At 57.1% G+C, this 55,089-nt stretch carries 58 protein-coding genes, 1 other RNA gene and 2 pseudogenes (2 of these 61 cut by a window edge); 37 read left to right on the forward strand and 24 right to left on the reverse strand.

Annotated features, from left to right (window positions below):
• From ruvB to cysS, 7 genes are all read left to right on the forward strand, one after another.
• On the forward strand, positions 1-271 hold the 3' portion of the coding sequence (gene ruvB, locus EDC27_RS12800; RefSeq protein ID WP_123291029.1) for a Holliday junction branch migration DNA helicase RuvB. It extends 749 nt beyond the left edge of the window; 271 of the gene's 1,020 nt are visible here — the last part of the coding sequence; its start codon lies beyond the left edge, outside the window; it ends in the stop codon at positions 269-271.
• Positions 272-399: 128 nt separating this feature from the next.
• On the forward strand, positions 400-543 hold the full coding sequence (locus tag EDC27_RS12805; RefSeq protein WP_245994589.1) for a dodecin family protein: 144 nt from the start codon (positions 400-402) through the stop codon (positions 541-543).
• A 163-nt stretch (positions 544-706) separates the two neighbouring features.
• Positions 707-1,105 carry a cobalamin B12-binding domain-containing protein gene (locus EDC27_RS12810; protein WP_123291030.1) on the forward strand — a complete coding sequence of 133 codons (399 nt, stop codon included), beginning with the start codon at positions 707-709 and terminating at the stop codon, positions 1,103-1,105.
• A 323-nt stretch (positions 1,106-1,428) separates the two neighbouring features.
• An RNA gene (gene rnpB / locus EDC27_RS12820) (RNase P RNA component class A) lies at positions 1,429-1,838 on the forward strand.
• A 66-nt stretch (positions 1,839-1,904) separates the two neighbouring features.
• Positions 1,905-2,648: a 2-C-methyl-D-erythritol 4-phosphate cytidylyltransferase gene (ispD, locus tag EDC27_RS12825; protein WP_148045762.1), complete on the forward strand. Its 744-nt coding sequence runs from the start codon at positions 1,905-1,907 to the stop codon at positions 2,646-2,648.
• The gene (gene ispF / locus EDC27_RS12830) at positions 2,645-3,145 is read left to right on the forward strand and encodes a 2-C-methyl-D-erythritol 2,4-cyclodiphosphate synthase (protein WP_123291032.1); all 501 of its coding nucleotides are present in this window, start codon (positions 2,645-2,647) and stop codon (positions 3,143-3,145) included. Before ispD ends, ispF begins: the two co-directional genes overlap by 4 nt.
• A complete protein-coding gene (cysS, locus tag EDC27_RS12835; protein WP_123291033.1) occupies positions 3,142-4,626 on the forward strand; it encodes a cysteine--tRNA ligase in 1,485 nt (494 codons plus the stop codon). The genes ispF and cysS overlap by 4 nt, the downstream gene beginning before the upstream one ends.
• Before the next feature lie 220 nt (positions 4,627-4,846).
• On the opposite strand, the gene EDC27_RS12840 is transcribed toward cysS, so the two are convergent.
• Together EDC27_RS12840 and EDC27_RS12845 are read right to left on the reverse strand one after the other, a co-directional pair.
• Entirely contained in the window at positions 4,847-5,098 is a 252-nt protein-coding gene (locus EDC27_RS12840) for an FmdB family zinc ribbon protein (RefSeq protein ID WP_123291034.1), read from the reverse strand.
• A 20-nt stretch (positions 5,099-5,118) separates the two neighbouring features.
• Positions 5,119-5,499 carry a NifB/NifX family molybdenum-iron cluster-binding protein gene (locus EDC27_RS12845; protein WP_123291035.1) on the reverse strand — a complete coding sequence of 127 codons (381 nt, stop codon included), beginning with the start codon at positions 5,497-5,499 and terminating at the stop codon, positions 5,119-5,121.
• Between the two features lie 266 nt (positions 5,500-5,765).
• Between EDC27_RS12845 and EDC27_RS12850 the strand changes: the two genes are divergently transcribed.
• Positions 5,766-6,221: a bifunctional nuclease family protein gene (locus EDC27_RS12850; protein WP_123291036.1), complete on the forward strand. Its 456-nt coding sequence runs from the start codon at positions 5,766-5,768 to the stop codon at positions 6,219-6,221.
• A 117-nt stretch (positions 6,222-6,338) separates the two neighbouring features.
• Here EDC27_RS12850 and EDC27_RS12855 read toward each other — a convergent pair whose 3' ends face one another.
• The 4 genes and pseudogenes from EDC27_RS12855 to EDC27_RS16940 form a co-directional block, all read right to left on the reverse strand.
• Positions 6,339-7,631, reverse strand: a complete 1,293-nt coding sequence (locus EDC27_RS12855; RefSeq protein WP_123291037.1) for a CBS domain-containing protein — start codon at positions 7,629-7,631, stop codon at positions 6,339-6,341.
• Between the two features lie 134 nt (positions 7,632-7,765).
• Positions 7,766-8,917, reverse strand: a pseudogene (locus EDC27_RS12860) (acetate--CoA ligase family protein); the annotation flags it as partial.
• A gap of 201 nt (positions 8,918-9,118) precedes the next feature.
• A complete protein-coding gene (locus EDC27_RS12865) occupies positions 9,119-9,577 on the reverse strand; it encodes a universal stress protein (protein ID WP_170161804.1) in 459 nt (152 codons plus the stop codon).
• A gap of 52 nt (positions 9,578-9,629) precedes the next feature.
• Positions 9,630-9,761, reverse strand: coding sequence for an ATP-binding protein (locus EDC27_RS16940; RefSeq protein ID WP_123291040.1), 132 nt, complete (start codon positions 9,759-9,761; stop codon positions 9,630-9,632).
• Positions 9,762-10,073: 312 nt separating this feature from the next.
• Here EDC27_RS16940 and EDC27_RS16075 point away from each other — a divergent pair, with 312 nt between their 5' ends.
• Both EDC27_RS16075 and EDC27_RS16080 read left to right on the forward strand, forming a co-directional pair.
• Positions 10,074-10,457 carry a methyl-accepting chemotaxis protein gene (locus EDC27_RS16075; RefSeq protein WP_170161805.1) on the forward strand — a complete coding sequence of 128 codons (384 nt, stop codon included), beginning with the start codon at positions 10,074-10,076 and terminating at the stop codon, positions 10,455-10,457.
• Between the two features lie 18 nt (positions 10,458-10,475).
• Complete coding sequence (locus EDC27_RS16080) at positions 10,476-10,688, forward strand: hypothetical protein (RefSeq protein WP_170161806.1); 213 nt, start codon at positions 10,476-10,478, stop codon at positions 10,686-10,688.
• Positions 10,689-11,146: 458 nt separating this feature from the next.
• Here the strand turns inward: EDC27_RS16080 and EDC27_RS17085 are convergent, their stop codons facing one another.
• From EDC27_RS17085 to EDC27_RS16085, 3 genes are all read right to left on the reverse strand, one after another.
• Positions 11,147-11,539, reverse strand: a complete 393-nt coding sequence (locus tag EDC27_RS17085) for a DDE-type integrase/transposase/recombinase (protein WP_148045763.1) — start codon at positions 11,537-11,539, stop codon at positions 11,147-11,149.
• 77 nt (positions 11,540-11,616) lie between these two features.
• The gene (locus EDC27_RS12890) at positions 11,617-12,147 is read right to left on the reverse strand and encodes a hypothetical protein (protein ID WP_123291043.1); all 531 of its coding nucleotides are present in this window, start codon (positions 12,145-12,147) and stop codon (positions 11,617-11,619) included.
• 299 nt (positions 12,148-12,446) lie between these two features.
• On the reverse strand, positions 12,447-12,611 hold the full coding sequence (locus EDC27_RS16085) for a hypothetical protein (protein ID WP_170161807.1): 165 nt from the start codon (positions 12,609-12,611) through the stop codon (positions 12,447-12,449).
• A 1,601-nt stretch (positions 12,612-14,212) separates the two neighbouring features.
• Between EDC27_RS16085 and EDC27_RS12905 the strand changes: the two genes are divergently transcribed.
• From EDC27_RS12905 to EDC27_RS12945, 9 genes are all read left to right on the forward strand, one after another.
• On the forward strand, positions 14,213-15,181 hold the full coding sequence (locus EDC27_RS12905; protein ID WP_170161808.1) for a metal ABC transporter solute-binding protein, Zn/Mn family: 969 nt from the start codon (positions 14,213-14,215) through the stop codon (positions 15,179-15,181).
• Positions 15,178-15,963: a metal ABC transporter ATP-binding protein gene (locus EDC27_RS12910; RefSeq protein WP_211334900.1), complete on the forward strand. Its 786-nt coding sequence runs from the start codon at positions 15,178-15,180 to the stop codon at positions 15,961-15,963. The genes EDC27_RS12905 and EDC27_RS12910 overlap by 4 nt, the downstream gene beginning before the upstream one ends.
• A complete protein-coding gene (locus EDC27_RS12915) occupies positions 15,956-16,786 on the forward strand; it encodes a metal ABC transporter permease (RefSeq protein ID WP_123291047.1) in 831 nt (276 codons plus the stop codon). The genes EDC27_RS12910 and EDC27_RS12915 overlap by 8 nt, the downstream gene beginning before the upstream one ends.
• Entirely contained in the window at positions 16,779-17,219 is a 441-nt protein-coding gene (locus EDC27_RS12920; protein ID WP_123291048.1) for a Fur family transcriptional regulator, read from the forward strand. The genes EDC27_RS12915 and EDC27_RS12920 overlap by 8 nt, the downstream gene beginning before the upstream one ends.
• Before the next feature lie 354 nt (positions 17,220-17,573).
• Complete coding sequence (gene yedF, locus EDC27_RS12925) at positions 17,574-18,176, forward strand: sulfurtransferase-like selenium metabolism protein YedF (RefSeq protein ID WP_123291049.1); 603 nt, start codon at positions 17,574-17,576, stop codon at positions 18,174-18,176.
• 90 nt (positions 18,177-18,266) lie between these two features.
• Positions 18,267-19,703, forward strand: a complete 1,437-nt coding sequence (locus EDC27_RS12930; RefSeq protein WP_123291050.1) for a DNA integrity scanning protein DisA nucleotide-binding domain protein — start codon at positions 18,267-18,269, stop codon at positions 19,701-19,703.
• 12 nt (positions 19,704-19,715) lie between these two features.
• On the forward strand, positions 19,716-20,531 hold the full coding sequence (locus EDC27_RS12935) for a sugar phosphate isomerase/epimerase family protein (protein WP_123291051.1): 816 nt from the start codon (positions 19,716-19,718) through the stop codon (positions 20,529-20,531).
• A gap of 28 nt (positions 20,532-20,559) precedes the next feature.
• The gene (locus EDC27_RS12940) at positions 20,560-21,228 is read left to right on the forward strand and encodes a CDP-alcohol phosphatidyltransferase family protein (protein WP_123291052.1); all 669 of its coding nucleotides are present in this window, start codon (positions 20,560-20,562) and stop codon (positions 21,226-21,228) included.
• A gap of 7 nt (positions 21,229-21,235) precedes the next feature.
• The gene (locus tag EDC27_RS12945) at positions 21,236-21,832 is read left to right on the forward strand and encodes a nucleotidyl transferase family protein (protein ID WP_245994566.1); all 597 of its coding nucleotides are present in this window, start codon (positions 21,236-21,238) and stop codon (positions 21,830-21,832) included.
• A 276-nt stretch (positions 21,833-22,108) separates the two neighbouring features.
• On the opposite strand, the pseudogene EDC27_RS12950 reads toward EDC27_RS12945, so the two are convergent.
• Both EDC27_RS12950 and EDC27_RS12955 read right to left on the reverse strand, forming a co-directional pair.
• Positions 22,109-23,090, reverse strand: a pseudogene (locus tag EDC27_RS12950) (IS481 family transposase).
• A gap of 321 nt (positions 23,091-23,411) precedes the next feature.
• The gene (locus tag EDC27_RS12955; protein ID WP_123291053.1) at positions 23,412-23,783 is read right to left on the reverse strand and encodes a hypothetical protein; all 372 of its coding nucleotides are present in this window, start codon (positions 23,781-23,783) and stop codon (positions 23,412-23,414) included.
• 185 nt (positions 23,784-23,968) lie between these two features.
• Between EDC27_RS12955 and EDC27_RS12960 the strand changes: the two genes are divergently transcribed.
• From EDC27_RS12960 to EDC27_RS12985, 6 genes are all read left to right on the forward strand, one after another.
• A complete protein-coding gene (locus tag EDC27_RS12960) occupies positions 23,969-24,442 on the forward strand; it encodes a PilZ domain-containing protein (RefSeq protein WP_170161809.1) in 474 nt (157 codons plus the stop codon).
• Between the two features lie 315 nt (positions 24,443-24,757).
• On the forward strand, positions 24,758-26,641 hold the full coding sequence (gene cooS, locus EDC27_RS12965; protein WP_123291055.1) for an anaerobic carbon-monoxide dehydrogenase catalytic subunit: 1,884 nt from the start codon (positions 24,758-24,760) through the stop codon (positions 26,639-26,641).
• A 21-nt stretch (positions 26,642-26,662) separates the two neighbouring features.
• Complete coding sequence (locus EDC27_RS12970; protein WP_123291056.1) at positions 26,663-27,217, forward strand: 4Fe-4S dicluster domain-containing protein; 555 nt, start codon at positions 26,663-26,665, stop codon at positions 27,215-27,217.
• Positions 27,214-29,277: a formate dehydrogenase subunit alpha gene (gene fdhF / locus EDC27_RS12975; protein ID WP_123291057.1), complete on the forward strand. Its 2,064-nt coding sequence runs from the start codon at positions 27,214-27,216 to the stop codon at positions 29,275-29,277. The genes EDC27_RS12970 and fdhF overlap by 4 nt, the downstream gene beginning before the upstream one ends.
• A gap of 3 nt (positions 29,278-29,280) precedes the next feature.
• Positions 29,281-29,820 carry a 4Fe-4S dicluster domain-containing protein gene (locus tag EDC27_RS12980; RefSeq protein WP_123291058.1) on the forward strand — a complete coding sequence of 180 codons (540 nt, stop codon included), beginning with the start codon at positions 29,281-29,283 and terminating at the stop codon, positions 29,818-29,820.
• A complete protein-coding gene (locus EDC27_RS12985; RefSeq protein WP_123291059.1) occupies positions 29,817-30,272 on the forward strand; it encodes a 4Fe-4S dicluster domain-containing protein in 456 nt (151 codons plus the stop codon). Before EDC27_RS12980 ends, EDC27_RS12985 begins: the two co-directional genes overlap by 4 nt.
• A gap of 37 nt (positions 30,273-30,309) precedes the next feature.
• Here the strand turns inward: EDC27_RS12985 and EDC27_RS12990 are convergent, their stop codons facing one another.
• A complete protein-coding gene (locus EDC27_RS12990) occupies positions 30,310-30,576 on the reverse strand; it encodes a hypothetical protein (RefSeq protein WP_148045764.1) in 267 nt (88 codons plus the stop codon).
• A gap of 112 nt (positions 30,577-30,688) precedes the next feature.
• On the opposite strand from EDC27_RS12990, the gene EDC27_RS17090 reads away from it, so the two are divergent.
• Together EDC27_RS17090 and EDC27_RS13000 are read left to right on the forward strand one after the other, a co-directional pair.
• Positions 30,689-30,772, forward strand: coding sequence for an ABC transporter ATP-binding protein C-terminal domain-containing protein (locus EDC27_RS17090; protein WP_407923352.1), 84 nt, complete (start codon positions 30,689-30,691; stop codon positions 30,770-30,772).
• A complete protein-coding gene (locus tag EDC27_RS13000) occupies positions 30,765-31,466 on the forward strand; it encodes an ABC transporter ATP-binding protein (protein ID WP_123291062.1) in 702 nt (233 codons plus the stop codon). The genes EDC27_RS17090 and EDC27_RS13000 overlap by 8 nt, the downstream gene beginning before the upstream one ends.
• Here EDC27_RS13000 and EDC27_RS13005 read toward each other — a convergent pair whose 3' ends face one another.
• On the reverse strand, positions 31,467-31,700 hold the full coding sequence (locus EDC27_RS13005; RefSeq protein ID WP_123291063.1) for a MoaD/ThiS family protein: 234 nt from the start codon (positions 31,698-31,700) through the stop codon (positions 31,467-31,469).
• A gap of 280 nt (positions 31,701-31,980) precedes the next feature.
• On the opposite strand from EDC27_RS13005, the gene EDC27_RS13010 reads away from it, so the two are divergent.
• Complete coding sequence (locus tag EDC27_RS13010) at positions 31,981-33,813, forward strand: aldehyde ferredoxin oxidoreductase family protein (RefSeq protein ID WP_123291064.1); 1,833 nt, start codon at positions 31,981-31,983, stop codon at positions 33,811-33,813.
• Positions 33,814-33,933: 120 nt separating this feature from the next.
• Here the strand turns inward: EDC27_RS13010 and EDC27_RS13015 are convergent, their stop codons facing one another.
• The 9 genes from EDC27_RS13015 to EDC27_RS13055 all read right to left on the reverse strand — a co-directional run bounded on the left by EDC27_RS13015 (position 33,934) and on the right by EDC27_RS13055 (position 44,978).
• Positions 33,934-35,136 carry a thiolase family protein gene (locus EDC27_RS13015; RefSeq protein ID WP_123291065.1) on the reverse strand — a complete coding sequence of 401 codons (1,203 nt, stop codon included), beginning with the start codon at positions 35,134-35,136 and terminating at the stop codon, positions 33,934-33,936.
• A gap of 16 nt (positions 35,137-35,152) precedes the next feature.
• Positions 35,153-36,004, reverse strand: coding sequence for a 3-hydroxybutyryl-CoA dehydrogenase (locus tag EDC27_RS13020; protein WP_123291168.1), 852 nt, complete (start codon positions 36,002-36,004; stop codon positions 35,153-35,155).
• Positions 36,005-36,064: 60 nt separating this feature from the next.
• Positions 36,065-36,793 (reverse strand): ribulose-phosphate 3-epimerase, encoded by a 729-nt coding sequence (gene rpe / locus EDC27_RS13025; RefSeq protein WP_245994569.1) that lies wholly within the window; start codon positions 36,791-36,793, stop codon positions 36,065-36,067.
• A gap of 60 nt (positions 36,794-36,853) precedes the next feature.
• Entirely contained in the window at positions 36,854-38,197 is a 1,344-nt protein-coding gene (gene rsmB, locus EDC27_RS13030) for a 16S rRNA (cytosine(967)-C(5))-methyltransferase RsmB (protein ID WP_148045765.1), read from the reverse strand.
• An 11-nt stretch (positions 38,198-38,208) separates the two neighbouring features.
• Positions 38,209-38,973 carry a DUF116 domain-containing protein gene (locus EDC27_RS13035; protein ID WP_123291067.1) on the reverse strand — a complete coding sequence of 255 codons (765 nt, stop codon included), beginning with the start codon at positions 38,971-38,973 and terminating at the stop codon, positions 38,209-38,211.
• A gap of 21 nt (positions 38,974-38,994) precedes the next feature.
• Positions 38,995-39,972 carry a methionyl-tRNA formyltransferase gene (gene fmt, locus EDC27_RS13040; protein ID WP_123291068.1) on the reverse strand — a complete coding sequence of 326 codons (978 nt, stop codon included), beginning with the start codon at positions 39,970-39,972 and terminating at the stop codon, positions 38,995-38,997.
• A complete protein-coding gene (gene def, locus EDC27_RS13045) occupies positions 39,939-40,451 on the reverse strand; it encodes a peptide deformylase (RefSeq protein WP_123291069.1) in 513 nt (170 codons plus the stop codon). The genes fmt and def overlap by 34 nt, the downstream gene beginning before the upstream one ends.
• Positions 40,452-41,163: 712 nt before the next feature.
• Positions 41,164-43,635 carry a replication restart helicase PriA gene (priA, locus tag EDC27_RS13050; protein ID WP_123291070.1) on the reverse strand — a complete coding sequence of 824 codons (2,472 nt, stop codon included), beginning with the start codon at positions 43,633-43,635 and terminating at the stop codon, positions 41,164-41,166.
• On the reverse strand, positions 43,632-44,978 hold the full coding sequence (locus EDC27_RS13055; RefSeq protein WP_123291071.1) for a M23 family metallopeptidase: 1,347 nt from the start codon (positions 44,976-44,978) through the stop codon (positions 43,632-43,634). Before EDC27_RS13055 ends, priA begins: the two co-directional genes overlap by 4 nt.
• Positions 44,979-45,395: 417 nt before the next feature.
• Here EDC27_RS13055 and EDC27_RS13060 point away from each other — a divergent pair, with 417 nt between their 5' ends.
• From EDC27_RS13060 to EDC27_RS13085, 6 genes are all read left to right on the forward strand, one after another.
• The gene (locus EDC27_RS13060) at positions 45,396-45,668 is read left to right on the forward strand and encodes an HU family DNA-binding protein (RefSeq protein ID WP_123291072.1); all 273 of its coding nucleotides are present in this window, start codon (positions 45,396-45,398) and stop codon (positions 45,666-45,668) included.
• Positions 45,669-45,812: 144 nt separating this feature from the next.
• Positions 45,813-46,538, forward strand: a complete 726-nt coding sequence (locus EDC27_RS13065; RefSeq protein ID WP_170161811.1) for a nucleoside phosphorylase — start codon at positions 45,813-45,815, stop codon at positions 46,536-46,538.
• Between the two features lie 105 nt (positions 46,539-46,643).
• Complete coding sequence (locus EDC27_RS13070; protein WP_123291074.1) at positions 46,644-47,696, forward strand: DUF1786 domain-containing protein; 1,053 nt, start codon at positions 46,644-46,646, stop codon at positions 47,694-47,696.
• Complete coding sequence (gene ligA, locus EDC27_RS13075) at positions 47,693-49,735, forward strand: NAD-dependent DNA ligase LigA (protein WP_123291075.1); 2,043 nt, start codon at positions 47,693-47,695, stop codon at positions 49,733-49,735. Before EDC27_RS13070 ends, ligA begins: the two co-directional genes overlap by 4 nt.
• 24 nt (positions 49,736-49,759) lie before the next feature.
• Complete coding sequence (locus EDC27_RS13080; protein WP_123291076.1) at positions 49,760-50,044, forward strand: acylphosphatase; 285 nt, start codon at positions 49,760-49,762, stop codon at positions 50,042-50,044.
• A 4-nt stretch (positions 50,045-50,048) separates the two neighbouring features.
• Positions 50,049-50,381 (forward strand): hypothetical protein, encoded by a 333-nt coding sequence (locus tag EDC27_RS13085; RefSeq protein WP_123291077.1) that lies wholly within the window; start codon positions 50,049-50,051, stop codon positions 50,379-50,381.
• Here EDC27_RS13085 and tilS read toward each other — a convergent pair.
• Positions 50,378-51,823 carry a tRNA lysidine(34) synthetase TilS gene (gene tilS, locus EDC27_RS13090; protein ID WP_170161812.1) on the reverse strand — a complete coding sequence of 482 codons (1,446 nt, stop codon included), beginning with the start codon at positions 51,821-51,823 and terminating at the stop codon, positions 50,378-50,380. The genes EDC27_RS13085 and tilS overlap by 4 nt on opposite strands.
• The gene (locus tag EDC27_RS13095; protein WP_123291079.1) at positions 51,820-52,638 is read right to left on the reverse strand and encodes a hypothetical protein; all 819 of its coding nucleotides are present in this window, start codon (positions 52,636-52,638) and stop codon (positions 51,820-51,822) included. The genes tilS and EDC27_RS13095 overlap by 4 nt, the downstream gene beginning before the upstream one ends.
• Positions 52,639-53,042: 404 nt before the next feature.
• On the opposite strand from EDC27_RS13095, the gene EDC27_RS13100 reads away from it, so the two are divergent.
• The 3 genes in view from EDC27_RS13100 to EDC27_RS13110 are tightly spaced (at most 10 nt apart) and all read left to right on the forward strand, a layout consistent with a single transcriptional unit that may run on beyond the window.
• The gene (locus tag EDC27_RS13100) at positions 53,043-53,942 is read left to right on the forward strand and encodes a phosphoribosylaminoimidazolesuccinocarboxamide synthase (RefSeq protein WP_123291080.1); all 900 of its coding nucleotides are present in this window, start codon (positions 53,043-53,045) and stop codon (positions 53,940-53,942) included.
• A gap of 6 nt (positions 53,943-53,948) precedes the next feature.
• On the forward strand, positions 53,949-54,968 hold the full coding sequence (locus tag EDC27_RS13105; protein WP_123291081.1) for a hypothetical protein: 1,020 nt from the start codon (positions 53,949-53,951) through the stop codon (positions 54,966-54,968).
• A gap of 10 nt (positions 54,969-54,978) precedes the next feature.
• Positions 54,979-55,089 carry the start of an SPL family radical SAM protein gene (locus EDC27_RS13110; RefSeq protein WP_123291082.1) on the forward strand. The gene runs 1,014 nt beyond the window's last position, so only the first 111 of its 1,125 coding nucleotides appear in the window; its start codon is at positions 54,979-54,981; the stop codon falls past the right edge of the window.

Genomic DNA, 55,089 nt, shown 5'->3' on the forward strand with positions numbered 1-55,089 from the left:
GATGCTGGATGTGGACGAACGAGGCTTTGACCGCATGGATCGGCGCATTCTTTCCACCATCATCGAAAAGTACGACGGAGGTCCCGTGGGAATCGAGACCTTGGCCGCGGCGCTTTCCGAAGAAAAGGACACTTTGGAAGAAGTCTACGAGCCGTTTCTCATTCAACAAGGCTTTCTCAAGAAAACCCCGCGAGGCCGCGTGGCCACACGGTTGGCTTTTGAACACCTCGGGCTGCCCTATCGCCCGTCGCGCCAGTTGTCGTTTCTCTGAGAAATCCCTGGTCCGAGGTTCGAAAAGCGTGTATCAAGAGGCAAGCATCGCGCATCACAGGCGCACCGATTGGCAAAGCGGGGGCGCGCCTCGACCTTCAAGGCCTGATGGCAAAGGAGGTTCCTTTGGTGGAAAGCGTGGACAAGATCATTGAATTGGTGGGACCGAGCACGGTTTCGTGGGAAGACGCCGCCAAGAACGCGGTGGAAACGGCGTCCAAGACGTTGCGCGATCTGCATCCCCAAAAGCACGAAGGTGAACATTTAGCTTGAGGAAGGCAAGGTGGTGGCTTACCGAGTCCGTGTTGCCATCTCCTTTAAATACCAAGGCAGTTGATCCGCAGAAGCTGTGTCGAAAGTAGGTGATTCGGGCCGCACCGCCGCCGCCCTTTCATCGCCTGGTATCGACCGAACACGCCCCTTTGGAGGAAACGCCATGGGTCAACGGATGGTGAGAATCCTGATGGCCAAATTCGGCCGTGGCTACGAGGCGGCCCTCATGCGCCTTGCCGCCGCCTTCAGTGAAGCGGGCTTTGAAGTCATATACACCGAATCTGAAGATCCAAAAGCCATTGTCAATGCGGCCATACAGGAGGCCGTGGATCACATCGGCATCACCACCCTTCCGGAAGCACGCCTGGAACAATTTGCGTCCGTGCTGGAGCTGCTCAAGGCTCACGACGCCCAAGACATCGGCGTGACGGCGGGAGGTTTTTTGGATGAGGCCTTGGTGCCCGAACTGAAGAAAATGGGCGTGGTCGAATTCTTTCCCAAAGGCACCTCGCACCAGGAGCTCATTCAATGGGCACGAAACCATATCCACCCCATTGAATAAGTCGCCACCTCGAGGCGCCCTGAAATTCAAGAATTCCCCGAATAGCCCTTGTACGGCAAGCCTTGCCAAAGGTGCAGCTTCCATTTACGGTCAGATCACGAAAAGGCGGCCTAGCCGGCACGCAAAGCGCGTGCTCAAATGTCGTCCGTAAATAGCCCTCAAGGACGAGGCCTTTTCAGGCCAGAGCCGTGCCCATGAGAATTCATGGGCACGGCCTCGCCCTTCGCGCGGCATTCTCTTGTCTTCATCTGCTAGGTCGTCACAGCGGGTTTCGGCCCAGGCTTGCACACGACTTCCTTTTTGGATAAATTTTTAAAGGATGTGGAGGCGTCCACCCGATCGCCGGTTCCCTTTGGGAACGGGAGGAAAGTCCGGGCTCCGCAGGGCAGGGTGCTGGGTAACGCCCAGTCTCGGTGACGAGCAGGACAGTGCCACAGAAAACAAACCGCCGAGCACTCACTTTTCCGTCGAGCCATTCCGCGCCGGCTCGACGGCGAAGTGAGTGCTCGGTAAGGGTGAAACGGTGAGGTAAGAGCTCACCAGTCCCGGTGGTGACACCGGGAGCTCGGTAAACCCCACCCGGAGCAAGGCCAAGTAGGGGAGCGTTGAAGGGTTGCCCGCCCGAGGCTCCCGGGTCGGCCGCTTGAGCCTCATGGTAACATGAGGCCTAGAGGAATGATCGGGACCTTTCGTCAGGAAAGGCACAGAACCCGGCTTATGGGCTCCTCCACATCCTTCTTGCACCGACCGCGGCGCACGACACAAACTTTTTCATCGTCGACTGAATGACACAACAAACGTGACGCCTTCAAACCACCTCGAACAAACCTTTGCCGTCGTGCCGGCCGCAGGTTCCGGCGTCCGCATGGGGCTTAACCATCCCAAGCAGTTTCATCTTCTGCACGGCAAGCCCATTCTGGCGTGGACCCTTGAAAGACTGCTGGCCCTGCCCTTTGTGCACGGCATCGTCGCCGTCGTTCCCGAAAATGCCGTGGGCTTCGTTGCGGCGTTAGCTTCCTCACTTGGCGCCGGAGCTTCCGTGACGGTCGTGGCCGGCGGAGCGCGTCGCCAAGACAGCGTGCGGGCCGGTCTTCGAGCTTTGCCGGATACGTGCCAATGGGTGGTGATTCATGACGGGGTGCGTCCCATGGCATCGCCCGAGCTTTTTTACCGCACTTATGAGGCCGCACGGCAAAGCGGTGCTGCCATCTGCGCTTGTCTGGCCCAAGACACCGTAAAGATGGCCGACAGTGGATGGGTTCAGGCCACCGTGCCTCGAGACCGAGTCTGGCTGGTGCAAACGCCGCAAGTGTTTCGCCGGGATCTTTTGGAGAGAGCCTTTCATCTAGCCCAGGCTTTTGAGTGGAACGCCACCGACGACGCATCCCTAGTGGAACGGTTAGGGGTTCGCGTGGCCGTGGTGGAAGGCGAAAAATTCAATATCAAGATCACAACCCCAGAGGATCTCCTCTGGGCTTCCTGGTATCTAGAACACTCACCCAAAGACACGGCGCCTCTTGGACGCCAGAAGGAAAGGCCATGACCAGGAATCTTCGCATCGGCATGGGCTGGGATGTGCACCCCTTTGCCTTAGGCCGCCCCCTTATTGTCGGTGGTGTGACCATTCCCCACGAACGCGGCCTTCTCGGCCATTCCGATGCCGACGTGCTGTGCCATGCTCTGTGTGACGCCTTGCTGGGTGCGGCCGCTTTGGGGGATATTGGCACCCACTTTCCAGACTCCCAGCCCCAATACAAGGATGTGTCCAGCTTGGTGTTGCTGAAGTTCGTGTGCCGCCTCATTGATCAGGCCGGGTTCGGCATCGTCAATGTGGATATGACCGTCTTGGCCCAAAAGCCAAAAATCGCCCCGTATGTCACGCAAATGCGAAGGAATCTGGCCGATGTGCTGGGTGTGGAAGAAAATGCGGTGAGCATCAAAGCCACCACGACGGAAGGACTGGGATTCGTCGGTCGTGTGGAAGGCATTGCCGCCTGTGCCATCGCCCTCCTTTATCAGACACAAGGAGCCGCCTCATGAGCCTGGTTGTCTACAACACCTTGACAAAGAAAAAAGAACCCTTCGTCCCACTGGAAGCCGGTGTCGTTAAGCTCTACGTGTGCGGCGTCACGGTCTATGACCTGTGCCACGTGGGACACGCTCGATCGGCCATCGTCTTTGACGTGATTTACCGATACTTGAAGTCCCGGGGGTATCGAGTGACCTACGTTCGCAATTTCACCGATATCGACGACAAGATCATCAAGAGGGCCCAGGAGGAAGGCACGGACTATCGCACGATTGCAGATCGCTATATCGCCGCGTTTTACGAGGATATGGATGCGCTGGACGTGCTGCGCCCAGACCTGGAACCCTTGGCAACGGAAAACATTCCGCAGATGATCGACATCATTCGCCGCCTGGAAGAAAAGGGCATCGCCTACAAGGCCGGCACCGATGTGTATTTTGCTGTGGAAAAATTTCCCGAGTACGGAAAACTTTCCGGACGGAGCCTGGACGACATGATGGCCGGGGCCCGCGTGGAGGTGGATGTCAACAAGCGTAACCCCTTGGACTTCGTCCTTTGGAAAGGAAGTAAACCCGGGGAACCGGCTTGGGACAGCCCCTGGGGACCAGGACGCCCAGGCTGGCACATTGAATGCTCGGCCATGGGCAGCCGCTTTTTGGGCCGCACCTTTGACATTCACGGCGGCGGTAAGGATCTAATCTTTCCTCATCACGAGAACGAAATCGCGCAGAGCGAAGCCGCTTTTGGCGTGCCCTTCGTGCGCTATTGGCTTCACAACGGCTTCGTTAACATTAACAATGAAAAGATGTCCAAGTCCTTGGGCAATTTCTTTACCATTCGAGACATTCTCAAGGTGGTGCACCCGGAAGCTCTCAGACTCTTCGTTCTATCCAAGCATTATCGAAATCCGGTGGATTTTTCCGACGAGGCCCTGGCGGAAGCCGAACGGGCCCTGGAACGGCTCTATGCCACCTTGGAAGTAACGCTGGCCCGCACGCCTCAAGAAATCGAAGGGGAAAAGGTCGCCGAAAAAGCTCTGATGGGTCAAGACAAGGAGCTTTTTCAAAAGATCGTGGATTTTCCCGACGCCTTTGGCGAAGCCATGGACAACGATTTCAACACAGCTCAAGCCTTGGCGCTGCTCTTTGAATTGCAACGGTCCACGCAGCGCTTTTTGGACACTTTTGGCCGAAAAAGCTTGAAAGGGCCGGCCGCCGCTCTGGCTCGCAAGGCCACCACGTGCCTTCAAGACCACGGGCGCATTTTGGGGCTTCTGACTCGAGCCCCTGAAAGATTTTTCGATGAGATCAAGAAGCGCAAGATAGCTCAGAAAGGCATCGCCGTAGCCGAGGTGGAAGCCCTTATCGCCCAGCGCAACAAGGCACGCCAAGAGAAAAACTTCCAGGAAGCGGACCGTCTACGCGACCGCCTTGCCGACATGGGCGTGCAACTGGAAGACACACCCCAGGGAACTCGGTGGCGCGTGCGATGACGCAAATCCTTGGGCGCCACTCCCGCGGGTAACCTTTTCCAACAGACGGCCAAAGCTTTGTCCAGTGGCGATGCTTTCGGCCGGCCGCAGCCAATGGGCGGAGGGGAGCCACTCCGCCGAAGGGCGCAAAAGAGCGTCGAACGGCACCTGATGGCCGGTGCCGTGCGACGCTCCTGCAGGCCTAACCTGAAACGAATGTGAAATGACTGCTGGCAAGCGGCTAAGGAGCCTTGCCGCAGCAGGAACCCGGAACACAGCCTTGAGCCGCCGGGCTTGTTCCACAACAGCCCGTATCCCTCGGGCCGGGAACCCTATGGCCGTCTTTGGCGCCGGAAGCCCTTGAAGAGACGGAAAGGAGTTTTTTGACGCCGGCGCTGCCACAGGCAGGGCACGACACCGCCTCGTCTTTGCCCAAGACCAGGTGCTCCGAAACCTCACCGCAATGCGTGCACACGTATTCGTAAATGGGCATAAGCCGCCTTTCCGTCGCTTTCAGTGAGCGCACCCGCCGCCGTGATGATGCCCGGCGCAGGTCCAGTTCGCGGAAAACTCAGGGAGCTTTCCCTGACGCCACATGGCCAGATTGTCCCTGACCGATCCTTCCATGGCCCTATAGACCTGAATGCCTTGCGCCTGCAGTTTCATCAAAGCCCCCATGCCGATGCCGCCAACCACAATCCCATCCACAGGGCGACCGCCCAGGGCTTTCAAGGGCTGGCACATGCCATGGGCATGATGCAAATCCCCATTGGATATTTCCTCTACCGAACCGGATTCGGTGTCCACAATGACAAAACCCGGAGCCGACCCGAAATGGCCAAACACCTCACTGTCCAGACCGCTCAACTTCGCCGCCGGAAAACAAATCTTCATCCTTTTGTTCCTCCTTGAATACCGATGGAAAAGTCACCAGCTTTCTTCAAGCCCAAGGACCGTATCGCGATGATTTTATAGGACCGATCAAAATCATTGTCAACTCCAGCACCCAAAGCCCTTCAGCCACTCATGTGTTCAGAATGCCTCGCCTCGAAGCTTGTTTTTCTGCGTTTCCTCTTTCCATTTGGGCAAGCCTCTTCCTATAATGCGATCAAGAAGCAGCGCCGCCGCAAACGGCTTCGAACACGTCTGGAGGTGGATCCATGGAAAATCAGGACTTCATCGTGGCCAACGAGGTGTTCATCAAGACGGACCGACAGCAAGGCAACATGGTCATATTGAAGGAATCGGAGGACGCTTCGCAGTATTTTCTCATGTTCGTTGGAGACAGCGAGATCACGGCCATCGCCAAAGAAAAGGGGTTTGTGGAACCCAAGCGTCCCTTGACCCACGACACCTACCTCACCATTTTGGAACGGGCCGGGGTCCGTTTCGAGAGGGTGGAAATTTACACCATGAAGGAAAACACCTATTACGCCCGCATCATCGCTCGTGTCGGGGACGAGGAGGTGGTCTTTGACAGCCGCCCCAGCGACGCGGTAGCTCTTGCGTTGCACGAAAAATGCCCCATTTTGGTGAACCGAAGGCTGCTTCGCCGGGAACTGACGCCCGAGGAAGTCAAGGAATACGAATCCATCATCAAGACGGTCAAGTTTTGAGCGGGGGCATTGTGCGCGCCCCGTCCCGCCTTTTTGGCCCACGAGCCGGCCGCCGCAGGTCCCGTGGTGGGTGCCGAGCGGCAGCCGGCATCGTTCAAGGGCGCCTTGGATAGGCTTTCAAATCAGGTTGTAGTAATAGAGCATCAAGTCGGAACGGGTCACAATGCCCACGAGGCGACCGTTGTCCACCACGGGCAACCGGCCGATGTCGTGCTTGACCATGAGCCGCAGGGCTGTGGGAATGGTGGCCTGCGGGTCGATGGTGATCACATCCCTTTTCATGAAAGCCTTGACGGGGGCGGAGCGCTGGGTGGGTCGTTCCAACTTCACGAGGTCGCGCACGGAAATCACCCCCACCAGTTTTTCCCCTTCCACGACCGGCGCTCCCGTGTGCCCTCGCCCCTTCAGTTGCGCGTGCACGGCATCCACTGTCTCGTCCGGTCCGACGGTAAATACGGGAAAGGACATGAGATCAAAGATAGGCACGGAGGCGTGTCCGTTTTGGGCCATGAGTTCCCGAATCCAGTTTTCGATGCCTTCCGGGCGAGTGCCCTTGACGAGGGCGGAGGCCGCTTCCGGGCGGCCGCCACCGCCCAGCGGTTTCATGAGGGCCGCCACGTCCACACTGTCGGGGCCGCTTCGCGCGATGACGATGCTTTGTCGTCGCCGACTATCCCAGAAAAGGCCAAAGGCGGCATCGGCACTTAATACATCCCGAAGCATGGTCACTACGGAAGCCAGCCCTGAGACGTGTCCGTTCAGGTCGGCTTTGGCAAAACACACCACATGACCGTTCATGGTGATGCGTTGCGCGGTCTCCAGAAGGTGCGTGAGGATTTCCTTGTGCTGCAGTCCATAGCCGGGTCTCAGAGCCGTCTGAATGACGTTCAGGTCCGCCTGGACTTCTAAAAGAAAGGCAGCCGCCCGCGCGTCCGTGGCTCGCGTGCACGGAAAGGTCAGATGCCCCGTATCCTCGTAAATTCCTGCCAGAAACAGGGTGGCCTGAATGGGATCAATGGCCGCGCGTCGGCGTTCCAATTCCTGCACCAGCAGCGTGGCGGCAGATCCCACGAGGGCCTGCCGGCCGGAGGCGGCGTGAATGTCTCCGATGTCGGGATGGTGGTCCCACAGGTGAACGTCCAGGTCCGAACGGTTCATGAGCGGGGCCATGCCATCGAGACGTTCCCAGCGGTTGGCGTCCACGACGACAAGTCGCGACACCTCGTCATGGCGCACCGCCAGGGGGCTCAAAAAAGGGAACAGATCCTTGTGAATGGAAAGAAAAGCCCGCACGTTGGCATTGATGCTTCGAGGCAAGACGATTTGGGCTTCAGGGTAGAGATGTTTGGCGGCCACCACGGAGGCCAGCGCATCAAAGTCCACGTTCTTGTGTGTCGTGATAATCTCCATGGAGAGCGTCCGTTGCAGTTGTTTATCGACAGCCACAGGGTTTCATGACATGTATCGGTCTATACGCCACATGACTTGAAAGTTTTCACAAGCCCTTTCTCAAGCGCGCTGCATGCGGCCTTTTTCGTCATAGGTCACAGCGCGCAGCAGACCAATGGTGCGTTGGCAGTCTGCGCTCTGGGGCACGCGACATAGAGCAAAGCCCAGTTTTCGTCCCAGGGCCAACAGCTAGGTGTTTTCTCTGAGCACCGTGCCCCGGTTTCCATGCCCCATTCCTTCGCAATAGACAAGCAGTTTTCCAAAAACAGAACCGCGATGCTTTGCCTTGCCAGGGATCCACTACCAGCACGGCGAATTCGGCCCTTTTTCCAGTAGGTGTCGCTGATAACCCGGGCCACGCCCAAAAGTTTTTCCTGGGCGGTTCCCGTAGCCTCCACCGCCACCAAGGCGATTTCGCAGCCATCGTCAATCTGCGCGAACTTAACCAGCAAGTCTTCGGACAGCTCCTTAATGGGGCTGAAAAACCGAAAGGAGATGCTCGTGGGCGAAAGCATGTGAAAGAGGCCCACCCGCAGCGGGGCATCTTCCGGCTTGATGGGTCGAACAAAAACCGGCCGCTCTGCCGTGGTCACAGCGTGCTTTTCATGGCGTGCCGAATATGGGCCGATGATGAGGTGCATAGGAGACGGAACGGTGCTGGGCCGAACGAGAACCCGGGCATCCACAACCCACGGCCTTCCGTGTTGCAGAATGAGCGGGTTTATGTCCAGTTCCGTGATTTCCCGAAAGTCTGTCACCAGCTGACTCAGCCGAATGAGCAACTCCTCCAGGGACGCCATGTTGGCTGGCGGCCGATTGCGGTCGCCTCGAAGAACCTTGTAGACCTTGGTGTCTTCCATGAGGCGGTGCACCAGGGAACGGTTTAGGGAAGGAAGCACCAGAGAGCGATCTTTGAGCCGTTCGGCCAGAATACCGCCCATGCCAAAAAGGATGACGGGGCCAAAGTGGTCGTCTTTCTTGGCCCCTACGATGAGTTCCACGCCTGTGGCGCCCTGGGCGCTTCGCAGCATGGGCTGCACCGAGACGCCGTGAATCTCCGCGTCCGGCTTGTAGGCTCGAGACCTCTCGACGATGGTGCGATACGCGGTGCGCACCTGGCCTTCGTTTTGCCAATCCAGGACGATACCCCTAGCTTCCGTCTTGTGGGCGATGTCGGGCGAACAAATCTTGAGCACCACGGGAAAGCCCGTGCCCTGGGCCATGGCCGCCGCATGGTCTTCATTTTGGGCAACGCGCGTGACTCAAGATTTTTCATGACGGCGGCCCCGACGCTTTCCGCCCGTTCACTGGCTCCGATGGCGGCGATGGCCTTTGGATTGAGCATTCGGTCGTGATGCAACAATCCCATGAGTCCACTCACGTTGGCGATAGATGGGGCCCAGATCAGTCGCCCGTGCACTGCGTGAAGCCGGTTTCGGTTGGACGCGTCACGCCGCCGACGGGGCTTCCTCTCCGTAGGGATTCACCGTCAGGACCGGCACGCTGGCCCCCTTGACCACACGTTCGGCCACGCTGCCAAAAACAATGCGCTCCAAACCTTTTCGCCCGTGTGTGCCCATGACAATCAGGTCCATGCCCTGCGTCGCGGCGAACTTCAGAATCTCTTCGGCGGGATCGCCCGATACCACTTGGCCCTCCATGGGCAGGTCTTGAAAATGTTGCTGGAGAAACTCGTTGAGCTTTTTACGGGCCCCTTCGGCCAGTTCGGTCTGAATGGTCTTGATACTGGGACGAGGCACATACATGCTTCCCAAATCATCAAATATTCTGGCCACAAAGAGCACGTGCACCTTGGCTTGAAACCGCTCAGCCATTTCCCGCACCACCGGAACGATTTTTTCCGAAACGGGGGAAAAATCCACGGGGAAAAGAATTTTCTTAAACATGATCATCCTCCTTAGAATTCGCATGGGCTTTCAGGCTTCACTGGCTTGGCCATCATAAAGAGAAAGACCGTCCCTTTTGCCCCGGTTCCGAACGCACCCAGGCTTCTCCGCCGTGCCGGTGCGCTACTTTGCGCACGATGGCCAAACCCAGTCCCGAGCCTTCGGCTGTCGTGCAAAGCTTCAAGTTGCAAAGGGTTCAAAAACCTTTCTCTGGTGTTTCGAAGGAATGCCCTCGCCGTTGTTGACCACCCAAAATACATAAGATTCTTCTCTTTCCTTAAAACCCACTTGCGGCTCAGGGCGTTCTGGACAAGGTTGCGCAAAGCGCGAAGCACCGCAACTTCGTCTGCCGTGACCTCGGCGAGCCGCAAATGTTCTGACCATTGCACAGATCTCCTGAAAAGCTCCACCGCAAATTGCTGCCGCAAACTCTACCACCTCCGAAAGTGGGTGTCCACTTTTCGGACCCGCGGATAAAAAGTAAAGGTCTGACCCCATGTCGTTTATGAATGCCGCCGTGGAGGCTGTGCGGGCAGGCGAAGCCGGCGCTGGGTTCTCGGTGGTGGCAGAAGAGGTGCGAAGCCTGGCGATGCGAAGTGCTGAAGCGGCCAAAAGTACGGCGAATTTAATCGAACAGTCCCAGAAAAATGCCGATAACGGGGTGCAATCGGCTAACGAAGTCAAAGAAATCCTGATCAAAATCATAGACGGCATCAACAAAGTAAGCCAACTGGCAAAGGATATCGCGGTGGCAAGTAACGAACAGGCCGAAGGGGTCAACCAAATTAATCTGGCGGTTCTCGAGATGGATAAGGTTACACAGTCCAACGCTGCCACCTCTGAAGAGTGCGCCTCGGCCAGCGAACAATTATTCGGTTAGACCAAGGAACTCAACGAAATGATACGGCATTTGGCCCGAGTTGCAGGGGCAAGTCTGCCGTCCGAGACCCAGACCCTCAGCGCCTTGAGACGACCTGTGATGACCAATCCGGCGATCGAAGGCAAAGGCGGCTATAGACCAGCAGCGAGCGCGACCAATGCCGATTCTTCGGCTAAGACCAAAGCCAAGGCCTTGATCCCCTTTGACGATGATGAGTTCGAGGATTTCTGAGAGAGATAGCAAAATGGTCACCGGTTGAGTAAATGGCGACAAACGGGGCGGTAATCTATACCTCGCCCCCCGATTCGACCCTATGGATGCAAGCTGCGGTGCTCGGTGACCGTTACATGTCATATACTCCCGGGAACTATTGTAATGACTCTGTAATGACCCCTAGGAATCAAGACCAAAATTTGCATTATTGCCAACGCGGTGCTCTCGGCTTGTTTGGTTCGCATCAAGAGCAATGAGAGGTGACCCTTTGGCCTTTGCTCCAGGCCTTGACAACCGGCTTTGGGCCTGAAGCGTGGAAGGCGGTTTTGGCGGTTGCACTGAGGAAAAGGCGTATGGAAAAAGCGATAGACGCACCGCGTTTGTCTCGCCGGCTAAGCGGCGAGTTTATGACGATACTCAACCGGGCTCATGTATCCCAACTCTTGGTGCGGACTCTCGGTGTTGTATTCTCGGATTCAACCCTCGATGATCGTTTTGGCCTCATCAAAGGACGAAAACAGGTTGAGCCAAATACACTCCTCTTTCAGCGTTCTCATGAACCGCTCGATCATTCCGTTTTGCTGGGGACTGTAGGGGGTGATGTCTACAGGGCGCAGACCACACGCACGCAGCACTTTGAGATAACGTTTCGACGTGAAGACGCGCCCGTTGTCACTTCTGAGGGCAAGCCCTTGGGAGGCGGCTTTATTGTGCCCAATCGGCGAATGAGCGCATCTTTCAAAAGCGCCTTCCGCCACCTTGGCGTTTTGTCGCCGGCTGATGCGATAAGCCACAATCTCCCGATTCCAACAGTCGATCACCGCAATCCCATCAAACCACCCGGAATCCGAGCAGAAAAAGTGGGTCATATCCGTTGTCCAAAAAAAATGCCAATCACCCCAAGAATAGTTCCCAAAATGCTTGTTTTGATCTGACCACCCATATGTCAAAATTTGCTTTTTTCGTAAGCCTTTTTTTGCTGCGTTTCTTGGGCTGTCTGCATATTGAACTGCTTATATAAGTCGTCACGAATATAGCGTATCTCCATATTGAAGCTAAGGTGGGGTGCGTCCAGTTCGATGATTACCCCCTTTGCCTTAAACCGCGCGAACATATCGCCAACAAAAGGGCGACGTTTCGCTGTTAATGTATATTTCTCAGATAGGAAGGACAATATTTCATCAAAGCGAGTCTTGCACATCGTCATTAATACGCCCGCAAGCTTGTGGTCTTGATCGAAGATATAAAAAACCTCATAGAGACGTTCTATACCATACCCTTCACCATCAGTTTTAATTTGTGGTCCACGAGTAAACTTGTTTATGCCCGCGTCGTGGATTCTGGTTTGCTTCGCTAGCTGGGTCTTAACCTGTTCTAAGGTGCTGGACCCAATTTCAAATCCAAGTACCTGGACTTGAGCAATCGAAATCGAGGGTATAAATAGCAAACTTAGAAGATAAAAACTCAGAAAACGCATTGCCTAGCCTCCGATTCTTTTGAAAAAGTTTAGACGCTGTAGAACCGCTGCCCCATGGCACAGCAACAAGGCCTAGCGTCCGATTGCCCTAATGTGTGGGTTATGCGTCCGCAACGAAGCTCCCCGCCTTTGTGGCCAGAGTCGGCACTCTGCATGCGCCAGTGGCTAACGTCTACTTAATTCGTAGGGCTCTCGCTCACCACCTCAGCGTACCTTTTGTGGGCTTTATAAATGCCGACCAGATTGGACAAGCTCACCGCCACCTCGAGGTGATCTGCGCCCAGCGCTTTCTCACGGATCTATAGTGCGCGCTTGTAATACTTCTCCGCCTTGGCATAATCACCGTAGGCTTGGAAATGACGTGCCAGTCCGTCTTCAGTTGATGGGTAGTCTGGGATGAACGTGCACCCAAAAAAGAACGGAACGATCTCGGAAACAAGTAACATCAGCTTCCTGACTTTCATGATGACGCCCTCCTATACTTTTTTGGATTCGTTACTGTCCCACCACATTGGTCGCCTCTCCTGGCGAGGGATCGCCCCGATTTGCTGTGAGCGCGCCCTAAGCTTTCTGGCCTCCTCATGCCGATTCGTTGCTCGATACAGATCTAAAAGATCCGCAAAGTACGTCGCCACATCAAGGTAGTTCGGGCCCACGTTCTCATGTCCGACCTATAAGGCTCTCTTGCCGACCGTGACTGCACGATCGTAGTGCCGAGCCCGATAAAGCTCCATTGCTTCCTTATAGAGCGTTTATCAAACTACCGCAGCACCTCTAGCGTACGCCCAGCCGGCGGTCAAGCACAGCAGGCCGGTTACGACGATTAACTGAAAGATTTTTGTCATGCTTCTAGCTTTCGTGACGACTAACAATCAAATAAGCCGCCGAGGCGCGATCGTTCCAAGGTCACGCTTTATTTGTTAGCGAGGTATGATCTTAGCATATCAATGTGATATAAGACCACTGAGAATTCCCATTACTATGCCAGCCAAGATGGTCAAAATTATAAATGCTGGGATCGAAGCGATAGCCCACTTAACCATAAATCCTACCATTGACCAAAATGGCATTTTTATATTCGTAACGACGACTTCATTCTTGGTGAATATAACCTTGCTCTCCGATTCGTTCATAAGTTTCTCCCCTTCTATTGCTGAGCTCCCACGTTTTAAAGTGCTTGTCGGTTATTCAGTGCACCAAAGCCGGAGCGCCAGCCGGCGGGAATGCCGGTTAATTCTGCTGCAGATCAGCATCACACAACGCATCACCCCCTTTTCATCCGGCGACGAGTCGCCTCCTTCAAGCCCAGGGCACGGGCAAAGACCATGTCCCTCCCCACCACCGTGAGCATGTTATCAACCCGCATCCCCTTTGCTGTCTGCATCGGCAAAAACGAGCCCCTCTACGGCCATCCACACCCAGCGTGTTTTCCCGTGGAGCATAGACTCGGGATTCATCCGGGTTTTCTTTCAGAGCGTCACCGAACACATGAGCAGACTTTCATTGAGAGGTCCCGCTATAGCCAGGCGAAGAAAACACGGCCGAAGAATGCCCGCGGAGGAACATCGCCTCGACCGCAGGGAGTCGCACGAGTCGTTCAGAAACGTATTCACATGGTCCAAAAGGGTCTTTCACATGGCGCAGGAAACCCCACAGAGTCTGAAGAATCTCTTCCTTGGAGATCTGAGACTGCTTCGCAGCCGTGATTTCCCGGCACACATGGTCCAGACCGGATCCTCGAGGCATGTCGGCGATGGGGGCCACCCCCCCCATAGCCGGTGGTCGCTTGGAAGTCTCCCTGGACCCTTTGAACGATCATGCGCGCCAACCTCCTTTCAGCCACCGGGTGAAGAAAGGATCGACACGACATTAAAGGCCACTAAGCGGGAATCACAGCTCATTGTCAATATTTTTGATGCTTTGCAGGGCCGTTGGTCAGCAGTTCGTTTACGGATTTAACGTTGACTTTTGGTGAAATAAATGCAAATGAGTTGCATCACAAAGGACGATGCTCTTTGATGGGTTTTCTGTTCAGGTTTTTCGCTGTTCGAGTTGGGGAAAGGCCATGAGAGTTCGTTGCTTTTTTGGGGGCTTCGCCGTTGTTCTAACCCTGTTGTTTCTGGGGGCGGGGGTGGCCTGTGCGGGGCCGCTCAAGGTTTTTGTAACCCTGGCACCGCAAAAGGAACTGGTGGAACGGTTGGGAGGAGACCGAGTCCAGGTCATGGTTCTTGTGCCTTCCGGAGCCGATCCGCACACCTTTGAACCTTCCCCCGCACAGATGAAGGCTCTGGCCGACTCTTCGCTCTATTTTCCCATAGGTATTCCATTTGAAAAGAAGCTCATTGCCCGCATTGGATCCCTCAATCCCCAGCTGAACATCACACCCATGGATCAAGGATTGCCCAAGAGGTTTTTCGAAGAAGAGGATCATCACCACAAAGAGACGTCGTCGGGCAAAGACCATGGGCATGAACATGAAAAAACGGAGGCAAACACGCCGAAACGGGCACCTGAAGGCCACGCCTTTCATTCCCATGCCAAAGGGGAACCGGATCCCCATGTGTGGTTGTCTCCACCCCTGGTCATGGCCATGGCTCGAACGACGGTTCTGGCCCTCATGGCTGCAGACCCCGGGGATAGGGCGGGCTACGAGGCGCGCTATAAGAATTTTCTTTCCGACGTGGCGTCTTTGGATCTGGAAATTCACAGGACCTTTCAGGATGCCAAGCCGCCTCGCGTTTTTTATGTCTTTCACCCCTCGTGGGGTTATTTTGCCGACGCCTACGGACTGCAACAGGAGGCCGTGGAATGGGAAGGCAAGGAAGCCAAGCCCGTACACCTCAAGCACATCATCACTTCCGCTCGGGCTGCCGGTGTGAAAACCCTTTTTGTTCAGCCTCAGTTTTCGACGCGTTCCGCAGAAATGGTGGCCAAAGAAATCGGCGCGCGGCTGGAAGTCATCGACCCTTTGGCCGAAAATTGGATAGAAAACCTCCGGCAGGTGAGCCGTCGGCTTCGAGAAGCTATGCCATGAAACAAAAAATGTCGGCGGAAGTGGCGCTGGTGCGGCAAGTCACCTTCGCCTACAACAACCACCCCGTGCTGGAAGGTGTGGACCTAACAATTCATGCGGGCGATTTTGCGGCCGTCATCGGACCCAACGGCGGCGGCAAAACCACCTTGATCAAGCTCCTTTTGGGCCTTCTGAAACCGCAAAAGGGTTCGGTGACCCTTTTTGGAGAAACCCCCGCCAAGACCGTTCATCGTGTGGGCTATGTACCGCAAGATGCTCACCTGCATCGTTTCTTTCCCCTGACCGTCCTAGAACTCACCCTCATGGGACGTCTGGGCCCCGGGCATTTCTATCGCCGGTACACCGCCGAGGACCTGAAGGCGGCCGAAGCCGCCCTGGATCGCATGGAAATGCTTCCCTATCGAAAAGCTCGCCTGGACGAACTGAGCGGCGGTCAGAGGCAGAGAGTTTTCATTGCTCGGGCTCTGGCTTCGCAGCCCGATGCGCTTTTTTTGGATGAGCCGGCAGCAGGTGTGGATTCCGCGGGTCAAACAGACCTCTACACCCATCTCAAGGAACTGAATGAGCGCCTCACCATTCTTGTGGTCACGCACGATCTTTTGGTCCTTTCCAGCTACGTGAAATCGGTGGTGTGTGTGAATCGATCCCTCGTGCACCATCCTTCTCCGGAAGTGACGGAAGACATTTTGCGCTTCGGCTACCCATGCCCCGTGGAACTCTTGGCACACGGACACGTCCCGCATCGGGTTTTGCCCCTGCATGGAGGCCGAAACCGTGAGTGAGTGGCTAGAACTGTCTTTTGTGCAAAACGCCTTTGCCGCATCGCTTCTTGCCGGAGTCCTATGCGGCATCGTGGGAACCTACGTGGTGGCCAACCGCATCGCCTACCTTGCCGGCGGTGTGGCCCATGCGGCCTACGGTGGGGTTGGACTCGCTTTCTATCTGGAGATTTCGCCAACTCTGGGGATTCTGGGCTTCACCATGGCTGCGGCATTGCTCATGGGAGTCTTGTCCCTTCGAGAACGCCACCGGGCGGATACGGCCATCAGCGTGCTATGGGCGTTCGGCATGGCTCTAGGTGTGCTCTTGGTGGACATCACGCCCGGCTACGGCGCCGACCTCATGAGCTACCTTTTCGGCAGCATTCTCACCGTGTCCCGAGGTTCACTGGCAGCCATGGCGATGCTGACTCTTATCGTCCTTCCCTGGACGATGCTTTTCCACAACGAATTGGCGGCGGTGTCTTACGATGAATCCTTCGCGCGTGTGCGAGGCCTTCCCGTGACGGCCTTTTACCTGAGCCTGGTGGGACTGATGGCCCTCACCGTCGTGGTGCTCGTGCAGGTGGTGGGCTTGATTCTTGTCATCGCCCTGCTGACCATCGCGCCTTATATCGCCGAAAAGAGAAGCCGATCCCTTCTCAGCATGATGGGGCGTGCGGTGGTCTACAATGTGCTGTTCGGCATGACCGGGTTGTGTCTTTCCCTGGCCCTGAACGTGACGTCCGGGGCTGCCATCATTTGCGTGGCGGCGGCGGGCTACTTCCTTTCGGTCGGCCTGGATAACTTGAAGAAACGACAGGGTTTAAGGGGTCACCATGTGTGAGCGGTGCGATTACCGACAATTTATGGAAAATGGTGGCATTCGGCCTACGGAGCATCGCCTGGCGGTTCTACAGGTGCTGGGCAATGCGACGCACCCCATGACGGCTCAGGAAGTCTTTGACGCTCTGCAAGCTGAACGGGCCATCAACCGAGTGACCGTCTATCGCGCCTTGGAATCCCTGGTCAAAGGAGGCGTGGTGGACAAAATAAGTGCCGGGGATCGAAGCTTTCGCTACGGCTTGGCGCCCAACGAACACCACCCACAGCATGCCCATTTCTACTGCCGCCTCTGTCGCGCCATGGCGTGCCTACCTCCGGAAAGCCTCCCTTCGCCTTATCGCCTCGGTGTATCTTCCGCCGTGCCGGGCGTTGTGGAAAAATACGAAATCCGCCTGGACGGCATCTGCCATCACTGCCGGCTGCGTGACGCATGAGCCGAATCGACGGCTTTCTATTGATGTTTTTGAAGAATGCATCACCCAATCATCGGCATAATCTATTTGTGTGAACGCTCGAGGGTCTTCTATGGTTTTTTAGGCTGTTGACCTTTGGCGGCGCGGCGGACAGGGCGTTGGGGGGAATATTTTGGCATGGCCTTTTCCGTCCAAGGGTCTTCCGCCGGACAGGAAAGCCGCCCCGATAAAAAAGGTGAATGCCTGTGGATATGGAATCCGAAAACGGCGTTCATAATGGGCTGTATTTGAAGACACCATAAGGCGGCATTCCCCCGAACGAGGAGCTTGGTGATTAAAGGGTAAAGACATCACCTACAGGAACGGAGACGCTCAATGAAGGACGAACATTTGGATTGCCGAGGTCTGGCCTGCCCGGCTCCGGTTCTCAAGGTCAAGGACGTCCTAGACCGCGGATCGCCGCCGCGGATTACCGTGGTGGTGGATAATCCCGCAGGGAAAGAAAACGTGAGCCGCTTTCTCAGCCGTGCCGGTTATCAGGTACAGGTCCAAGAGGATGGCCCCAATTATGTGGTTGTGGGCAGTCGAGAAACACAGGAAACCTGTCAGGTGGCCGTCGCGGTCAAGGAACCCGAAGCGTCCCGCATTTTGGTGCTCGTGGGGACAAACCGCCTGGGCTCCGGCGACGATGGGCTCGGGGCGAAACTCATGGAAAATTTCCTCGGCACCCTCAAGGAAATGGGACCGGCTCTGTGGCGGTTGGTTTTTCTCAACGGCGGCGTGCACCTCACCGTGCAGGACTCCCCCGTCCTGCCCACCCTGCAAGCCCTGGAAAAAGACAAGGTCTCCATTCTGGTGTGTGGAACCTGTCTGAACCATTTCGGCTTGTTGGAAAAGAAAGCCGTGGGAGAAACCACCAATATGCTCGATATCGTCACGTCCATGCAGTTGGCCGATCGAGTCATCAGTTTGACCTAGCGCCGTGGATCCCTCCTGGATTGACAAAATCCAAAGCGCCTTTATACATGGGGTGTTTTTCCGTGAGCGTCCTTTTCAGGAGATTCCCCCATGGGGTCAAAGGTTTCCAAGAATGCCTTGGTCTTCAATGTGCTTCAGGCCCTTCGAGAGGGGCTCACGCATTTTTCAGGGCCCAGTCGCGTGGCCCTTGTTTACGCGGAAAAGCGCGATGATCCCATGAGAGTGTGCGACCCTGAAGATCTGCTTCGAGGCCATGAACCCAAGCTCAAAGAACTCTACATAGACAGCGACACGTGGCGCACCGGCGCGCCCGATCCCCCCGACATGCAACGTTTCGGGCACATCTTTCCCGAACCCAATTTGCATCTTTCGGGTCTCATCTCCTTTGGAGGTCGCTCTCGATCCATTTTTTACCAAATGTGGTTCACCGAACATCATCCGGACATGTGTTCCATTCTGCCCACGGAACGGTGGCTGGAACACGCCGCGTATCTTTTATCTCATGATTTCGCCACGGCTCGAACCTTTCTCACCGATTCTTCTCATTACGTGCTCAGGGAATATGCTACCCACGCCGTCCATGACGCCCTCGTGGACAGCGTGAACTTCAACGTGGGTAGGGAGAGTCGGAGGCGCATCTATCCCATTCTGGACGCGGTTCTCGAGCTGTCCAAGACTCCCGAGGAAGGGGCATGGCCTCGAGGGAAGCTGGTCTTCGTGGAGGAGAGCTGTCTCGACGATTTGCACCTCATGGCCGTTTTCCCGGAAGGGGAACGGCCGAATATCGGCAATGCCAAGCACATAAGAAAGATTTTGCTGGCGGTGGAACATTCCGACCGATGGCTTGTGTCCGACGGCCGATGCCTGATGGGCATTGGGCGAGGTCCTTTGCCGCAGCGTCGCATCAGCGCTGAATTCTTCGGCGGTTACGGTTTCCTAAGGCTCGACGGCGAAACCGTGTGCAGCTTTTCCGAAGGGCGCTTTTACTCGTCCAATCGCCGCGCTAAGCTGGTGCAACTGGAAGAAGCCCTGCTCACCTCCGACCTGGACTCCTCGCAAGCCCATACGCTCTTCCAGATTGTCGCCAACATCGTGCACGGCGCCCAGGATCGCAAACATGGTTGCACACTGGTCCTGGATCTAGATCCTGAAGCCAAGCCCATTCCCGGCCACCAGTTGAAAAATCCGCTGGACCTGCAGGACCCCGCCAACCTGGATCTGGCAAAATCCCTGTCCAAGATGGACGGCGCATTGCATATCGGTGCGGACGCCAAATTGTATCGGTTTGCGTGTCTTCTAGACGGCCACAGTGTGCCGGGTGAAGACCGCGCTCGAGGCGCTCGCTACAATTCGGCCCTGCGCTTCAGTGCCGAACACCACCACACGCTGATCGTGGTGGTTTCTTCCGATCGACCCGTTTCGGTCATTCATGGAGGCGTGGAGCTTTCGGCCACCTGCCCGTGGCGGCCGACCATTCGTCTGAGCGGCACGCCGCCCACCTTGTCGCAATGGATTACCCTGGAATAGGGGAGCCTTCGCATGAACAAACCCAAGCTGGCCTGTCCCAATTTCACAAGAGATCGCGATCGCTTGCGCCGTTTTGCTCTGCAGTGCGGCCTGGACGGCGTGGACTGGAGTTTGACGCTTCAAGACCTTCCTCAAAGCCCCCGAGAAGCCTCCCAGTTGCTTCGTGAAGTGTCCCATCTGAGGCCCTTGGAAGTGCGGTATCATGCCGCCTTTTCCAATGTGGACCTGGGGGATCACGATCCCCAAAAGGCTCGAGAAGCCCTTCGGCTTTTTGAAAACGTCTGCCGCCTGATTTCCAAACTCAACGGCGAAAGTCTTACCATTCATGTGGGTCTGGGCCGGCACACCACGGAAGACCTTTCCTGGGAAAGAACCTTGGATAACCTTTCCACCCTGAACGCCTCGGCGATGAAGTTGGGCCTGCGCCTTTGCTTGGAAAATCTTGCCTGGGGCTGGACGAGTCGGCCGGAACTTTTTGAAAAGATGTTGCGGCGAAGCGGCCTGTGGGCCACCTTTGACATTGGCCACGCCGTGGTCAGCCCCTCCATTGTGACCCGCCGGTTTGATCTGGAAGACTTCGTATCGCCGCACAGAAACCGCATTCTCAACGCCCATGTCTATCACCGGGAATGGATGGATCGTCATGAACCGCCCCAGGCCGTAGAGGATGTGGCGGATCGTCTGGATCTTTTGCGCACCCTGCCCTTGTGTGAATGGTGGGTGCTGGAGCTGCGCGATGAGGCGGCCGTGCAAAGCACGCTGCACGTGGTACGATCGTATTTGGCCAACGGCTGGGACAACCAACGGCGCGCCACATCAGCATTGTGAAATGAGCTGAAAGATAGAAAGGAAAATTTTGTCTTTCGCATCCTCGAATTCGTGGCAGACCAAACCCACCGATCGCTTTATCCTTCGCTGGATCAAGGTGCACCTTTCGGCGCGCCTCACTCCGCATCTCGCGTCCATGGTCGGCATCCATCCATGGATGGTCACGGTCGCCTCCAGCACCTTGGGCGTTCTGGCGGGCTTGGTCTTCGGGCTGGGGTGGGGTTTTGGGGCCGGATGCCTGGCAGCGTTGGCTCAGATTCTCGACGGTGTGGATGGACAGCTGGCGCGCCTGCGGGGCATGGAAACGCCCTGGGGAGCCTTTTGGGACTCCACACTGGACCGATACAGTGACGGGGCCTTGATCGTGGGCATGAGCGCCTACGTGGCCCAGGAAGTGCCGAGCCTTTCCCTGGGGGTGCTGGTTTCGTTGGCCACAGCGGCTCTTATCGGGTGCAATCTGGTGAGCTACACCACGGCACGAGCGGAAAACCTCAAGCTGGACCTGGGTCCTCCCACCTTGGCCAGCAAAGGCACGCGCACGAGCGTGGTCATCGCGTCGGCATGGGCCACGGTGTTTTGGAAAGTGGCACCCTTGGCGGCCTTGCTTGTCTTGGCGGGCATCAGCAACGCCGTCGTTTTGCGCAGGCTTCGCCGAGTGCGCACGGCGCAACACGCCGTGGCACCGGCATCGGAATAAACAAGACATGAAAAGCGATAACGCCATGACCGTTTTGGCTCCGTGCGGCGTCATTCATGGGCGCTTTCAGATCCTTCATCTCGATCATCTTCGGTATCTTTTGGCCGGGAAAGCCCTCTGTGAACATCTGGTGGTGGGCATCACCAACCCGGAACCGCAGCTCATGGCCTACGACGAAACCGATCCGTCTCGCAGCGACCCTGCAGCTAACCCATTGACCTATTACGAAAGACTCCTGATGGTGCGCCTGGCTCTGAAATCGTCCGGCGTGTCGCTGGACGATTTCACCATCGTGCCCTTTCCCGTCAATTTTCCGGACCGCTACCACCATTACGTCCCCATGGACGCCGTGTTTTTTTTGACCATCTACGACGATTGGGGCCGAAAGAAGCTTGCCATGTTTCAGTCCTTGGGGCTCCACACCCACGTTCTTTGGGAAAAACCGCCCCATGAAAAGGGCCTTCGCGCCTCCGACGTGCGGCGCCGCATTCGCGACAACCTGCCCTGGGAACACCTCGTTCCCCCATCCACCGCGCAACTTGTCCACGCTTGGAACCTTGTCGAAAGGCTTCGGTCCATCCACTCCCGCACAGTGACTCCCTGAGAAGCTCCCGAGAACATCGAAAATTCGATTGCCCGAGGTACGTGGAACTTGAACAGGTTGTCTTGCTTGAAGGGCGTTGCGCCCCACAGCCTCGAATCGTTGTGGTTTTTGAACGGACCGCCTGTGTTTTCCGCAAAAGGCCGGAGCGGCACGAACCGGTCCCTTTGAAACCAAGGGCGGCCACTTTCCTTCACCATCGTACCTATTTTGGTCCACGGCCCGTTTGTCCACATCGGCAGGCTCCACCCCTCTTGGGTATGGAAGCGCTGCCATAGGCTAGCTGTCAGGTCCCGAAAAGTCATGGACCGATTTCACAAAAGGTTGAGGTCTTTTTTGTTGCCAATTTTTGAGCGCCTGAATCGGGGTTATATGGCCGAGATTTTTCTGGGGGATGTGGTGGTTATAGAGCCGGCGATAATGAGTCAAGGCTTCTTTTAGTTGAGCTGCCGTATGGAACCTCGTTTGCGATAAGACCTCATGGATTCGGCCGTTGAATCGTTCGACCATTCCGTTGGTTTGAGGGTGGTTGGCTTTCATGAGGCGGTGTTGGATATTGTATTGGGCACAGAGCTGGTCAAAGAGATGATGGCCGGTGGGCCTGCGTGAGCCGGTGGCGCAGAAGCGGTCGGTGAACTCTTTGCCGTTATCGGTGAGCACTTTGACAATTTTAAAGGGTGCTTTTTTCACCAGGTTCTCGAGGAAGGAACTGGCCGAGGCAGCGGATTTGTCGGGCCTGATCTCAAAGAACACCTAGCGGGTGGCCCGGTCAATAGCGACGAAGAGGTATTTGCGGGCGGTTTCATCGGGCATTTGCGGCAGATACTTCACGTCAACATGGACAGAACCGGGCTCGTCATCTTTGAATGATTTGGTAACGGCCCTGTTTGGACCTTGTTCCTGTGGAATAAGCTCCTTGAGGTTGGCCACCCCGTGTCGGCGAAGGCAGCGATGGAGTCCTGAACGCGAGACCTTCGGGTTGATGAATTCACGGGTAACGGCCAGCAGGTCATCAAGTGGGAGCAACAGGGTGGTTCGCAGCTTGAGCACCACACGTTCTTGGATGGTCGAAAGCGTGGTATGCAAAGTCTTGGGCATCGTGGGGCGGTCTTCACAACTGTCGCGATGTTTCCATTTGCGCACGGAGGCTCTGGTGATCCCATACTTGGTGGCTAAAGCTCGCTCCGATAGGGTGGACTCCTGGATCTCCTTGCGGATGGACCGGGGTGGTCCGAGCTCTTTTGTGTATTCTTACAAGCATGATGACCTCCATGTTGCGTTTGAAACCATGACGCGCAGCCTCTCACGGGCACGAAACAGCGGAAAGCTTCTTCGTGGAATCCTATAATATGGGACCCGACAGCTAGGCAGACTCTGGGTTCACGCCGCTTCCAGATTTTTCATGCTCTACCGTGTAAGGGGCGTTTCTCCAAAAGGCCTCGAAGGGTTGGTTTCCTGGGAGAGAGGGCGGATCGCCCGCACCCCCGGACGGGCGAGATGACAACGAGCACACCCCCCAATAAAATCGAGGTTCTCGGACACAGGGCAACCCCGGGGGCCGGCTTGGTGTGCTGAAGAAGTCTTACGCTTTGCCGGAAGGCACTTCCCAGCGAAGGTCTTTGTCCAGGTCATCAAAGAGATCTTCCAAGCGGTAGAGCATCTGGTCCAGTTCTCGAAGCTCTCGAGCGAGAAGCGCCTCGCGGGCCTGGTCTCGGCAGCGGACCAGTTCCGGAACATGCTTTTGGAGCACCTTTTTCCACAAGCCCGAAACGTTCGGATCTCGAGCGGTACGCACCAATTCGTCCACAAGGTGGTAGAGGGTCGGCGTCTTTTCGAGAAGGCTCTTCTTGCCCACGTCTCGAAGCAAAGCGGCACAGCCCGGATAGAGTTTATCGAACGGCAGCCTGTCATAGACGGGCAATAGCCGCACATCGATGTGCATGGTTCGACTCATGCGCACCCTCCTTTCCTGTTTCTCGCCAAAGTCCGGACAAATGTGCTATAGATCCGGTCTTGACCTGCCGAACTTTAAAATGACTCCATGGGGCATCGTCCGAAATCGGGGACGGCACGGTACACCCCTGCTTTCTTGAACGCGCCAAGGACATGCCGCAGGGGGAGAGGTCAGGAGCCACGATAATGCAGATGAAAGTCTTTGCCACACAAGACGGGAAAGCCACGATCGTTTGTCCTCAGTGCGGCCTCACCCGCCGCGTCGATGCCTCGTCCATTTATAAGCATAACAAAAATGTCACGGTTCGCTGCTCCTGCGGACATTCTTTTCGCGTTTCCTTTGAAATCCGCCAAGCTTACCGCAAGTCCACCTTTCTTTTTGGACAATACCGGAAAATAATGGATGACTCCACCGGTCCCTTTCGACAGATGACCGTCTTGGATATTTCCCAGCACGGATGCCGATTTAAAACACCCATCGCCCATAACCTTCAAGTCAACGATCTCGTCCATCTGGAAATCCCTTTGACGGACGCACGCAAGTCGATCATCAAGGTCACGGCCCAAGTGCGCTACGTTGAAAGCCAGACGGTGGGGGTTGCGTTTGTGGATTTTGATGGGGGATCCGAAAAGGCCCTGTCTTTTTTTCTTCTTCCCTAGGCACCTGTTCCAGAAGACAGCCCATGTTCACGACGCTTGCGTTTTGTTCGGGCTGCCAAAGGGTCCTGGGGCCATGAGTTTTTGCTCATCTTAGGGTCGTCAAAGATCCTAGAGAGCTTTGCCTTCGCTTGACCCGCCGCGCCCGTTTGGGATAGTGTTTGTGTAAAGTCTCACGCTTTTAGGCACCATCAGGGCACCGAGCGGAAGCTTCGTGGAGGGACGCCATGAAGGCGGACGTAATCCATTTTTCATGCCTTTGGATGCCATTTTCGAAACGCAACGATGGGAGAGTCCATCCCAGGGAGGGCAGAAGCCATGTTGCTCACGAAGGCGGAGATCGAGGCGCGAACCATCACAGAAGACGGGCAGGTGTTTCTTCAAAAGGCCGCGCAAGACGGCCTAGAAACGGTCTGGGACCGTTACCAGGCGCAAAAGCCTCAGTGCGGCTTTTGTGAACTGGGCCTCAGCTGCCGCAACTGTTCCATGGGACCCTGTCGCATCGACCCCTTTGGAGAAGGGCCGCAGCGTGGGGTGTGTGGTGCCGATGCGGATATCATTGTGGCACGCAATCTCGGACGCATGATCGCGGCGGGTGCGGCTTCCCATTCCGATCACGGTCGAGACCTCGTGGAAGTGCTTCGAAAAGTGGGCGAAGGCCACGCTCCCGGCTACACCATTCGCAGTGAGGAAAAGCTCAAGAAGGTGGCGGCCGAATTCGGCATCGCTGCCGACGGCAAAACACCGGCTGATTTGGCCGTCGAACTGGCCCATGCCATGGAAGAGGAATTCGGCACGCGCAAGAAGGCCTTGACGTTTCTGGGCAGAGTGCCGGAAAAGCGCCGAGCTATCTGGGACAAACTGGGCATCACGCCTCGAGGCATTGACCGGGAAACCTCGGAAATGATGCACCGCACGCACATGGGCGTGGACAACGACTGGCAGAGCCTTCTGCTGCACGGGTTGCGCAACGCCCTTTCCGACGGTTGGGGCGGATCCTTCATCGCCACGGAAGTGTCCGACATTCTTTTCGGCATTCCGCAGCCCGTACCATCGGAAGTGAATCTGGGCGTCCTCAAAGAAAACCAGGTGAACATTGTTCTGCATGGCCACAATCCCATTGTGTCCGAAATGATCTACGAAGCGGCTCAGGATCCCGAGCTTTTGGCCTTAGCGTCCGAAAAAGGGGCAGAGGGCATCAATCTGGCCGGTCTGTGTTGCACGGGAAACGAACTGCTCATGCGCCGAGGCATTCCCATGGCCGGCAACCACCTCATGACGGAACTGGCCCTGAGCACGGGTCTGGTGGACATGATGATTGTGGACTATCAGTGCATCATGCCGGCGCTCGGAGAAATCGCCACCTGCTATCACACGCTCATGATCTCCACGAGCGATAAGGCTAAGTTTCCACACATGGCGCACCATGAATTCCATCCGGAAACGGCGCAGAGCAAAGCTCGGGAATTGGTGCGCATGGCCGTGGAAAATTATGAGCGTCGCCTTCCCGCCAAAGTCCTTCCGGCACCCAACACGCCCACGCGCATGATGGCCGGCTTCAGTGTAGAAGCCATCTTGGGTGCGCTGGGAGGCAGTCCCGCCCCTCTGATCGAGGCCATCAAGTCCGGTGCCGTGCAAGGCGCGGTGGGCGTCGTGGGCTGCAACAACCCAAAGATTCGTCAAGACTTCGGCCATGTGACGCTGACCCGGCACCTCATTGAAAACGACATTTTGGTGGTGGACACGGGCTGCGCCGCCGTAGCCCATGCCAAAGCAGGCCTCAAGGTTCCGGAAGCCGCGGCGCTTGCCGGGCCGGGTTTGCAACAGGTGTGCAAGTCGCTCGGCATTCCGCCGGTCCTACACATGGGTTCCTGCGTCGACAATGTGCGCATATTGGATCTGGCTGCGGCCCTGGCCAACGCCCTGGGGACCGACATTTCGGATCTTCCCCTGGCAGCCGCGGCGCCGGAATGGTATTCGGAAAAGGCGGTGTCCATCGCCTGCTATGCGGTGGCTTCGGGCATCTTCACGGTGCTGGGCACGCCACCACCCATTTTCGGCAGCCCCAAGATCGTCAAACTGCTCACAGAAGACATCGAAGGCCTCCTGGGAGCTTCTTTTGCCGTGGAACCCGACCCGGAAAAGGCCGCGGCGCGCATCGAGCAGCACATTCGGCAAAAGAGAAAAGCTTTGGGCCTGTGAGGCTTGCCTAGGGAGGGAAACATGGACGAGAGCCTTCGAGAACGGGTAATGGTGCGGCTGGAACGGTGCGTGGGATGCCGTTCTTGTGAACTGGCCTGCCGCGTGGCGCATTCTCAAAGCGGCACGCTATGGGGCGCCGTCATGGAAGAGCCGAAACCGAGGCGCCGCATTTTCGTGGAACAGGCGGCGGAAAGTCCGGCCCCTTTTCTGTGCCGGCACTGTGAAGATGCGCCCTGTGTGCGATGTTGTCCCACGGGCGCTCTGCGCTTTGATGAAACCAGCGGTCTGGTAGCCTATGCAGTGGATCGGTGCATCGGCTGCCATGCCTGTGTCATGGCTTGTCCGTTCGGCGTGGTGCAACCGGGGCGCGGCGACCTTTTTGTGGTCAAATGCGACCGCTGCGAAGGAAGGGATCGGCCAGCCTGCGTGGAAGCTTGCCCCACAAGGGCGCTGGTCTTGGAAACGGCGTTTCTCGTGGATCGACGCCGCCGCGCCGTGGGCCGTTTTGTGGAAGCCGCGCGCCTGGACATTTCGGAGGCGGACCTAATGGCGGCGGGGAGCGCTCAAAGCCCATGAAAACCTTGACGACCACCGCGCGCACCGTCTGTCCCTATTGTGCGGTTGGGTGCCATCTGGATCTGGTCGTGGAAAACGGCCGCGTTCGCGGTTTGGACTACGCCGTGAACTCTCCCGTGAACGCCGGCCGTCTTTGCGCCCGCGGCCATGCCGCATTGGAAATTCTCACCCATCCTGAGCGCCTGACGCGTCCACGACAGCGGGCCGCATACGGCTGGACGACCGTATCGTGGAACGAGGCCTTGGATGCGGCGGCTGAAAATATCCAGCGTATCCTTTCCTCCCATGGCCCCCAAGCGCTGGCTTTTTTGACCACAGCCAAGGGAACCAACGAAGAAAATTACCTCATTCAAAAGCTGGCGCGAACCCTCGGTACGCACAACGTGGACCACTGTGCTCGCCTGTGCCATGCCAGCACCTTGACAGGACTCGGCCCCATGCTGGGTATGGGTGCCGCCACCAATCCCCTGAGTGATCTCGCCCGGTCTCATTGCCTCTTTTTCGTGGGATCCAATCTGGCCGAAAATCATCCGGTGGCCTTTCGGTGGGTGCAGGAGGCCAAGGATGCGGGAGCGAAAATCGTCGTGGCCGATCCGCGGCGAACCCCCACCGCCTGGATCGCCGACCTTTACCTGCCAGTGCGGCCCGGTACCGATCTCGCGCTCCTTGCCGCCATGCTGCATGTGATCTTTCGCGACGGTCTGCAGAACAGCCCCTTCATGGCGCAAAGAACCTCGGGAGTGGAGGCTCTGCGCGCGTCGGTGTCTCGAACGGATCCGTCCTGGGCCGCCCCCATCACCGGCGTGCCGGCTCGAGACATCGTGCGAGCGGCACACCTCTATGCCAAGGCCCCACGAGCGGCCCTCATCTACTGCATGGGGGTCACGCAGCACGCTTTGGGCACGGAAACCGTGCGCGCCTGCGCCGATCTGGCTCTGGTCACCGGCCACATAGGCACGCAGGGCACGGGACTCTATCCTGTGCGCGGCCAGGACAACGTGCAAGGGGCCTGCGATATGGGAGCGCTGAGCGGCTTTCTGCCCGGGTATCGGCCCGTGACGGATCCTCAGGCGCGACGCTTTTTTGAAGAAGCCTGGGGAATTCCCAAGGGAACCCTTCCCGCTGCGTCAGGGCTCACGGTGACCGACATAGAACAGGAGGCCGGAAAAAGCATTCGCGGCGTGATCGCCGTAGGAGAAAACCCCCTGGTCACCAGTCCCAACACCGGCAGAATTCGAGAAGCCCTTCAGCGTCTAGACTTTTTTATGGTCATGGATCTATTTCTCACGGAAACTGCCGAACTCGCCCACCTGGTGCTGCCAGCCGCGGCCTGGGCGGAAAAAAGCGGGTCCCGTACCAACACGGATCGTCGAGTTCAGTGGTCGCCGCAAGTTGTCCCCCCTCCCGGACAAGCCCACCCGGACGGCCAGATGGTCATCGAACTGGCCCATCGGTTGGGGCTCGGCCGATATTTTTCCTACGACGGTCCGGAAGCCGTGTTGGAAGAAATCCGCCGTGTGGTCCCCACCTACGCAGGAATCACGGCTCAGAGGCTGCGCGCACACCATGAGGGCATTCCCTGGCCGTGTCTCGACGACACCCATCCCGGCACCCCGGTGCTCTATGAAAACCGATTTGCCACCGAAGACGGCCGTGCACGACTTTATCCCCTAGAGTTTGGTGCATTGCCCGAAGTGCCCGATGCCAATTACCCCTATTGCCTCACAACTGGCCGAGGAAAACTGCACTACAACAGCGGCGCCATGACACGTCGAACCACAAGCCTCATGGCTCGAGCACCACATCTGGTCGTGGAGCTGCACCCCGAAGACGCCGAGCGGGAAGGTTTCAGGCCGGAAGAGCCGGTATGGGTTGTGAGCCGCCGCGGCACCGTGAAAGCGCGCGTGCATGTCACCCAAGCCATTCGGCCCGGGATCGTTTTCCTTCCTTTTCATTTTCCCGACGCCAACCGACTGACTCAGGACGTTCTGGACCCTTGGGCCAAAATTCCCGAATACAAGTCAGCTTCCTGTCGGCTGGAAAAAGTGACGAGGGAATGAAGGATGAACCCTTACCTTTACGTGGACTTTCAGCGCTGCACGGCGTGTTTCGCCTGTGAAAGCGCATGCGAAATCGCCCATGGAAGCCCTTCAAGGATTCATTTGGCCTTTGCGCAAGGTCTACCTACACCTCTTATGTGCCGCCAATGCGAAAACAGCCCGTGCGCCGCCGTGTGTCCTGAACAGGCCCTTGCCTGGAAAGAAGGAGACGGCGTGGTGTTCTTTGAAGACCGATGCACGCGATGCGGTTGGTGCGCCGTCGCCTGCCCTTTCGGGGTGCTGACCGTCACGCCCTTTGGTTCGGAAGGTCTCCTCAAATGCGACCTGTGCCGCAGCCGCCGTGAGGAAGGCAAACGCCCGGCCTGCGTGCTCACGTGCCCTACCTCCGCCATCAGCGACGAGCCCTCAAAGGTTTTGCAGCGACGTCGCCGACGTCAACCCCTGGCCACGACCTTGAAAACCAGCAAAGCACACTCCGGCCCCTCGGTTCGCATCGCGGGTTTCGATGGAACGGTGCAGAGCTTTCAAAGGAACCGGACATGAGCCCAACGCTTGAGAGGCAACGCCGCCTGGTGATTGATGTGGAAAAGTGCTGTGGATGTTTTGCCTGCGCCGCGGCCTGCCATGAAAAATTCATTCAATTTGAGGATGAGGGACCGGTGCGTCTCTATTCGGCTCCACGAACCTGCGGAGCGCTCTGCGACGCCTGCCAAAGGGCTTGCCCCGTGAATGCCATTGATTTGCAGCTCGAGAACGGCACAGATGAGCGTCTCACGACGTCGAAGCTCACCTGGTCAGTGGCCCTCATTCCCTGCCGAAAATGCGGACAGATGTACACAACGGAAAAGCTTCGAAGACTCCTTGTGGAAAAATTGCAAGCGACGTTCGAATCCTTGGGCCAGCCGCCGGACTGGATCCCCCTGTGCCCTCGGTGCCGCCGCGATGAAGAAGCTTACCGATTGCGCGCCGCCACCCGCACATTTCAAAGCTTCTAAGGGTTAACCACAGAAGATTAAAGCGTGAGAACCTGGCCTAGGTCGCCGTCTTTTGGGGAATATTAAGGGCCAGAACGATGCGCCAAACGGTGGCCTCTCTTTCCACAAAATCAAGCGTTTGGGTTCTTGCGTCATGAATCATCGTTCGCCGACCCCAATGGGCAAACGCAATGACGGCTACCCTCAGCGTCGTGTAAATGCTGGCAAGCATGTTAAGAAAGGAAATGGGCTGCTCGAAACGCGTGTTCTTATCTTCTTGAAGCTCTTCACAATGTTTAGCGCTCACCTCAAACCGTATGTTCATGTCATGCCAAAGCCCCCTCAAGGGCCTTGGTCGGCTCTTCCATGCACACCAGCAGCGCCGTGAGGGTCCGTCGGTCCTTTTCCGAAAAGATTGTTTGCTTTTTTACGTGATCATGGCTTTCGGTTGGAACCTTTTGCCAGCCGTCGTGAACGACCCGCGCGTCATTGAAGCCTATTTGGGGGAAGCGGATGATTGATGTTCAAGACGTTCACGTCTATATCGGAGAAAACAAAATTCTACAGGGCCTCTCTCTTCATATGCACGCTCAGGAAACGGTGGCCGTGGTGGGAGCCAACGGGGCCGGGAAAACCACCCTCATTCGCACCCTCATGGGCCTTTTGAAACCCGCGCAGGGCACCGTGCGGGTGAACGGCACCGACATCGCACCCCTGCCCCCTCACGAGGTGGTGCGCCTCGGTCTGGCCTGCGTGCCGGAAGGGCGCCGCGTGTTCAAGGACTTGACAGTTCGAGAAAACCTGGAAATGGGAGCGTATCGTAAGGAAGCGCGGCCTTTCATGGCCGAATCGATGGATCACGTGACGACCATGTTTCCCATTTTGCGACGCCGCTGGCATCAGAGAGCCGGCACTCTTTCCGGAGGAGAACAGCAGATGCTGGCCATCGGCCGAGCCCTCATGGCTAGGCCAAAAATTCTGTTGATCGACGAACTGTCCCTGGGGCTCGCTCCTTTGATCGTGAAGGAAATCTTTGAGCAGCTTCGAGAGATTCGTCGGTCCATGGCCGTGCTTCTCGTGGAACAAAATGTGGAAATGACTTTGAAGCACAGCGACCGCGCCTACGTCATGGAAACGGGCCGCATCACACGCCAAGGCCTTTCGGCGGAACTGCTTCATGACCCCAAGATTCGAGAGGCCTATCTGGGGCTCTGATCAGCCGCCTTCCAAAGGGGGAAAAAACACAAGATGGTCCCCGGCGGCCAAGACCGTTTCCGAAGGGCGCGCTCGGCCGTTGACGAGAACAATCCTGGGAGCGTCTTCGGGCACGCCCAGCATGGCCAAGACCTGAGCCACGCTGGTCCCTTGGGGCACTTCCATGGACTTGTCCTCGGGCAGCGCCCGCGTATAATCTCGATAACTGGCAAAGCTTTCAACCCGAATCTTCATGGCAACACCTTTCAAAGGCTTGCGGAGGCGCAGAAGCCTCTGAGCACATGGGGCATCGGTTCGCGGAAAGGATCGGCCGGTGGCCGTCCTCCAGGCGTCTTATGACGGCCACGGCGCCGCACCGCTTCAGAAACCCGGCATGTGCGCCCCTTCAAGAAAAGCACGGGGCATGGGCCGTTCCCTTGTGGTGATGGGAACGTGAGTGTGAGCGCACCGGTCGGCGTGAACAATTTATCGACAACCCTTCGAAAAATCGAGCGCCAAGCGCGGGAGGACAGCCATGGGATGGATGGGAAAAATTCTTCGCGTCGATTTAACGGCCGGCACCACGGCCGGGGAACCTCTGGACCGGTCTATAGCTATGGACTATGTGGGCGGGCGCGGTCTCGGAGCCCGCATGCTTCTGGACGAGGTGGCCCCGACCGTGGATCCTTTTTCACCGGCCAACAAGCTCATCTTTCTCACAGGTCCACTCACAGGCACGGGAACGCCCACCGGAGCCCGTTACATGGTCATGACCAAATCGCCGCTCACGGGGGCGATCACCTGTTCCAACGCCGGCGGACAATTTCCCACCATGCTCAAAAAGGCGGGATATGACGGCATTGTCTTTGAGGGATCTTCTGCGGAACCCGTGTACCTGTGGATCCATGAAGGCGCAGCGGAACTGCGTTCCGCCTCACACCTGTGGGGCAAAGACACGCATGAAACAGACCGCCTTCTTCGGCAGGAAACTTTTAAGGACGCTAAGACGGCGGTCATCGGCCCGGCCGGAGAGCGCCGTGTTCTGTTTGCAAGCATCATGAACGACAAGGACCGAGCCGCGGGCCGTTCGGGCGTGGGCGCCGTCATGGGATCAAAGAACCTCAAAGGGGTCGCCGTGTTCGGCACGGCCAAGGTGCCCGTGCACGATCCTCCCACTTTCAAGGCCCTGCTTAAGGACATCATGGCAGGATTCAAGCAAGCCACGCAAAAAGGCCCCTTGCCCCTTCGCGTCTACGGCACGGCCATCACGTCCACCGCGACCCACAATGTGGGGGCGTATCCAACACGCAACTTTCAGCAAGGCACCTTTGAGCACTGGAAGGACATCGGAGGAGAAGTCCTCACGGAAAAATACCTGGTGCGCACTAAATCCTGTTACAGCTGCCCCATTGCCTGTGGGCGGGTGACTCGAGTGGCCGAAGGGCCATTTCAGGGAGAAGGTGAAGGCCCTGAATACGAGACCGTGTACGCCTTGGGCAGCAATTGCGGTGTGCGCGACTTTGCGGCCGTCATCAAGGCCAACTATATCTGCAACGAAATGGGCATGGACACCATTTCCGCCGGCGCCACCATCGCCTGCGCCATGGAAATGTACGAACGCGGCATTTTGGATGAACGCACCATCGGACGGCCTCTGCCCTTTGGCGATGCGGAGGCTTTGGTGGACATGGTCCAAAAGACGGCGCTTCGCGAAGGCTTTGGCAACGAACTGGCCGAAGGCAGTCTGCGACTGGCCCGTCGCTACGGTTGTCCTGAACTGGCCATGGTGTCCAAAGGGCAGGAATTTGCCGGGTATGAACCTCGAGCGGAAAAGGGCATGGGCCTGGCTTATGCCACATCGCCCATCGGGGCAAGCCACATGCGAGGCGACCCGGCTTACATCGAAATTCTCGGCGTGCCCGTCCTGGTGGATCCCTTGACGTGGGAAGACAAGCCTCAAATTGTCAAGGACTGGCAGGATGTCTTTGCCCTCATCGATTCCGCCGGCCTATGCGTGTTCTTTTCCGTGCGAAATCTGGTGAGCAAAACCACAGACATTCGGCCCGTGCGCATTATGGAACTTCTCAACGCCGTCACCGGAGCCGACTACACCCTGAAAACCCTTATGGATGCCGCCGAACGCATTATCAACACGGAACGGCTGTTCTTGGTGAAAGCCGGGTTTGACGCCAAGGATGACAGCTTGCCGCCCCGCATGACCCACGAACCTATGCCTGTGGGGCCGGCTCAAGGCCATGTGTGCGAATTGGACAAAATGCTTCCCATCTACTACCGGTTGCGGGGTTGGGACAGTTCCGGACGTCCGACGAGGGAACTTTTGCAGCGCCTTGGCCTCGCCGATGCCTAGCGCTGCCGTTCTTTGGGGATGGGAGTGCGAAATCGAGGTCTTGGCAATGGACCATGCCGCGGCGCATGGATGGTGAGGGCCCCGTCATCCATGCGCCGCTCACGGCCTGTGCCCTAATGGTTAATCCCGCGTGACAAGGGTGGCCATGCCCATGCCACCCCCCACACACAGCGTGGCCAAGCCCACGCTCAGTTGCCGCCGCCTCATTTCGTAAATCAAGGACACCACAATGCGCAGGCCGGTGCATCCCACGGGATGTCCCAGGCCAATGCCGCTGCCGTTCACATTGGTGATAGAACGGTCCAGACCCAGGCCTCGTTCGCACGCAATGTACTGCGCCGCAAAGGCTTCGTTGAGTTCGATCAGTTGAATGTCCTTGAGGGACATGCCGGTTTTTTTGAGAACCTTTTCCGTGGCCGGCACCGGTCCGTATCCCATCACCTCGGGTTCCACACCCGCCGCGGCTGTAGCCAACACGCGAGCCATGGGTTCTAAGCCTAGTTCCCTGGCTTTGGCTCGACTCATGACCAACGCCGCCGCGGCCCCGTCGTTCAAGCCCGACGAATTTCCTGCCGTCACCGTGCCGTCCTTTTTAAAGACCGGCTTCAGGCGGGCCAAATCGTCCATGGTCAAGCCGAACCGAGGATGCTCGTCCTGCTCAAACACGGTGGTTTTGCCCTTGGGCCCGGGAATGTTTACGGGAACGATTTCATCCTTGAACCGGCCGTTCTTAATGGCGTCCTCGGCGTTGTGGTGACTGCGCAAGGCCACTTCATCCTGATCCTGCCTTGAAATACCGTATTTTTCTGCCAGGTTTTCCGCCGTAACCCCCATGATCATGGGCCGGCCCAAGAGGCGGCTGCCGGAATGGAGCATTTCCCAGACGCTGTCCACCACTTCATGATTCATGAGGCGCATGCCCCAACGAGCATTGGGCAAGTAGTAGGGTGCCGAGCTCATGGATTCCACCCCGCCCACCATCACCACGTCGGCTTCCCCGGCCTTGATCATCTGGGTGGCTGCCGCCAGGGCTTGCATGCTGGAAGCGCATTGGCGCTGGATGGTATGGGCCGGAATCTCCACGGGAAACCCCGCCTGCAACATGGCAGTTCGTGCCGTGTTGGCTTCATCGAAACACTGAACGCAATCTCCGCTCACCACCTCATCCAGAAGGCTTGGAGAAAGGTTTCCCGCTCGCTTCAGCACCTCCTTCATCACATGGGCCAGCAAGGCGGACGCTCGAACATCTTTCAGGGCGCCGCCGAATTTTCCGATGGGCGTGCGGGCCGCCGCCACCACCACCGCATCCCGATCCGTCTGCATGGAACCACCTCACCCTTTATTTGGAATAATCGTAAAACCCTCTGCCGCTCTTGCGCCCCAGGTATCCGGCGCGGACCATCTTGCGAAGCAAGGGTGCCGGGCGGTACTTGTCTTCACCCAATTCCTTGTGCAGTCCTTCCAGAACGAACAGCAGCGTGTCCAGGCCCACCATGTCCGCCAGGGCCAACGGGCCGATGGGATGATTAGCGCCCAGGGTCATGGCCCGGTCAATATCTTCGGCGGACGCAATACCTTCCGAATAAACAAAAATGGCTTCATTGATCATGGGACAAAGAATGCGGTTCACGGCAAACCCAGGGGATTCCTTGACCTCGACGGGCACCTTGCCGATCTTTTCCACCATGGCCTTGGTCACGGCAAAGGTCTCTTCGCCGGTGGCCAGGCCTCGAATGATTTCCACAAGCTTCATCACCGGCACCGGGTTAAAGAAATGCATGCCGATGACCTTGTGAGGGCGCTTGGTCACGGAGGCCATTTCGGTGATGGACAGTCCGGACGTGTTGGAAGCCAAAATGGTCTCCGGCGAGCACAGGCTGTCCAGTTCCTGAAACACCTTCCTTTTGAGCTCCATGTTTTCGATGACGGCTTCAATGACGAAGTCTGCTTCAGAAGCCGCTTCCGCCATGTCCGTCGTGCCGCGAATTCGGCCCAGCACCGTTTGGGCTTCCGCCGCATCCATTTTGTTCTTGGCCACGGCACGATCCAAGTTCCCCTTGATGGCGCTCAGGCCCCTGTCCACAAAGCGTTGCTCGATATCTCGCAAGACCACCTCATAGCCCGCCTGGGCCAGAACCTGCGCAATACCCGAGCCCATAATGCCGGCACCCAGCACAGACACTTTTCTCACGTCCATAAACCCCTCCTTCTCAGAATTGTCCCACATCGATTTGCGTCAAGCCGGCTTCTTCTAATCCCTGCCACCTTGGTGGCTTTTTCCCGACGGATTAAACCGATCCTTGAGGGCTCGAACGGTCCGATGGTAGTCTGAGCCCTGAAAAACCGCCGAACCGGCCACAAACACATCCACGCCGGATTCCACCAAAACATCCACCGTGTCCACGCAGACGCCCCCGTCCACTTGAATGAGCACATCGAGGGATCGGTCATCGATCCAACGGCGCAATTGGCGAATTTTCGAGACCGCGGAACCAATAAATTTCTGGCCGCCAAATCCAGGATTGACGGTCATGAGCAGGACCATGTCCACGTGTTCCAAAATGGGTTCCACAAGGCACAGGGGCGTCGCCGGGTTGACCGCCACCGACGCCTTGGCACCCAATTCGCGAATGCGCTGCACGGTGCGGTGCAGATGCACGCAGGCTTCCACATGCACCCCGAGCCAATCGGCGCCCGCCGTCACAAAAGCTTCCAGGTAACGGTCAGGGTCCGTGATCATGAGGTGCACATCGACGGGTAAGGTTGTGGCCCTTCGCACCGCCTTGACCACGTCGGGTCCGATGGTGATGTTGGGCACAAAATGGCCGTCCATGACATCCACGTGAATCCAGTCGGCTCCGGCTTCTTCCACGGCTCTCACTTCTTCGGCCAGCCTACCGAAATCCGCCGAAAGAATAGACGGCGCCAAAAGGCGCTGCGGCACGCGGGTATCTTCCCGATTTCTCGTCCTCGTTTCCACAAGCTATATCCTTCAGAAAAATCTCGACGCTGGCTTAGGGCCTTTGGACCGTTGTGTGGGTCACGAAAGGCGGCGCCATCGGGCAATGAAAAAGCCGTCCGTGCCGTGTCGGTGCGGCCAGGTGACCACGTAGGGTCCGTCGGCAACGCCACGGCACGTTTCGGGAAGAACTTCCGCCGCCGATTCCCTGTTCCACGTGGTAAAAGATTGGGAAAAATCGTCGGCGACCCCTTGATTTTCCAGCTCAAACACCGTGCACGTGGCATAGACCAAGATCCCGCCCCTTCTAACAAAACGAGCCGCCTGGCGCAAGAAGGCCTTTTGCGTGAGGCTCGCTCGGTACGCGGATCGCGCGCCTCGGCGCCATTTGATGTCGGGATTTCTTCGAAGCACGCCAAAACCTGTGCATGGCGCATCCACGAGCACACGGTCGAAAAGACCTGTGGCGTCCGGGTTCAATTCCATGACGTCGGCTTCTACCGTGCGCACGCAGCCGAGGCCCTGGCGTCGAGCATTCTCCTGAAGTTCTTCCAGCTTCCAGGCGTCCCGTTCCACGGCCACGATTTCCCCTTGGTTTTTCATCAAGATTCCCAGATGCGTCGTCTTGCCGCCGAATCCGGCGCAAAGATCCAGCACACGGTCCTGAGGCTGCGGGTCCACCACCATGGCCACCAACTGGGACGCTTCGTCCTGCACCTGAATCCAGCCGTGCTCGTACGGTTCGCAGCGGGCCACATCCATGCGAATGGGCCCGAGGCGAACGGCCTGCGGCACAAGGGACGAAGGTTCCGCTGACATGTTTCTTTCACGAAACCATTGAATCACCTGGTCTCGATCGGCTTTCAATACATTGACGCGACAGGTGGTTCCGGCCGGCTCGTTGTTGGCGGACAAGACAGCCCGCGCTTCGTCAAAACCCCATCGTTTCAAGGCATATTCGGCATACCAGACGGGGTGAGATGTCATGACCGAAAGCCATAGCACGGCATCGTCTTTGGGGTTTGGCCAAGGCCATTCGTCGCCTATCCGCAACGCCTGGCGCAGCACCGCATTGACAAAGCCCACCGTGCGTTGGCCATGGGCCACCTTGGCCACTTCCACCGTGGCATGCACCGCCGCGTGGGCGGGAACCCTTTCTAGAAAAAAGATCTGATACAGGCCTAAGCGAAGCAGAACGCGCACATCCGAATCCAGCCTCTTACCGGCCGTGAGCACCTCCAGGTGCCAGTCCAAACGTTGCCTCCAACGCAGAACGCCGTAGACGAGTTCCGTGAGCAAAGCGCGATCCCGCGGTTCCAGGGACGGACTTCGGCCCAAGGCCACTCGAAGCAGCCGGTCTGGATGGGCGGCCCGTTTTTCCATCTGCAGAAGCAGCCGGTAGGCGAGAGAGCGCACGTCGTCCATGATGACTTCCCTCACGCTTTTTCCAGAAGGCTCGCCAGCACGGCGCGCACCTCATCGAGAGGCACCCGCGTGTCCACACACGGTCCGTTGGGCCGTTCATTGAAAATGCCGTAGACGGGTAGAGGAAGCGTGTCCTGAATGCCGCTCACCAGGTCTCGCTCACACGCCACTGCCAAAATGAGATCGGGCCGGGTTTCCACCACGATGCGGCGTGCGATGGTGCCACCCGTGGCCACGGCCAGGTCGACGCCGTAGCGTTCCTTGATGCGCAGCAAATCGGCAATGGGACATTTGCCGCATCGTTTGCAGTTGTCCACCTGAAAGGTGATGCGCACCGGACATTGCGAAAATTGAATGCAGTGGGGCATGAGCAGCAACACACGGCGCGGCTTTTTGCGCGAACGCACCGAAGCCAGCACCAGTTCGTTGTTGACACCCACAAAGGCGTGCTGCACGGCCTTTTTGGATACTCCCACAAGGCGGCCCACGGCAATGAGCAGCGGCAACAGCCCCTTGGCGCTCAGGGACCGCAACCACGCGGAAAAAGGCACATCGCGCCCCAGAAAAATGGCCGCCATGAGAAGCCCAAAGCCGGCAAGCAACCCTGCGAGAATCAACGCAAATACAATCCCTGCCACCTGAGGCAGCATGGGATGAATGCCCGCAAAACCCCAGTAGGGAACCACAAAAAGAAGCCCCAGCACCGCCACCAGCAAAACGCAGGCCACCATGAGCAGTACAAGGATCAGGGACTTTTCAGACCAAAAGGAATGCATCTTTGCCGCGGGCTTTCTCGGTCAAGAAAACATGGAACCGACGGGAAGATCGTATCCTCGAAGGAAAGCGTCTGCGGACACCGGTTTTCTTCCTTCCAATTGCAGTCTTCCCAAGGCCACGGTGGCTCCGTCTCCGGCGCACACGAGCAGACCGTCCCGACACAGGCCCAAAATCTCTCCGGGCCTTCCCTGGGCGGTATAGGAAGACAAACGGGCTTGAAAGAATTTGATGCGCTTGGAACCATAAAACCCAAAGGCCCCCGGCCAAGGGTCCAGGGCGCGAATGCGGCACCAGACGGAGGCTGCGGATTCTTCCCACGTGACGTGAAGTTCATGCTTTTGAATAGGAGGGGCAAGAACAGCGTGCGCGTCATCTTGAGCCACCGGATGACACCGGCCCTGCACCCACGCATCCAAGGTTCGGCACAAAAGGTCGGCTCCAACCCGGGCCAAGGTGTCATGGAGGGTTCCGAACGTGTCTTCGGTTCCGATGGGAACACGTTCCACGGCCAGAACCGGGCCGGTGTCCAGCCCTTCATCCATGAGCATGATGGAGACGCCGGTTTCCGAGTCCCCGTGAAGAATGGCACGCTGAATGGGAGCCGCTCCACGGTATCTGGGCAGCAATGAAGGATGCACATTGAGCGCACCAAAGGGAAAGGCGCTCAAGAGACGTCCGGGGAGAATCTGTCCGTACGCCACAAGGACCAGGGCGTGAGCCGGCAACGACGCGAGGTACCGAACCACTTCCGGATCGCGAATTCGATGCGGTTGCAGGACCGAAAGACCCAATCGCTCCGCTGTGATTTTGACGGGAGGTGGAGCAGACTTTTGACCTCGGCCTCGAGGTCGATCGGGCTGCGTGACCACCTGCACAACATCCACGCCGCGCTCATGCAGGGCCAGAAGCGTTGGCACGGCGAACTCCGGCGTGCCGCAAAAAACCACGCGCACCGATTCCCCTTTTACGCCGATGCCTCGAGGACCCGTTTTTTCCATTTCCTTTTAAAGATGTCTTTTTTAATCGGACTCAGATAGTCGATGAACAGGCGCCCGTCCAAATGATCGATTTCATGCTGCAAGGCAACGGCAAGCAACCCATCGGCGCGCATCTCCACCGGTTCCCCGTCAGCGTTCAAGCCTCGCACACACACCGTCTCATGCCGCCGCACCGAAGCGAAGTAATCCGGCACACTCAAACAGCCCTCTTCCCATACGATCTGCCCTTCTGCCTGCACAATCTGCGGGTTCACCAGCACGATCAGGCCGTGAGGGTCTTCTTCCCTTTGAAGATCCACGACGATGAGCCGAACGGGTTTGCCCACTTGATTGGCCGCCAAACCAATACCCGGCGCGTGGTACATGGTTTCGACCATGTCATCGATGAGTTTTCGAACGGCTGCGTCCACTTTTTCGATGGATCGCGCCCTCTCTCGAAGCACCGGGTCCGGGTAAACGCAAATGTCGAGAAGCGCCATAATCTGCCTCAATGTGATTTTTTTCGCGCCCTGCACGTGGGCTTCAACTTTACAGCCTCACACTAATAGCCCTGCAGACAAATTGCAAGACAAGGCCCACCGCCCAAATCCACCACCTATTAACAAGCAGAGGTTGACGGCCCCTTTTTTGACGTTGAATTTTCTGTAGTGGTGTTTGCCGCCCAGGGTTGGATGCCAACGGACGACGATTTTTTCCAGTCCCGTAACATTATGAACCGATGTAACAAAAAGTTGATGCCATTTTCGCTCCCGTTTTTTCAGTGCCTGCATCGGGGTTATGGGGCCGATATTTTTTAGGGATGCGCTTATTACAACAAAACCCCCGGAGTGAGTCTAGCCTTCCTTGCGTTGGGCTGCACAAGGCACCGGCCCAGACGGTGGGTTTGTCGGCCTTGATTTCAAAAATGACTCACCGGCCGGCCTGATCCATGTCTCGGCGAGGCACCGAGGCAGCCCGAAACGCGCCACTGACCATGTGATCCATTTGTTTGCGGGTATCGACCGGTAGGTCATCAACAGGATGCTCCCCACCTCCACACCACGAGGTTTTTTGATCGGGAAACGCGTGCCGGGTAACGTATTGGGTCGCGTCCGCCGGTCTTCTGCCTCCCCCACCCCCGGTCACTCGAGCGTAAGAGCGAGTCCTTTTTTCGGACCTGCGAATAAAAAGTAAAGGTCTGACCCCATGTCGTCAAAGGCTCGACACAGGATCTCGGTCCACGGTGACCTGAACAGAAGCCAAGAAAGCCTGCTGCGCCGCCTGCTCAAGAAGGCTTTCCACAGCCGTTTGAAGATCCTCGGCCGTCCAGGCTTTCACGTAGAGGTTATACCGGTATCGCCTTTTCAGTTTCTGAATGGGTGCCGGAGCCGGACCCAGGATGGCCAGAGGAATGCCCTTGGCTTTCAAGGCCGCTTGGACGGCTCGGCCCATGCGCCCGAGTTCCGCAGCCGCTTGCGCGGTCACGTGCCCATGCGGACCTGTCACCAGCACACGGGCCATGCGTGTAAAGGGCGGATACTGAAGGGTGCGGCGGGACGTCAATTCATGTTCGCAAAAATGATCGTAGTCCAAGGTGGCTGCCGCCTGAATGACATGATGGTGCGGATTGTAGGTTTGAAGCACCACACGACCCGGCTTTTCTCCCCGGCCGGCACGACCTGCCACCTGCATCAGCAGTTGAGCCGTTGTTTCTCCGGAACGAAAATCGCTGATTTGCAGAGAGGTATCCGCATTGATGACCCCTACCAGAGTGACGTGCGGAAAGTCATGGCCCTTCGTGATCATCTGGGTCCCCACCAGCACGTGAGCCTTTTGGGATCGAAAGGCCTCCAAGGTCTGCACCACTTTGGAGGCGCAGGTCATGGTGTCCCGATCCATGCGCAGGGTTTTGACCTGAGGAAAGGTCCGGTGCAGCTCTTCTTCAACGCGTTCGGTGCCGAAACCAAAAGGCACCATGGACCCCTTGCCGCATGCCGAGCAGAGGCCAGGCACCGCCTCTTCATGGCCGCAATAATGGCACAAGACACGCTCCAAGCTCTGATGATATGTGAGGCTCACGGCGCAATGAGGGCACTGAAGCACGGCGCCGCAGGAGCGGCACAGGAAAAAGGACGCAAATCCACGGCGGTTCAAGAACAGCATGGCCTGGCCGCCGTCCTGAAACGTTTCCTTCAACGCCTGGACCAACTCGGGAGAAAGCACGCGAAAAGGGCCGCGATGGCGTCTCATGTCCACAATATGCATGTGCGGCAGCGGACGACCTTCCACCCTTTTACGCAAGGTCACCAAAGTGTAGCGGCCGGTGCGGCCGTGATAAAAGGATTGCAGGGATGGCGTGGCGGAACCGAGGATGACCGGCACATTTGCGATTCTGGCGCGCATGACCGCCACGTCTCGAGCGTGATAGCGCAGCCGCTCGTCCTGCTTGTAGGACACGTCGTGTTCTTCATCCACCACGATCAGCCCCACGTTCTTCAGGGGACTCAACACCGCGGAGCGGACTCCCAGCACCACGGAGGCTTGGCCTGACGTGATTTTTTTCCACTGGTCGTCTCGAACCCCCGAAGCCAATCCACTGTGCCAGACGGACAGGGCCTCTCCAAAACGCGCTCGAAACTGCGCCTCCAACTGGGTGCTCAGGGCAATTTCGGGAACCAACACCAGAGCCGTGCGCCCCTGATCCACCGTCTCTTGAATAAGCCGCAGATAGATTTCCGTCTTTCCACTTCCCGTAACGCCGTAAAGGACGAACGGCTTAAAAGTTGGGGACGAGACCGCCTCGATCATCATGGCCACTGCGGCTTGCTGCTCTGGGGTAAGCGTCACCAAAGCACGGGGTTTCAGATCCTGGGCCAGAGGGGATTCTCTGAGAATGTCCCGTTCCTCCACGCCGATGGCGCCTTCGGCCGCCAGCTTTCGAACCCAATAGGACGCCTGAGGCACCTGGCGGCGAAGGTCTGCCAGAGGGCATGTGCCGCCGGAGTCCCGAAGCACGGTTAAGAAACGTCGCAGGTGAGCGCTCGCGGCAATGCGCTTTTCATCGGGAACGCTCCGCAACACGACGATTTTCTGGGTCTTGGTGGAAGGCACCAAGGACGGCCACACATCATGGCGTGAAATCCAGCCAAGGGATTCCAAGCGCTTCAGGTGGGCCTTCCAGCCCTTAGGTAGGCTTTCCAAATCCTTCGGTCCAAGCTCTCCGGATTCCAGAAACGCCCTTTCCAAAGCGAGACCGCCGGCGGACTTTCCTTCAGGCCGCCCAACCCCTTGTAGCCCATGGCGCCCCTGTTGGGTCAGGCGATAGTACCTTTCCGGATGGGCAAAATGGCTTGACGGCAAAACGGCTTCAAGCACCGAAGGTAGGGGATGAAAATAGTAGCGGGACATCCATTGACACAGGCGCATCAAATCTTCGGGAAGAAGCGGCGCTTCATCCACCACGAGGCGAATATCCTTGAGGGCCTCCTTGCCAAGATGCGCGGGAAGATGTTCTTCCACCGCCACCACCACGGCCACAGCTTCGCGGTATCCCAAGGGCACCACAACACGACGGCCCACCAGATTCAGGCCTCGACATGATTCGGGGAGTCGATAGGATAAACATTCGGCCGGGCCTCTCAACACGGCGCACAAAGCAAAGGACTCGGAATCCTTTGAGTTCATGGATGGCGGGACTCCCCTGTCCCGTGGAAAGCCACGGCCGTCAAACGCAGTTGGGATTCAAGTTCGCGCCGTTTTTTCCCAAAGTCCGCCATGAGATTCGCAGGAATGGATCGAGCGTGGGGAAACGCGGTCTTGAGAAAATTCACCGGCTTTCCGTTCTTGTAGAATCGAAAGTCCAGGTGCGGCCCGGTGGCCAGACCCGAAGAACCCACGTACCCGATGACATCGCCTTGCTTTACGCGGGCACCCTTTTTGAGCCCCTTGGCGAAGGCGGACAAATGGCCGTAGGAGGTTCTGTAGACACCGTTGTGCTGGATTTCCACGTAACGACCAAAACCGCCGTTCCACCCCATCTTAATCACCTTCCCGTCGCCTATGGCACTAACCGGTGTGCCGGCGGGAGCAGCGTAATCGATGCCCAGGTGAGGCCTGAAAATTTTTAGCACCGGATGCAGTCGGCGATAGGTAAATGTGGAACTGATCCGCCGGTAACTCAAAGGAGCCTTCAAAAACATTTTCCGCAGGGACCGCCCCCGGGCATCAAAGTAATCTCGAAAACCGTCCGGAAATTCATACAAATAGGCCTCGTACGTCTGCCCCGAGACGTTCATTCGAGCCGCTTGAATGGGGCCCGCCTTGATGAGTCGGCCGTTGCCCACGGTGATCTCGTAAAGGACGGCAAAGCGATCCCCGGGACGCAAATCGGATGTGAAATCGATGTCGTAGGCAAAGAGGTCCGCCAGATCCATGATCAGTTTGGCGGGCATGCCCTGGTCCACACAGGAACTGTACAGATTGTCTTGAATGGTTCCCAAAGCAGTTTCGGTAAGCGTAAAAGCCGGGGGTGTTTCGATGCGACAGACCCACGCATCCCCTTGTTTTAAAAAAAGGCGCCGTTCTCCTCCTTCGCCCTGTATCTCCAACCGCACAGGATCCTGGGTGCCCCGCACCAGATCGATTTCCAAAAGATCGCCAACCTTGAGATCTTCCGGGCGACACAGTGCAAGAGATTCCTTGTGCCACGCTCCTAGATTCTGCGCTGAAACGCCCAAATCATGAAGGATTTTACTCAAGCTGTCCCCCGATTGAACCGTATACATTTTTCTTTCCAGGCGATTCCAGTGCTGCAATTCCAGAAAGAAAACATCCTCATAGACCGTTTGCGGAGGTGATGAGGAAACTATCTCTTCCGCCTTCCCACGGATGGCCTTCAGCTTGTCGCCGTTCCCAGCGGGCGGATTGAGATTTCGCCACGTGGATAGTCCCACTAAAAGACCCAACACCCCAATACCAAGCCATCGAAAAAACCATCGCCGCCTCTTAGGTGGGTCGTACAATCTCATTGTTTCTCCACAAAAACCGCAAGAAACCGTTCCAGAGACCAGGAAAAAACCTGCCCCATCAGATCATCCTAGCGCCTAGAACCTAGCATACCCGCAAAGAACCGGTCAAAGCAAAGCCAAGGCCTTCGCCCTTGGCTTCGCACGACGCTTTCACTAACCCATTGTTGTTCTTATGTTATCTTTTCAAATGTGAGCCACCGCCTTCGGGGCAGGGGTGGGCTGGTGAAAAAAAACTTGATTTCATGCGCCCTTTCGGCGATTTCTGGGTTGCCAAGGGCCTTTCGCTTAGTATAGTTGCTGTACGCATCGTGAACCGTCAGCCCTTGATAATTGCGCATCTGTCCTCGTTCCAATGCTTCCTTTTGGTGTGTTGTCAAGAGTGGGGGCAGGCTTTAACGATAAACAGAGGAGGAGAGTATGACGAAGGCGGATCTCATTTCCAGAATGGCCGACGAAGCGGGCATCACCAAGGCCGCGGCAGAAAAGGCGTTGAACAGTTTCCTGAACGCTGTGGCCGACAGTTTGGCCAAAGGGGACAAGGTGACCCTGGTGGGCTTTGGCACCTTCAGTGTCGCCGAAAGGGCTGAGAGGGAAGGGCGTAATCCGCGCACGGGCGAAACGATCACCATTGCGGCGAGCAAGACCATCAAATTCAAAGCGGGAAGTAAGCTCAAAGAAGCTTTGTCGTAACCCCTGGCTCTGTCATGAAATTCCCTGTTCCGGGTCTTCCGGGGCAGATTTCAGGGGCCGGATGAGAAAAAACCCGGCGCGTGCCTTTTGATGGCCGGGTTTTTTCTCGGTCTTTCTGAACACTCGACACCTTTTGTACACCCCATGGTAAAACCCGTATCCAAAGCCCTCATCGAACCCGCTCGATCCCGCAAAGACACTCCTTTACCTGCCCACGCCTTTTTGGTGTTCACCCAGCAGGACATGGGCCTCATGCGAGCCCAATGGCCTGAAACGCAGCCGCGACCGCGTCTCTTCTTGAGCGACGTTGTGGTGGCCGAGGACCACGCGGCGGGTGTGGTTCTTGTGGGTCCCATGATCGGAGCCCCTCAGGCGGTTATGGTTCTTGAAAAGATCATTGTGCTGGGCGTGCGCCGCGTCGTGGCTTTGGGATGGTGCGGTTCCCTACAGCCTCACGTGTCCGTCGGCGATGTGGTTTTGCCTACGTCCGCGTATTCGGAAGAAGGAACCTCGTCCCACTATCCACTTTCCACTCCTGCCACTCCATCTCCGGCTTTACTGCAGCAACTGCAAACACTGCTTCAGAAAGACAAGGCTTTCAGGGTGCACAAGGGGTCCGTGTGGTCCACGGACGCCCCTTATCGAGAAACTAAGGAAAAAGTCTTTTTATATCAGCAAAAGGGTGCCCTCGGCGTGGACATGGAAATGTCCGCTTTGCTCACGGTGGCGGCCTTTCGAGGCATCGATTTGGCGGGGGTTCTGGTGGTTTCCGACGATCTTTCCCGGCTTCGATGGCGGCACGGGTTTCGAGACCCTCGGTTTCAAGAAACGCGAAAACGTGTGCCCGCACTTTTACGGCACCTATTTTGATGACTAGTCCCCGCACCGGAACACTTGCTCCCGCTTGAACATTGCGTGTATTTTTTCTAGGAATACAGCTCTCTTTCTCGGTTGAGCGCTCAAGGAGGAAGCTTCATGAATTCAGCCCGCGGCGTCCTGGCGGTGGATATTGGTACCGGTACGCAAGATATTCTGTGCTGGTTTGAAGGCAACCTTATGGAAAATGCCACCAAGATGGTCATGCCATCCCCCACTCAACGGGTGGCGCAGCAGCTGCGCGCCTTGCGAGAAAAGAGGCAGGATGTGGTTCTGGTCGGGCGCACCATGGGCGGAGGGCCGTGCGTTCGCGAAGTGGTCCGTCACCTCGAAGCAGGGCTTCGAGTCTATGCCTTGCCTGAAGCGGCGCTCACACTGCACGATGATCTGGCACGGGTTCAGGCCATGGGCGTCACGGTGACCGAGGCAGCACCGAACGGAGTGTGCCAGGTCTTACTGCGAGACCTGGATCTGGACCGTATCGGTCAAGCCATGAGCCTTTTTGGTGTTCCGCTGCCTGACGGTGTCGCCGTGGCGGTTCAAGACCACGGCTTTTCGCCCAAGGAAAGCAACCGCCTTTTCCGGTTCCGCTACTGGCACGACTTCCTGCATCGCGGCGGCGATCTGCAGGCCCTGGCCTTGGAACCACCACCGTCCTTCATGACCCGCATGCAGGCCGTTCTCGCCGATTGCCCTCACGCTTTGGTGCTCGACACAGGCATCGCCGCCATCCTCGGGGCGCTTCTGGACCCTCGAGCACGCCAAGCCATGGCGCACGGCGGAACCGTGGTCAATGTGGGCAACGGGCACACCATCGCCGCGCTCATTCGAGATTTTCACGTTCTGGCAATCTACGAACACCACACAGGTATGCTGAACCCCGTGAAGCTTTCCGAACATTTAAGACGTTTTCGTCAAGGGCTTTTGACCCAAGAAGAAGTCTTTGAGGACGGCGGCCACGGGTGCGCCTATGGTCCAGAGCCGCTGAACGGCTCCTTTGAAACAACCTTGGTCACGGGGCCTCGACGTCGCCAATTGTTTGAGGAACAAAGCCTCTTTGCGGCGCCCTTTGGAGACATGATGCTCACGGGTTGCTTCGGCCTTTTGCAGGCGGCTTTGTGGGCTCAAGGTTATGGAGAGGTCTTGGCATGAGCAGCCGGGAAGATATTCGACAGCGTGTCGAAGAACTGCGAGAACTCATCCGTTACCACAACTACCGCTATTATGCCCTGGATGACCCGGAAATCAGTGATGCGGAATACGATGAGCTGTTCCGAGAGCTTCAGGCGTTGGAAGCGGCGCACCCGGAACTGGCCTCCTCCGATTCGCCCACGGCCCGTGTGGGATTTCCACCTTTAGAAGCCTTTGATGTCTTTGAACACCCGGTACCCATGCTGAGCCTGGAAAACGCCATGAATGAAGAGGAAATGGTCGAATTTCATCAAAGGGTCCAAAAAATGCTTGGAGTTGTCGAGACCATCGACTACACCGCAGAACCCAAGATGGACGGTCTGGCCGTTGAACTCCTTTATGAAAACGGCCACCTCAGCCGAGCCGGCACGCGAGGGGACGGATACCGTGGGGAAGACGTGACGCCGAACGTCAAAACCATACGAGCCATTCCCTGGACTTTGTTTGCCCCTTCCGATGCGCCGCCCATTCCTTCCATCCTCACCGTGCGCTGCGAAGTGTTCATGAATCGAAAGGACTTTCAGGACCTCAACCGACAGAGGGAAGCTCAAGGGGAACCCCTGTTCGCCAATCCGCGAAACGCCGCCGCCGGTTCTTTGCGCCAATTGGACTCGAGCATCACGGCGCAAAGGCGCCTAAAGGCCTATTGTTACGGCGTCGGCCTTTTGGAAGGACCTCGATTGGAAACCCAGTGGGACCTTTTGAACGCCTTGAAGCGATGGGGACTACCCGTAAATCCCTTATCGCGTTTGTGCCACGGGCTGCAGGCGGCTCTGAATTACTATAGAGAACTGGAAGCACGGCGGCCTGAGTTGCCCTACGAAGTGGACGGTGTGGTCTATAAGGTCAATCGCCTGGACTGGCAGCACGTTCTGGGAGAAAAAACGCGAAGTCCTCGATGGGCCGTCGCCTACAAATTCCCGGCGCACGTGGCGGAAACACAGCTTGTGGACATTGCCGTTCAAGTGGGACGCACCGGCGTGCTCACACCGGTCGCCCACCTGGAGCCCGTGTCTTTGGCAGGGGTTGTTATCCGCCGGGCGACTTTGCATAACATGGACGAAATTCAACGCAAGGACATTCGCATCGGCGACCATGTGATCGTGCGCCGCGCCGGGGATGTGATTCCCGAAGTGGTCCGTCCCGTTGTGGAAAAAAGGAACGGATCCGAACGCCCTTTTGTCATGCCGAACCGATGTCCTGCCTGCCATGGGGTCGTGGTGCGATTGAACGGGGAAGCGGTGCATCGCTGCATGAACCGCAGCTGTCCGGCGCAAATCGAGGGAGCCCTGCGCCATTTCGCCAGCCGGGAAGCCATGAACATCGAAGGGCTTGGCAAACAAATCATTCACCTTCTGGTGGAACGCGGCATGGTGCATTATCCTGCGGATCTCTATCGACTCACCGAAGCCGATCTTCTCACCCTGCCGGGATTTGCTGAAAAAAGCGCCGCCAATCTCATCCGCGCCATTGAAAAGACTCGAGAACCCGACCTGTCTTCCTTTCTCTATGCTCTGGGCATTCCCTTGGTGGGCTCCCATCTGGCCGCCGTTCTGGCCGACCGGTTCAAGTCCTTTGAAGCGCTGCGCACGGCAAGCTATGAAGATCTTGTGGCCGTGGAAGGCGTTGGCAATAAAGTTGCAGAAAGTCTTTGCCGATATTTTGAAAATGAAGAGAATGAAAAGGCAATTCGGTCCCTGCTGGAAGTCGGCGTGCGACCGAAGGCCTTGATGTCGGAAACGACTTCGCGAAATGGGCACGATTTCTGGCACGGCAAGACGGTGGTTCTGACGGGAACCCTGAAGTCCATGACTCGAGACGAGGCCACGGAGCGGCTGCGTCGAGCGGGGGCGCGGGTGAGCGGTTCGGTGAGTGGAAAAACAGATGTGGTCATTGTCGGCGAAAATCCCGGATCCAAACTGCAAAAAGCCAAAGCCCTCGGCGTGGCCGTCATGGATGAGGAGGCTTTCTTGAAACATCTGGACCCTGCAGCACGCTGACGACGGGAACGGAAAGGACAAGGGATGGAAAAGAAACGCGTTCATGTGTGGATTTCCGGCCGAGTGCAAGGGGTTTTTTTCAGAGCGTACACCCAGGAAGCCGCCAGAAACCACGGGGTTACCGGATGGGTTCGCAATGTCCCCGACGGTCGAGTGGAAGCGGTTTTCGAAGGCGACGCGTCTGCTGTGGAGGCCATGGTCCAGTGGTGCCATCGAGGAAGTCCTCTGAGCCGGGTCGATGGCGTGGAGGTTCACGAAGAACCGTATCAGGGTGAATTCGCTGATTTCGGCGTGCGCTCATGGAGATGAACCCATGAACGACACATGGCAAAAGGTCTTGGGCTTTCTTAAGGAATACAACATGACCAAGGTCGGCGAAACCTTGCGAAGTGTAGACTGGAACGCGGTGCTGCATGAACCGCTGTTTTGGGTGGCCGTCATCGCCTTTCTCGGCTGGATTCTCTGGAAAAAGGCCCTACGCACCCTTCTTGTGGCCTGTTCCCTGGTCGCCTTTGTCTTCCTCTTGCACTACACTCTGCCCCCTTCAGGAGAAGCCCTCACGCTGGATAAGCTTCTACCCTTTGCGGGAGGATGTCTGGGATTGCTGGCCGTCAACGTCTATTTTTTGATCATTCGAAGCGGCTAACCCAAAGGCCGCCAACGCATTTTGAGAATTCTTTGGGTGTGATGGGTGACCTTGACTCGATCGTCCAGACGATAACCGACGACCCAACAGATTTTTTCCTGATCGCACAACAGCGGCACACGGGCGCGAAGGCGACGAGGCACTTTAGCGTCCGTGAAAAAGTCCTGCAGTTTTTTTGATCCTCGAGCGCCCAAAGGGCGAAAGCGATCTCCGGGCTTAAAGGATCGCACCACAAGAGGCCAGCGCAGGCTCTCAGCGTCCATTAGGGCCATCAAAAGATCTGCCCGGTGCTTTTCCCTCAAGAGAAGCAACCCACTTTCCACAGTGTTTAGCGAATCATGCAAGGTCTCGATCCAAATTTCTGCACCAAAATCCGTCAGGAGGTATCGGCCGGGAACGGAAAATTCATGGGGCCTTAAGGGAGGTTTTTCGGCCACACGGGTTGTAAGCACAAGGGCTGTCCCTTCGCGCACGGCTCGAATGCCTCGAGGGAGTCTCAGTTCACGGCCGGATGAAGAGCGCCGCAGTAAGCCTTCCAAGGATTGCCAATGCACGGCAAAGATCCCGAATGAACAACCCATCTTTTCCAAAGCCCTTCGAAACACCCTGAGCGACAAAGCTTCATGCAGGGCCCTCATGCTCGGCACATCCAGCACCACAGTATGCGCCGCTTCAGAACGTACCACAGCGTCCCAGACCTGGTTTACCTGTTCGTTCCAGAAGTTTTCTTCCAGAGCGGCCAAGTCGGCGTGGCGGCACAGAACATTTCGAATCTTTGGGTGAAAAATCTGCTCCAGGAGCGGAAAAACCTCGTGTCGAAGACGATTCCTTTGGCAGAAGCCTTCCCGATTCGTGGCATCCTCTCGAAATGCCAATCGCCGGGCCTTCAGGTAGCCGAAGATATCCTCACGATGCGCCCACAAGAGAGGGCGCAGCAGCCCTTCCCCCGTTTCCGGCCGCATGCCTTGCATGCCCGAAGGCCCCGTGCCGCGCCATAGACGCAGGAGGATTTCTTCGGCTTGATCGTCCGCCGTATGGCCCACGGCAATCCTTTCCACTTCGCCACGGCGCACAAGGTCTAGAAAGAAATCCCGGCGGCATTGGCGCGCCGCCATTTCCAAGGAAACTTTTCTTTCCCTTTGAACTCGCCGCACATCCCCACAACCCACCACAACCTCCAAGCCGAGGTGCGAGGCACACTTTTCGACAAAACGGCGATCGGCCGTGGACTCTTCGCCGCGAAGTCGATGATCGAAGTGGATGACCTTGAGGGTGCGATAGCCTAGGTGAGGTTTCAGCGAACACAGGACGTTCAACAGCGCCACGGAATCCGGCCCTCCGGACACGGCAGCGCCCAGAGTCTTTTCGGAAACCACCACGTGATGGTGCTGCAGGAATTGCAAAGTGCGGCGTTCAAAGGAATCAAGGCGGCGTGGCGTCACGTGTTGCAATCGGGTACCGTGGCCTGCGGCAGAGCCTCCTGAGGCACCGACCTGGAAGAGCTTTCTGGCGTCACGTCCAGGAGCGGCACCGCATCTTTCCACTTCTTGCCTCGCACAAGAAGCTTGCCATCTCGGTTGAGCACCGTATTGTCTTCAAGAATGACCAGGCCGTATTTTTCGGCTACCTGTGATTTGTAGTGGTATTCCATGGATCGTTTCCGCAGCTTGTAATTCAAGAGGAGAAAGACCAGAGCGAAGAAACATGCCGCAGCCAGGAGAGCACCCCCAACCATCAGCCCCAACCGCACGGTGTGCTCCCCAATTTCGCCGATCACTCGAAGCACCACATCCAGATGGTACACAATCCCGATGGCGGCCGCCAGCAGCACGAGAAGCCCCAAGTAGGGAAGCTTTTCCATCCAAGCCACCAGGGTGACCAATTTGTAAATTTTTCCGTCTTCCAAGCCGGCGTGCATTCCATCCTTGTCGCTGGGGTTCGATTCGTGCGCCGCATTGTGAACGGCAAAATAGCGATTGAACCCCGCCACAATAGTTCCCAAAAGAAAGGTCACGGCCACCGGTACAAGAAACGCTAAGAGAAAGTAGACCTTCCACGGGAAATGCCGCTCCACCGGACCGAAACGGTCGTAGCCATCGGTTCCCAGCTGATAGAACCAGCAGCCCAGGAAAATGGCGACCTCAAGCCATGCAAGAAAGATGAGGTACTTGCGGAAGAGCTCTTTGCGTTCCGCATCGTCAAACAAGGCGGCTACGCCGCTCAGGTTCTTTTTGACCTTTTGTTCTGCTGCATCCATGACAAACGCCCACGTTGAAGTCCATGCCACACCGTCTGATGCCCCATTGCGGCACCTTACCAAAAGCCGCTTCCTGTGGTCAACCTGGAAACCCTCAGGGTTCGGCGCTGGCCTCCCTAAGCCATTGTCTTATTTCTTTCGCGCTCGAAAAAACCTGTGCTAAAAAAAGCGCCTCTGGGTCCCTGTAGGAACGGCGAAAGCCGCGATCAAGGCAAACGGCACTGCCATAGGCGTGCGGTCACCTCAAGCCAATCGCGCCTCGCGGGGCTCCTCGACAAAAAACGGCCCTAAGCAGAGGGTCACTTCACCCTTGAGGGGCAGTGAAAAGGCTACCTGGACCGCTAACAAATGGCGTCGTCGCCCGAGGCAACGCGCGCCATCTGTCACGAACAAAGGAGTATTCCATGCAGGCGCCGCCACTTTTTGCGACGCACTTTCCATCCCTCAAGCTCAAATCTCGAGGCAAAGTCCGCGACATCTACGACCTGGACGATTCTTTGCTCATTGTGGCCACAGACCGCATTTCCGCCTTTGACGTGGTCATGCGCACACCCATTCCGGACAAGGGCACCATTCTCACCCAGCTGTCTCTTTTCTGGTTCGATTTTCTGAGGGACACGGTAGAAAATCACCTCATTGACACCAACGTCGCCGCCTTTCCCGCTTCCTGTGCGCCCTATGCCGAAACCCTCTCGGGCCGATCCATGTGGGTCCGCAAAGCCAAACCTCTTCCCGTGGAATGCATTGTTCGAGGATACCTGGTGGGTTCCGGCTGGAAGGATTACCAAAAAACCGGATCGGTATGCGGCATTGCCCTGCCCAAAGGCCTTCGGCTGGCCGAAAGGCTGCCTGAACCCATTTTCACGCCGTCCACCAAATCGGAACGGGGCGCTCACGATGAAAACATTTCCTATGAAGAAATGGCTCATCGTATCGGAAACGAGCTGGCGGCGCGCGTGCGGGACGTGACCCTGACCATCTACGAAAAGGCGGCTGCCTACGCCTTGAGCAAGGGCATTATATTGGCGGACACCAAACTGGAATTCGGCCTTGTCGACGGCCGCTTGATTCTTATCGACGAGGTTCTGACCCCGGATTCTAGCCGATTCTGGCCAGCGGATCGATACCGCATTGGATCCAATCCTGAAAGTTTCGACAAACAATACCTTCGCGACTATCTGGTGGATATCGGATGGAACCCCGAACAACCGGCGCCGGAACTGCCCCAGGTCGTGGTGCACAACACGCGAACCCGGTACCTGGAAGCTTTAGAACGACTCACAGGGCGCGGTCTCAACTTGTAAGGATTTATGGAATCGGCAACCCTCGCTTCCGTTTCCCTGTCTAAAATAGACTGGCATGAGGATGCCTTTGCCATTCCAGGCTATGTGCCCGACGAGGCGCTGGAAAGATCCTTGGAAAGGGAGGGCATTCTTGTGCCTCCGACGTTGTGGGAAAAGGCGCCGCAGCACTTCGTCATTGTCGATGGATTCAAAAGGCTTTTTTGGCTCAAAGCCCGAGCCGATCGCGTGCATGCTCTCATCTATCCCGAGGCATCCAGTGAAACCGAGCTTCTGAAGCTTCGACTTGAGACCAAGATGTTTTCGCGTACCCTGAATCTGGCCGAAAGAGCCCAGGTTTTGGCCAAGTACGCTTCCCTGAGCTCCAAGGAAGAACTGCAGCGAAGAATCGGCCCGACTCTTGGTCTTTCCGGCACTCCTAAAACTCTCGCGCTGTGGTGCTCTATCGCCGCTTGGCCTTCACGGCACTTGAGCTTTTTGGCGCACGATGGAATTGCGGAAAAAACGGCTCTTCTTTTGGCCCCTTTCCCCGAAGCAGATCGGGACGCTTTTCTTCAACTGATGCAGGTCCTACGGTGCAGTGCCAGCCTTCAGGTGGAAATTCTGGAACGCTGCAACGACATTGCCCACCGAGACGGCGTGTCGCTGCAATGGCTTTTGCAATCCCAGGAAATCCAAGCCATTTTGAAGGATGGCGATCGCAATCGACGGGAAAAAACGGCCGCCGTGCGCGACCTCTTGTCTCGTTGGCGCTATCCACGACTGGTGAAGAAGATGACCGCCATGCAGCGCGCCATCGATCAAATACCCCTGCCTGCGACCGCCTCCCTCACACCGCCTCCGTATCTTGAAGGCGATGTGTGGGAACTCAAGCTGCGATTTCGCACCCCTGAAGAATTGGCCGCCTCCGTTGAGACCTGCGCATCCCTTTTCAAGACCCCGGCCTTTTACGCCCTTTTTCGCCTCCTCGACCATTCGACGGCGTACGACGAAAGCACTCCGGCGCCACCCTCGCCCGGCAACGCGTGAATTCAGCATCATGAAACCGACGTACAAAACGCCCATCACCCACCTCATTGTGGAACACGCCGTGGCCAAAAGCCCCGTGGTCCGCACCTTGCGGGAGCGACTGCCGAGGGTTCCCGTAACC

The sequence above is a fragment of the Desulfosoma caldarium genome (genome assembly GCF_003751385.1).
Taxonomy (GTDB): Bacteria; Desulfobacterota; Syntrophobacteria; order Syntrophobacterales; family DSM-9756; genus Desulfosoma; species Desulfosoma caldarium.

Excerpts from the sequence above, each read along its gene's own strand:
- EDC27_RS17085 (WP_148045763.1), bottom strand. The coding sequence starts at position 11,539 with ATGACCCACTTTTTCTGCTCGGATTCCGGGTGGTTTGATGGGATTGCG.
- EDC27_RS13055 (WP_123291071.1), bottom strand. The coding sequence starts at position 44,978 with ATGAGATTGTACGACCCACCTAAGAGGCGGCGATGGTTTTTTCGATGG.
- EDC27_RS13095 (WP_123291079.1), bottom strand. The coding sequence starts at position 52,638 with ATGGATGCAGCAGAACAAAAGGTCAAAAAGAACCTGAGCGGCGTAGCC.
- cooS (WP_123291055.1), top strand. The coding sequence starts at position 24,758 with ATGTTGCTCACGAAGGCGGAGATCGAGGCGCGAACCATCACAGAAGAC.
- EDC27_RS12865 (WP_170161804.1), bottom strand. The coding sequence starts at position 9,577 with ATGTTTAAGAAAATTCTTTTCCCCGTGGATTTTTCCCCCGTTTCGGAA.
- EDC27_RS12920 (WP_123291048.1), top strand. The coding sequence starts at position 16,779 with ATGTGTGAGCGGTGCGATTACCGACAATTTATGGAAAATGGTGGCATT.
- EDC27_RS12990 (WP_148045764.1), bottom strand. The coding sequence starts at position 30,576 with ATGAACATACGGTTTGAGGTGAGCGCTAAACATTGTGAAGAGCTTCAA.
- cysS (WP_123291033.1), top strand. The coding sequence starts at position 3,142 with ATGAGCCTGGTTGTCTACAACACCTTGACAAAGAAAAAAGAACCCTTC.
- EDC27_RS12845 (WP_123291035.1), bottom strand. The coding sequence starts at position 5,499 with ATGAAGATTTGTTTTCCGGCGGCGAAGTTGAGCGGTCTGGACAGTGAG.
- yedF (WP_123291049.1), top strand. The coding sequence starts at position 17,574 with ATGAAGGACGAACATTTGGATTGCCGAGGTCTGGCCTGCCCGGCTCCG.
- EDC27_RS13085 (WP_123291077.1), top strand. The coding sequence starts at position 50,049 with ATGAACGACACATGGCAAAAGGTCTTGGGCTTTCTTAAGGAATACAAC.
- EDC27_RS13060 (WP_123291072.1), top strand. The coding sequence starts at position 45,396 with ATGACGAAGGCGGATCTCATTTCCAGAATGGCCGACGAAGCGGGCATC.
- EDC27_RS13035 (WP_123291067.1), bottom strand. The coding sequence starts at position 38,973 with ATGCATTCCTTTTGGTCTGAAAAGTCCCTGATCCTTGTACTGCTCATG.
- EDC27_RS16080 (WP_170161806.1), top strand. The coding sequence starts at position 10,476 with ATGATACGGCATTTGGCCCGAGTTGCAGGGGCAAGTCTGCCGTCCGAG.
- EDC27_RS12985 (WP_123291059.1), top strand. The coding sequence starts at position 29,817 with ATGAGCCCAACGCTTGAGAGGCAACGCCGCCTGGTGATTGATGTGGAA.
- EDC27_RS12910 (WP_211334900.1), top strand. The coding sequence starts at position 15,178 with ATGAAACAAAAAATGTCGGCGGAAGTGGCGCTGGTGCGGCAAGTCACC.
- EDC27_RS13000 (WP_123291062.1), top strand. The coding sequence starts at position 30,765 with ATGATTGATGTTCAAGACGTTCACGTCTATATCGGAGAAAACAAAATT.
- EDC27_RS12955 (WP_123291053.1), bottom strand. The coding sequence starts at position 23,783 with ATGAGTCGAACCATGCACATCGATGTGCGGCTATTGCCCGTCTATGAC.
- EDC27_RS12960 (WP_170161809.1), top strand. The coding sequence starts at position 23,969 with ATGCAGATGAAAGTCTTTGCCACACAAGACGGGAAAGCCACGATCGTT.
- EDC27_RS13080 (WP_123291076.1), top strand. The coding sequence starts at position 49,760 with ATGGAAAAGAAACGCGTTCATGTGTGGATTTCCGGCCGAGTGCAAGGG.
- EDC27_RS12935 (WP_123291051.1), top strand. The coding sequence starts at position 19,716 with ATGAACAAACCCAAGCTGGCCTGTCCCAATTTCACAAGAGATCGCGAT.
- EDC27_RS12855 (WP_123291037.1), bottom strand. The coding sequence starts at position 7,631 with ATGGAGATTATCACGACACACAAGAACGTGGACTTTGATGCGCTGGCC.
- fmt (WP_123291068.1), bottom strand. The coding sequence starts at position 39,972 with ATGGAAAAAACGGGTCCTCGAGGCATCGGCGTAAAAGGGGAATCGGTG.
- EDC27_RS13010 (WP_123291064.1), top strand. The coding sequence starts at position 31,981 with ATGGGATGGATGGGAAAAATTCTTCGCGTCGATTTAACGGCCGGCACC.
- def (WP_123291069.1), bottom strand. The coding sequence starts at position 40,451 with ATGGCGCTTCTCGACATTTGCGTTTACCCGGACCCGGTGCTTCGAGAG.
- priA (WP_123291070.1), bottom strand. The coding sequence starts at position 43,635 with ATGAACTCAAAGGATTCCGAGTCCTTTGCTTTGTGCGCCGTGTTGAGA.
- EDC27_RS13070 (WP_123291074.1), top strand. The coding sequence starts at position 46,644 with ATGAATTCAGCCCGCGGCGTCCTGGCGGTGGATATTGGTACCGGTACG.
- EDC27_RS12890 (WP_123291043.1), bottom strand. The coding sequence starts at position 12,147 with ATGCGTTTTCTGAGTTTTTATCTTCTAAGTTTGCTATTTATACCCTCG.
- fdhF (WP_123291057.1), top strand. The coding sequence starts at position 27,214 with ATGAAAACCTTGACGACCACCGCGCGCACCGTCTGTCCCTATTGTGCG.
- ligA (WP_123291075.1), top strand. The coding sequence starts at position 47,693 with ATGAGCAGCCGGGAAGATATTCGACAGCGTGTCGAAGAACTGCGAGAA.
- EDC27_RS16075 (WP_170161805.1), top strand. The coding sequence starts at position 10,074 with ATGTCGTTTATGAATGCCGCCGTGGAGGCTGTGCGGGCAGGCGAAGCC.
- EDC27_RS13100 (WP_123291080.1), top strand. The coding sequence starts at position 53,043 with ATGCAGGCGCCGCCACTTTTTGCGACGCACTTTCCATCCCTCAAGCTC.
- EDC27_RS13105 (WP_123291081.1), top strand. The coding sequence starts at position 53,949 with ATGGAATCGGCAACCCTCGCTTCCGTTTCCCTGTCTAAAATAGACTGG.
- EDC27_RS13005 (WP_123291063.1), bottom strand. The coding sequence starts at position 31,700 with ATGAAGATTCGGGTTGAAAGCTTTGCCAGTTATCGAGATTATACGCGG.
- rsmB (WP_148045765.1), bottom strand. The coding sequence starts at position 38,197 with ATGGACGACGTGCGCTCTCTCGCCTACCGGCTGCTTCTGCAGATGGAA.
- EDC27_RS13065 (WP_170161811.1), top strand. The coding sequence starts at position 45,813 with ATGGTAAAACCCGTATCCAAAGCCCTCATCGAACCCGCTCGATCCCGC.
- ispF (WP_123291032.1), top strand. The coding sequence starts at position 2,645 with ATGACCAGGAATCTTCGCATCGGCATGGGCTGGGATGTGCACCCCTTT.
- EDC27_RS12930 (WP_123291050.1), top strand. The coding sequence starts at position 18,267 with ATGGGGTCAAAGGTTTCCAAGAATGCCTTGGTCTTCAATGTGCTTCAG.
- EDC27_RS12970 (WP_123291056.1), top strand. The coding sequence starts at position 26,663 with ATGGACGAGAGCCTTCGAGAACGGGTAATGGTGCGGCTGGAACGGTGC.
- EDC27_RS12850 (WP_123291036.1), top strand. The coding sequence starts at position 5,766 with ATGGAAAATCAGGACTTCATCGTGGCCAACGAGGTGTTCATCAAGACG.
- EDC27_RS12980 (WP_123291058.1), top strand. The coding sequence starts at position 29,281 with ATGAACCCTTACCTTTACGTGGACTTTCAGCGCTGCACGGCGTGTTTC.
- EDC27_RS12840 (WP_123291034.1), bottom strand. The coding sequence starts at position 5,098 with ATGCCCATTTACGAATACGTGTGCACGCATTGCGGTGAGGTTTCGGAG.
- EDC27_RS12810 (WP_123291030.1), top strand. The coding sequence starts at position 707 with ATGGGTCAACGGATGGTGAGAATCCTGATGGCCAAATTCGGCCGTGGC.
- EDC27_RS17090 (WP_407923352.1), top strand. The coding sequence starts at position 30,689 with ATGGCTTTCGGTTGGAACCTTTTGCCAGCCGTCGTGAACGACCCGCGC.
- EDC27_RS16085 (WP_170161807.1), bottom strand. The coding sequence starts at position 12,611 with ATGAAAGTCAGGAAGCTGATGTTACTTGTTTCCGAGATCGTTCCGTTC.
- EDC27_RS12945 (WP_245994566.1), top strand. The coding sequence starts at position 21,236 with ATGAAAAGCGATAACGCCATGACCGTTTTGGCTCCGTGCGGCGTCATT.
- EDC27_RS13015 (WP_123291065.1), bottom strand. The coding sequence starts at position 35,136 with ATGCAGACGGATCGGGATGCGGTGGTGGTGGCGGCGGCCCGCACGCCC.
- EDC27_RS12905 (WP_170161808.1), top strand. The coding sequence starts at position 14,213 with ATGAGAGTTCGTTGCTTTTTTGGGGGCTTCGCCGTTGTTCTAACCCTG.